Here is a 55,250-nt window from a genome sequence, read left to right as displayed (position 1 = left end):
TCCGGGACACTGTGGTGCACGAGGACACCCCGACGATTCGCGGGATGGTGAAAAAGATCGACCATTTGGTGCGGGTGGAGGAAGTGGCCGAGTAATCAACAGCACGCAGAGGGGGTGGAACGAGTGAAGCTGCACGAACTCAAGCCGGCGCCTGGTTCGAAAAAAGCTTCTAAACGGGTGGGCAGGGGAATCGGATCGGGCCTCGGAAAGACGGCCGGCCGCGGCACCAAGGGGCAGAAAGCGCGCTCCGGCGGCGGCGTTCGCCCGGGGTTCGAAGGCGGCCAGACGCCTTTGTACCGCCGGTTGCCGAAGCGAGGGTTCAGCAATGCCCCGTTCAAGAGAAACTGGGCTGAGGTGAACGTCGGCAAGTTGAATCGTTTTGCACCGGGCACCGTGGTGACCCTGGAGACGCTCCGGGAGGCGGGCCTGGTCAAAGGGGCAAAAGACGGGGTGAAGATTCTCGGGCAGGGGGATCTGGAAGTCAGTATCACGGTTAAGGCTAACGGATTCTCCAAGTCGGCCATTGAAAAAATCCAGGCGGCCGGCGGCGCCGCTGAGGTGATTTAACATGTTCCAAACTATCGCGGGCATCTGGAAGGCCCGGGATCTCAGGAATCGGGTGCTGTTTACCCTCGGCATTCTCGCTGTATTTCGAATCGGGTCGTTCATCCCTGTGCCGAGTGTAAACGCCACGGTTCTCAAACAACTCGGGGAGAACCCCGTGTTTGGATTGTTAAACACCTTTTCCGGCGGTGCTCTGCAGAATTTCTCGCTCTTTGCGATGAGTATCACGCCGTATATCACCGCTTCCATCATCGTACAACTGTTGTCGATGGACGTGATTCCGCGATTCGCGGAATGGGCCAAGGAAGGGGAGCACGGAAGGCGCCGCCTGGCCCAAGTGACGCGTTACTTGACAGTGGTGTTAGGATTGATACAGGCGGTGGGCCTGTCGATTTCGTTCAACCGGACATTGCCAGGTCTGATTGTGAACCCCGGGTTCGAAACTTACGCGTTAATCGCGATCACATTAACGGCTGGAACCGCATTTTTGATGTGGCTCGGTGAGCAGATCACGGAAAAAGGGATCGGGAACGGCATTTCCATCATTATTTTCGCCGGGATTGTCGCCCGATTGGAAGGGGCCGTCCGGACCGTTTACCAGAGCTGGTTCTACCAACATCCGGACCAACTGTTCCTGAATATCGTGAAGGTCGTCCTCATGTTGGCGGGAATCGTGATTGTGGTGACGGCTGTAATTTTTGTCCAGCAGGGCGTGCGCCGGATACCCGTTCAGTATTCCAAGCGGGTGGTGGGACGGCGCATGTACGGTGGGCAAACCACCCACATTCCCCTGCGGGTGAACGCGGCCGGCGTGATTCCGGTCATTTTCGCCACCTCCTTGCTCTTGTTCCCGGCGACCATCGCCCAGTTCTTTCGAGGGCATTGGTTTGCCGACTGGGTGATGACGGTATTCAGTTATCGTTCGACCACTTATCTGGTCCTGGAGGTTCTCTTGATCATCGGATTTACGTTCTTCTATACGTATGTCCAGATCAACCCTCAGCAGTTGGCTGACCAGATGAGAAAGTACTCCGGCTTCATCCCGGGTATCCGACCGGGTAAAGCCACGGAAGCGTTCATCATCCGAGTGATGAACCGGATCACCTTGGCCGGTGCCCTGTTTTTGGCGGCGGTGACCGTTTTGCCCATCTTGTTTGGAAATCTCACCGGGCTGAACCTGTACTTTGGGGGAACAGGGCTGTTGATCGTCACCGGGGTGGCTCTTGAAACGATGAAGCAAATCGAGAGCCAGTTGTTGCAGCGGCATTACCGGGGCTTTATTCGGTCATGAAAGGCAGGGATGAAGATGCGGATCGTGTTCATCGGGTTGCCCGGGGCCGGGAAAGGAACCCAGGCCGCCCGGATTGTGGAGGGTTATGGGATCGCTCATCTGTCCACCGGGGACATGTTCCGGGCGGCTGTGGCCGAGGGAACCGAATTGGGGTTGAAAGCTAAACAATATATGGATCAAGGGCAATTGGTGCCTGATGATGTGACCATCGGCATCGTGCGAGAAACTTTGTCGAAGCCCGACTACCAGAAAGGTTTTCTACTGGATGGCTTCCCCAGAACCGTTCCCCAGGCCCGGGCGTTGGATGACATTCTTGACTCCCTGGCGACAACGTTAGACCACGTCATCTACATCGAGGTCTCCCGGGAGGCTCTGGTGGAGCGCCTCACCGGTCGGCGGGTGTGTCGGCAGTGTGGCGCCAGCTACCACATCGCTTTCCGCCCCCCAAAACGGGAGGGGATCTGCGATGTATGCGGAGGGGAACTTTATCAACGCAGCGACGATACCCCGGAAACGGTGGGGAAACGCCTGGATGTGAACCTTCGCCAAGTGGATGCGCTCCTCGATTATTATGAGACCAAGGGCCTTGTCCGACGTGTGGAAGGCGAGAGGCCTATCGACGAAGTCTACCAGCAAATCCAAGAGATTCTGCGAGGTCGACCGTCATGATTGTGAGCAAGTCGAAGGCGGAACTGGAATGGATGAGGGAAGCGGGGCGGATTGTCGCCCTGGCCCTGAAAGAGACGGCGCAAGCGGTGGAACCTGGGATCACCACCCGGGAACTGGACCGCATCGCCGAGCACGTGATTCGCAGAAACGGGGCGATCCCGTCCTTTAAAGGCTATCACGGCTACCCGGCTTCGATCTGCGCCTCTGTAAATGAAGAATTGGTTCACGGTATTCCTGGCGACCGGAAACTGGTGGAAGGCGATATCGTCAGTATCGACATCGGTGCCCAGTATCACGGTTACCATGGTGACGCGGCAATCACTGTGCCTGTCGGTTCAATCAGCGAAGAGGCAAGGCGCCTACTCGACGTCACCGAAGCGTCCCTGTACAAAGGGATCGAAAAGGCGGTGGTCGGCAACCGCCTTTCGGACATTTCCCATGCCGTTCAAGTTTATGTCGAACAACACGGATTCTCCGTGGTGCGCGATTACGTGGGACACGGGGTGGGTCAAGAGATGCACGAAGATCCGCAAATCCCGAATTTCGGGCCGCCCGGCCACGGCCCCAGACTCAAACCCGGTATGGTCCTCGCCATCGAACCGATGGTCAACGCCGGTTCCTACCACGTAAAAACCCTGCCCGATAACTGGACGGTGGTGACGGTGGACGGTTCGCTGGCGGCTCATTTTGAACATACCGTCGCGATTACCGAAGGGGAACCGGAAATTCTGACCCGGCTGTGAGCGAGGTGGTGCCGGAGATGGCGAGAGTGCACCCCACGCCTGAGATCGGCGAAATCGTTGAAGTGCGGCAAGGACGAGAGGCCGGTCGATATATGGTTGTGATCGATCGGTCTGAAGACCGGTGGGTCTGGCTGGCAGACGGGGAAGGTCGAACGGTGGAGCGACCGAAAAAGAAAAATGTCCTCCATGTCCGGCCTACGGGCAAACGCGCTGGGAAGGTCCTGGAACGGCTTCATACAATGGGAAAGGTGACCGACGCCGACCTGAGATACAGCCTTCGTACCTTTCACCAAGAACAGTCAAAGGATGCCAGAGAAGACGGCGGAGACGCAGAAAGGGGAGTGGATTGATGGCCAAAGAGGACGTCATTGAGGTCGAGGGCACTGTGATCGAGCCCTTGCCCAACGCGATGTTCCGGGTCGAGCTGCAAAACGGGCACAAGATCTTGGCCCATGTGTCGGGGAAGATCCGGATGCATTACATCCGTATTCTCCCCGGGGATCGCGTGACGGTGGAGTTGTCGCCTTACGACTTGACTCGCGGTCGCATCACGTATCGCTATAAGTGACAGGTCTCAACGACTGTCCGGACGAATGCGCTCACAGGGCGCCCGGGGAATCCGGCGCCCGGAGGATGCATGGGCGCCCGGCGGCGGAAGGAGGGAGCACCGTGAAAGTTCGTCCGTCTGTAAAACCGATCTGTGAAAAATGCAAGGTGATTCGGCGCAAAGGCGTCGTGATGGTCATCTGTGAGAATCCCAAGCATAAGCAGCGCCAGGGTTGATCGGGGGCTCGGCCTCCGGGCCGTGGGTGTACGAGCCCGGGATGTGGGCATCTCTCACTAATTCCAATGAACTCGAGGAGGTGTAACCTATGGCACGAATCGCTGGTGTGGATCTTCCGCGGGAAAAACGGGTGGAGATCGGCCTGACGTATATATACGGCATTGGCCGTCCAATGTCGAATCGAATTCTGCGGGAAACAGGGGTGAACCCCGATACCCGAGTCCGGGATCTCACCGATGAAGAGGTGGCGCGGCTTCGGGAATACATCGACAGGAACCTGAAAGTCGAAGGAGACCTTCGCCGGGACGTGGCGATGAACATCAAGCGCCTGACCGAAATCGGCTGCTACCGCGGGCTGCGGCACCGCCGGGGGTTGCCGGTGCGCGGACAAAGGACGAAAACGAACGCCCGCACACGCAAGGGGCCGCGCCGCACGGTGGCCGGGAAGAAAAAATAAAGTGCAGGATCTAGATGAAAGGAGGACGGGACTCTATGGCAAAACCGAAACGCCGGGCGGCCACCGCCACTCGCATGAAACGCCGGGACCGAAAGAACATCGAAGCGGGCATCGCCCATATTCGGTCCACGTTTAACAATACCATCGTCACCATTACCGATGGTGCAGGAAATGCCATTTCCTGGGCCAGCGCCGGGAACGTCGGATTCAAGGGCTCTCGGAAAAGCACGCCCTTTGCTGCCCAGATGGCCGCTGATTCTGCTGCCCGGAAGGCTATGGAGCACGGGATGCGAACGGTGGAGGTCTATGTCAAGGGACCGGGAGCGGGACGGGAAGCGGCGATTCGGTCGCTGCAAGCGGCGGGCTTGGAAGTGAGCCTGATCAAGGACGTGACTCCCATTCCGCACAACGGCTGCCGTCCGCCAAAGCGCCGGCGCGTCTGATTGGGGTACGGAACAATTCCTTGAGTATACAAATGATCAGGAGGTGTCTATACTAGAATGGCAAGATATACCGGTCCGGTTTGTCGACTGTGCCGGCGGGAGGGCGTCAAGCTCTATCTAAAGGGCGAGCGCTGCTATTCCGACAAATGCGCCATTGACCGGCGCGGGTACGCGCCTGGTCAGCATGGCCAGGGCCGCCGGAAACAGTCCGAATACGGCATTCAACTGCGGGAAAAACAAAAAGCTCGCCGGACTTACGGTGTGCTGGAGAAACAGTTCCGACATTACTATGAAGAGGCGAACCGGCAACACGGGGTCACCGGTGAGGTGCTCCTCCAGTTGCTCGAGCGGCGCCTCGATAATGTCGTGTACCGGTTGGGGTACGCTGCCTCCCGGGCTGAGGCAAGGCAGTTGGTGCGTCACGGTCATTTTACGGTGAACGGGCGCCGGGTGGACATTCCTTCGTACCAACTGAAAGAAGGGGACGTTGTGGCCGTGAGGGAAAAGAGCCTGGAATCCCCGCGGCTCAAAGAGCTGGTAGAGACCGCCGACAGCAGGGCGGTACCTGCGTGGCTCGATCGGGATTCAGCCACGGCTTCCGGAAAGGTCCTCCGTATCCCCACCCGAGACGAGATTGACACGCCGGTACAGGAGCAGATGATCGTCGAGTTGTACTCGCGGTAATGCCGGGTAAAGTTCCACCCGGCTCTCGGCCGATCGCCGCGAACCGGACTGTCGAGATGGTCGAGAAGGAGGGTCACGTGGATGATCGAAATGGAAAAGCCGCGATTGGAAACGGTCGAGATCAACGAGTCCGGGACCTACGGCAAGTTTGTGATCGAGCCGCTTGAGCGTGGCTACGGTACCACCTTGGGCAACGCTTTGCGGCGCATCCTGTTGTCGTCGTTACCCGGGGCTGCCTGTACGTCGGTCAAGATCGACGGGGTACTCCACGAATTTTCGACCATTCCCGGGGTTGTGGAGGACACGACGGAGATCATTCTGAACTTGAAACACCTGGCCTTGAGGATCCATTCGGATGAGGAGAAAACCCTCATCATCGACGCCGAAGGCGAGGGGGAAATCAAGGCCGGGGACATTCAAGCCGATTCGGATGTGGACATCCTCAACCCCGATTTGCATATCGCCACTTTGGCGGAAGGGGCGCGGCTGTACGCCGAGATTAAAGCCGCCCGGGGGCGGGGTTATGTACCGGCGGACCGGAACAAAAACGAGGAGCAGCCGATCGGCGTCATTCCCATGGATTCGATTTTTACTCCGATCAGTCGGGTGAATTACAGTATCGAAAACACCCGGGTCGGCCAGGTGACCGATTATGATAAATTGACCTTTGAAGTGTGGACGGACGGAAGTATTCGACCTGACGAGGCGGTCAGTTACGGGGCCCGGATCCTCACCGAGCACCTCACCTTGTTTCTCGGCCTCACCGATCAGCCCCGGGCCGGCGATGTGTTGGTGGAACGGGACGAGCAGCGCCGGGAAAAGGTGCTCGACATGACTATCGAGGAGCTGGACCTCTCAGTCCGTTCCTACAACTGTCTCAAACGGGCGGGAATTAACACCGTGGCCGAATTGTGCTCGAAAACCGAAGAGGAAATGATGAAAGTCCGCAATCTCGGCCGAAAGTCCCTGGAAGAGGTTCAAGAGAAACTGGCCGAGTTGGGCTTGGCCTTACGCAAAGAAGAATAAGGTCGGCAGAAAGAAGGGAGGGAGTACCGGTGTCGTATCGAAAGCTGGGAAGATACTCGTCAGCACGCAAAGCGCTTTTCCGCAGCCTGGTCACAGATTTGTTCATGTATGAGCGCATTCGCACCACTGAAGCAAAGGCGAAAGAAGTGCGCAAAGTGGCGGAGAAAATGATCACCTTGGCAAAACGGGGGGATCTTCACGCCCGGCGCCAGGTGGCGGCTTTCGTCTATAAAGAGACGGCAGACGAAGACACGAATCAGGATGTGGTGCAAAAGTTGTTCAGCGAGATTGCACCCCGGTACCAGGAACGTAACGGCGGCTACACCCGCATCCTGAAGCTGGGTCCGCGCCGGGGGGACGCTGCGCCCATGGTTTACCTTGAACTGGTGGAATAATTGTGTCTGACAACAACCGCGCGGGCGAGGTTTGTCCTCCGGGGGCAAGCCTCGTTTTCCGTATGCTTTGGGAGAGATACCCGGACGCTCCAGGCCCATCGGCTAGGAAAGGGGCGCGGCGGTGTACGTTAAGGCGAAGGTGGCTTACGATGGGACCGATTATCACGGATTCCAGCGTCAACCCGGCCTGAGAACAGTTCAGGGGGTGCTGGAAGGGGCCTTAAGGGAGTTGGCCGGCCGGGAGATTTCGATTGCCGGGGCGGGGCGGACAGATGCCGGAGTGCACGCCCGGGGACAGGTGGTCGCCTTCGAGTGGCCGGGACCGATTCCCTGGCAGCGATTAGAGCGGGTTTTGCTTCGGCGGCTACCGGAAGATCTGGTGGTATCCAATCTTGAACCGGCGCCGGAGTCTTTTCACCCGCGTTTTTCCGCAGTGGGCAAATGCTATCGTTACACCCTGGATCAAGGGGTGTATCCCTCAGTGTTTCTTCGTCGCTATACGTGGCACGTACCGACTCAGATGGATCTGGGGTCGATGCGCCGGGCGGCCCTCGCGGTTGCAGGGACTCACGATTATACCAGCTTTTGCGCCGCCAGCACTCCGGTACAGAACAAGGTGCGGACGGTATACGCCATCCGCCTGGCCGAGGAGCCGCCTTTTGTCCACCTTTACGTGTTTGGCAACGGCTTTCTGTACCAGATGGTCCGCATCCTGGTCGGAACCCTGGTGGAGGTGGGGCTCGGGAAGCGATCGGTAGAGTCTATCTCCGGGATTTTGGCCGCCCGGGATCGTCGGGCGGCGGGAGTGACGGCCCCTGCGAAAGGGCTGACCTTGTGGGACGTGTACTATGAGACGGGCGATTTCACCCGAGCTTGGAGCGGTTTTCTTGACTTGACTGCGGCAGCTCAGTACAATGAGCATGGAGTTTTCGGCCCATGGAACCACGAGGGTTGAAATGATAGGGCGGAGGGAAACAGTTCATGCAAACGACATTCATGCAGAAAAAGGAGGACGTGAAACGCCGGTGGTACGTGATTGACGCGACCGGGCAGACGGTAGGCCGTTTGGCCTCGGAGATTGCCGTCATTCTGCGCGGAAAGCACAAGCCCGAGTATACGCCTCACGTGGACACGGGAGATCACGTTGTTGTCATCAACGCGGATAAAGTCGTGTTTACGGGTAAAAAGTGGACGGATAAACTGTATCGGCGGCATTCCGGCTATCCCGGCGGGTTGAAAGAGATGCGGGCCAAGGACGTCCTTGCCCGATATCCCGAACGCATTCTGTATTACGCCGTAAAAGGCATGTTGCCACACAATCCGTTGGGCCGAAGTCAGTTGAAGAAATTGAAAGTGTACGCCGGTCCGGAGCATCCCCACGAAGCCCAGCAGCCCGTTCCGTGGCAGCCCGGAACGGTGAGAGGAGGGAAGTGACGCTTATGGCACAGGTGCAATATTGGGGAACCGGGAGACGGAAGGAGTCTGTCGCCCGGGTGCGGCTTTACCCTGGGGATGGGCAGATTCTGATCAACCGCCGGCCATTGGAAGAGTATTTTGGTCTTGAAACGTTGAAATTAATGGTAAAACAACCGCTAATTCTCACGGACAGCCTGAACCGCTACGACGTTCACGTGAATGTAAAAGGCGGCGGGATCTCCGGTCAGGCCGGGGCCATCCGTCACGGCATTGCCCGAGCCCTTCTGAAAGTCGATCCCGACCTTCGCACGCCGCTGAAAAGGGCGGGATTGTTGACCCGGGATCCCCGCATGAAGGAGCGCAAGAAGTACGGGTTGAAAAAAGCCCGCCGCGCTCCCCAGTTCTCCAAACGTTAACCACAAGCCCGTCGGCGCCGAAGCGTCACGGGCTCTTTTTTGCGGCGAAAGGCAGAGCATTCTTGTTGTCGTTGTCTTTTCCTGAAGCAGTGGGGTACAATGCCCTAAAGGAGGGCGAGAGCCATGGCTGCACTGACAGAGAAGACGGTGCTTGATGCGCTGCGGCCCATCCAAGATCCGGAAGCGCATCGCAGCATTGTCGACCTCGGGATGGTTCGAAAAGTGGAGATTGACGGCGGATTCGTCACTGTTGAAGTGGCGTTAACGATTAAAGGGTGTCCTTTGCATACGGTGATTCAAGATGAAGTGGAAAAGGCGGTTCGCAACCTGCCGGGGGTGACCGATTGTCGAGTGATTCTGGCGACGATGACCGGCGAGGAGCGGGCCCGGTTCCGGGATGTGCTCCAAGGGGGCACCGGGGCTGAACAGTCCCAGGGGGTTGAAGGTGTACCGCCCTTATTGCGGCCCAATGTACAGACCCGTTTTGTGGCGGTTACCAGTGGCAAAGGTGGAGTTGGAAAATCCACGGTGACGGCGAACCTCGCCCTCGCCTTGGCCCGGGACGGTTACCGGGTGGGCGTAATCGACGCAGATATCTACGGGTTCAGCATTCCGGGCCTGTTTGGAGCGGCAGATCGAAAACCGACCGTGATCGATGAGTTGATCATGCCGGTCCAGGCTGAGGGTGTCAAGATTATGTCGATGAACTTTTTTGTCCCAGACAATACCCCCGTGATCTGGCGCGGACCGATGCTGGGCAAGATGCTGCGAAATTTCTTTGCCGAAGTCCACTGGGGGGACCTGGACGTTATGCTGCTTGATCTTCCTCCCGGCACTGGCGATGTCGCCTTGGATGTCCATCAATTGTTGCCCAAAGCCGGGGAGTTGATCGTGACCACTCCGCAACGCAACGCCGCAGACGTGGCCGTGCGGGCCGGCATGATGGCGAAAAAGACCGGCCACGAAATTCTGGGCGTTGTGGAGAACATGGCCTATCGGGTGTGCCCCCATTGCGGTGGCCGGGATGAACTTTTTGGCCGGGGCGGAGGCCAGCGGGTAGCGGACGAGCTTAAGGTCAAGGTGCTGGCCCAGATCCCGCTACAGCCAGAAACCCTTGGGGAGACCGGCCTTTACGAGCCCGATACCCCCGCGGGCCAGGCTTTCGACGATTTGGCGAAGATTGTGGGGGGGCTGGTGTCCGCCGGGTTAGCCGGTTGAAGCGAGCCGTCTTGGACAAGGCGCGGAGGGGGGCATCCCATCAGGCAGACAGGAAGGGCCGCCACGCGGGGGGCTGGGCCGTGCCTGCTTCCTGGGGCCGCCCGGTTTACCCTCCGCCCATATCTTGACTTTGCTGATCCTGATCCCCGCCGCCCCCGGAGGATTGTCCGCCTCCTTGTTGCTGGCCGCCCTGTCCCCCTTGTTTGCCTTGCCCGGCCTGAGGACCTACTTCCCGTACGGCCTGTTTCAGGCTATCCGTAAAAAGCAGTCGAAAACTCGGATTCTGAAGGGCCTCCTGCATCACCTTCATGGTTTGCTGGCGGTAAGGCGGGGAAGACATGAGGCTCAGGATTTGCTTTTGAAAGTCCGGGCTTTTCATCAAATCGAGCATCATCTGCTGGTATTCGGGGTCTTTCATGAGATCTTTCAACAACTGGCGATTTTGCTCCTTCAAGGCGTCAGCCAAAGCTTTTGCGAACTGGGGTTGCTGAAGTTGTTGTTGCAGCAAGTTTTTGTTCTCGCCCTGGGTAAGGGCGGTGGTGAGGGCTTTTTGCATATCGGAATCGGACAGGATCAGAGAGCGTTTGAATTCTTGGCTCTGAACCGTTTGGCGCAGGGTATCCATTCCTTCCTTAGAGTGGAGAATATCCAGCACCATACTCTTGGTTTCTTGATAAGGGGGCTGTCCCTGCTGGGGCTGAGGACCGGACGATCGTGCACATCCTCCGGCCAGGGTTGCGGCACACAGGCCCAGAAGGAACATCCATCGCCACCTGCGTCTCATCGACCGTTCACCTCCCTCCGGTCATCAGTTGTAATATGGGCGGGCAAACGGTCGTTATTCGAGACTTTGCTGGGAAGAAAGAGGATGCGGCTGTGAATCTTCAAAGATTGTTTTTTCTCATCGGCACCACAGTGATTCTGGGCGTGTTCGCGGGGGCAATTGCTGCTCTTGTAACCAACATCGACCCGCTGCATGGGGCGATTGTCGGGGGGTTTATCAGCGCGACCAGCCTCATGGGGCTGTGGGCTTATTTAACGTTGAATTACCTGATTCAAGGCTTTCTTCCCCGGGCTTTTTGGAATGCCGTCCAGCTCTTCCTTGTGGCGGTTGTCGCGGTGGATCTGGTCTATGCCCGCTACCTGGCAGCCGGGGGAGCGGGAGGATGGACACCTTATGTCACTTACGCCCTTTTTCCTTTGATTTGGGCTTTGGTGGCGGCCGGAGTTCGGGCCTTTATATCGGGAATCCGGGCGTTTATCCCCGGCTTCTTTTATCTGTTCGTATTTACCGTTGTGGAGTGGTTTCCGGCGTTGAAAGCGGGGACGGGAATGCCGACTCTCCAGATCGGCATCATTCTTCTGGTGTGCAATACGTACTTGCTATTCGTCCTGCGCCGCCTCACTGCACATCCCGCCGCCCCTTCCAAGAACGGGCGACGGGATATCCAGCCGGATCCTCGGTAACGTTTCGGACGCCGGGCCCCTGCGGCCCGGTTTGTTCCTGGCTTGGGGCTTACTCAAGTTTGCTTTTGGGCGAAGCCTCCTGAAGCAGCTCCGAAACGGTGACAAACTCGAATCCTTTTTGTCGTAGGCCGTCGATGATGGCCGGAAGTGCCTGGTCGGTCTGTTTGCAAGTGTCACTGGCGTGCAACAAGATGATGTCGCCGGGTACCGCCCGTGTTAAGACCCGTTGGGTGATCGCGCCGACTCCTGGGTTCTTCCAGTCCAACGAGTCGGTGTGCCATTGGATCACCGTATAACCCATGTCGTGAAGGGTGCGCAAAACCCGTTTATCAAAATCACCGTTCGGGGTGCGGATCAAGCGAGTTTTGACCCCTGTAACGTCATAGATCGCCTGCTCCGCCTTAGTGACTTGACTGCGGATCCAGTCATTGCTGTGTTCGGTAAAATTGTCATGTTTGTAGCCATGGCTGCCGATTTCATAACCCATGTCCCGAATCTGCTTGGCGATCTCTGATTTTTGTAGGGTCCAAGGCCCGGAGAGGAAAAATGTTGCTTTTGTCACACCTTTGTTTTTCAACACATGTAATACTTTGGGAGCCATTTGATCTCCCCAACTGATGTCGAAGGTCAGGGCTACGATTCTTCGGTTGGTATCCACTTTGTAGATGGCGGACGGCGACTGTTGGCCAACCAATGTCGCGATGGCTCCGTTCTGCCAGTAAAATATGGCCATGAAGAGTACGACCGTGGCGGCGGCGATGAGGATCTGTGTCAACGTCCGCGCGCGCCAGATGACGAACATCGCTTGTCCCTCCTTTGCACCGTCTACAGTTTGTACATATGGGTATGCTTTGTGCACAAGGTATAGCATGGATAAGAGATTAAGCCCTCATGCGCCGGACCTCATTGGGGATTCCGGCAGGGCAGCGGCCGCCTGACCTCGAAAGGACGCAGCACGGGACGGGAGATTGCAACGGGGGTGAACCCATGGGGCGGTGGATTTGGATCAATCGAAGATACCTGTGGACGGCGGCGGTGATTTTTGCAGTCGGGATGGCGACGGGATACCTGGCATCTGATTCCTTGCGACAAGTTCTCATGTCGCAACTGACCCAGATCCGGGACCTGGCAGTGCAGGTGCGGGCGGTCAACAACCCGGCCTACACGGTCATGGTGATTTTTCTCAATAACGCCAAAGTGGCCATATTTTTTCTGCTGACGGGGATTGTCGCCGGAATCCCTGCCATCGTTGGCGTTTTTGGCAATGGGGCTTTGATCGGGTTCGTCTTGGCGATGCTCCATCATCAGGGGGTGCCTGTCGGGTCCGTCTTGCTGTACGGGATCCTGCCCCACGGGATTTTTGAGATCCCTGCGTTTTTGATCGCTGCGGCCTTCGGATTAAAATTGGGCTGGGGATGGTGGCGCCCGACTAATGGGTACACTCGAAGAGAGGCGTTTTTTCAGGGATGGAGAGATGCGTTTCGGGCCGCTGGGGTGGCGGTGGCGATGTTGGCAGTCGCCGCCGTGGTGGAAGGCACCGTGACGCCGTATCTGTTGAGCCGCTACGTGTTGCAGGGCTAGAGCGGGGGGATGACGGTGGCCAGAATCGAGGTCCTCGGCGTTCCGTTGGATCTAGGGCAGGGACGCCGAGGGGTGGACATGGGGCCCAGTGCCATTCGGTATGCAGGTCTTCAGGACCGGGTGAGGGCCCTCGGGTTTGAGGTACAGGATCTCGGCAACGTGCCGGTGCCGGAACCCGAGGCCAAGGAAATCCAAGATCCGAAGTTGAAATATCTTCCGGAAATTGAACGTGTCAGCGAGGAGATTGCAGCCAGGGTTTCGGAAGTCCTAAAACGCGGGTCGATGCCCGTGATCCTCGGCGGAGATCACAGCTTGGCCATCGGTTCTCTGGCCGGCGTGGCATTGGCCAAAGCGCGGGTCGGGGTGATCTGGTTCGACGCCCATGGGGATATGAATACCCAGGAAACCACTCCCTCCGGCAATATCCACGGAATGCCCCTGGCGGCGTCTCTGGGGATCGGGCACCCCGGATTGACCCGGGTGGCGGGGTTTGCCCCGAAGGTTCGACCGGAAAATGTGGTTCTTGTTGGCGCCCGGTCTATCGATGAAGGTGAGGCGCGTTTGATTCGGGAGTCGGGGCTGCGCGTGTTCACCATGCATGAGATCGATCGGCAGGGCATTGGAGCGGTGATGGAAGAGGCGATCCGGATCGCGTCCCAGGGCGTGGACGGGGTTCATCTGAGTTTGGATTTGGATGCCCTGGATCCCATGACCGCCCCGGGGGTGGGCACGCCCGTGCGGGGAGGGATCACCTACCGAGAAGGACACCTGGCCATGGAACTTCTCGCCGAAGCGGGAGTCTTGTGTTCCGTCGACGTGGTGGAGGTCAACCCGATCTTGGATGTCGCCAACCGGACGGCCGAGATGGCGGTGGACCTGTTGTGCTCGGCTCTGGGGAAGAAGATCCTGCCGGATTCTTAAGCGAAAAGGGAGAGAGAGGTCACCGGTGAGACTGCCGGTGTATTTTTTTTGCTTTTGCCAGCGGAAATCCTATTGACTTGATTTAAATAGTAGGGTTATTATATCCCCATATTCCAATTAAACATATTTGTTATTTGGATAATGGAATTGAGCAAAGGGCAGGCACAATCCTGGGCCCGTGCCCGTATCGTGGTAAAGCCGGTCAGAATCGCAGATCATTCGAAATGGAGGTGCGATCGTGGAGCATGTGACCCGTGTTCCCGTTATGAGCCCGGAGGAAGTGGAGGCTTGGGCGGAAGGTCTGGAGGGCTGCCCGCCCGAAGAGATTCTGGAGTGGGCCCTGGAGCGGTTCTCTCCCCGCATTGCGTTGGCTTGCAGCTTTGGAGTCGAAGACGTGGTACTGGTGGATATGGCGACAAGAATTCTCCCCCATGTCCAAATTTTTTATTTGGATACGGGGCTGTTGTTCCCGGAAACTTATGAGGTCCGAGATCGCGTCGTGGACCGGTACCGGCCGAACCTCCGGCGGGTAACTCCTCAACTTGATCTGCACCAACAAGCGGCCAAATACGGCGAGGCGCTTTGGACCCGGGACCCCAATACGTGCTGCCGACTGCGCAAAGTTGAGCCCCTCCGCGACGTCTTGGCGGAACAAGATGCCTGGGTGACGGGGATTCGTCGGGAACAATCCCCGACCCGGGCCGGAGCCAAAGTCGTCGAAGTGGACCGTAAGTTCGGGCTGATCAAAGTGAATCCCCTGGCCGGATGGGACAGCCGGCAGGTGTGGAATTACGTGCATACACACGAGGTCCCGTACAATTCTTTGCACGATCGCGGATATCCGAGCATTGGCTGCGCCCCGTGCACACGTCCGGTGCGGCCGGGGGAAGATCCCCGGGCCGGTCGATGGGCCGGCTTCGACAAGACAGAATGTGGACTTCACGGATAGCTCGAATCGGAAGGGAGGGCTGGCAGTGGGTCTGGAGATTTCCCTCGGCGGGCTTGCGGTGGGTTTACTCATCGGCTTTACGGGCATGGGGGGAGGGTTCCTCATGACCCCGATGTTGATCCTCCTTTTCGGTGTTCACCCTTCGGTGGCGGTGGGGACAGACCTCGTCTATGCATCGATCACCAAATTTGTGGGGGCGTGGCAACATTGGCGCCAGGGCACAGTGGATCTTCGGGTGGTTAAGGTTTTGGCGGCGGGGAGCGTGCCGGGGGCAGTGGCCGGGGCAGTGGGTGTCCAAATCTTTCACGGATGGTTTGGCCCCGGTTTTGAGGGAATAATGAGTCGGGTTCTCGGGGTTGCGTTTTTGGTTGTGAGTGCCGTGCTCCTTCTTCGGGCAGCCATCCCGGGTCCTGGTGGGGGCAGTGGAGAGATGTCCCGACCGGCGGCCTGGAAGCTGGTCACGCTCGGTGTGGTGGGCGGGGGGATTGTCGGCCTGACTTCGGTGGGGAGCGGGTCATTGTTTATTGCGCTTTTGACCTTCCTTTATCCGGTATCCGCATCCAGGCTGGTCGGCACCGATATCGCCCACGCATTTCTTGTGAGTGCAGTGGCGGGTTTGGTGCATTTTGCCGCCGGGACGGTGGATCTGCCCTTGGTGGGTTGGTTGCTCCTCGGCTCTTTACCGGGCATCGTACTCGGCAGTCGATTGTCCAAGCGAGTTCCCGACCGGATCGTGCGCCTCGGGCTGACCGTCATGCTGGCGGTCTCGGGGTTGAAATTGTTGTAAAGGAGCGATGACCGTGACGACATTGGTGGCGCCTCACGGTGGGCAACTGGTCGATCGAACAGTGGATTCTTCACCAGAGTGGGAGCGAGAGCTGCTGTCGGGCAAAACTGTGACTCTTCCTGAGGAATCTCTGGCCGACCTGGAATTGATCGCGGTGGGTGCCTATTCTCCTTTGACCGGTTTTATGGTTCGAGCGGATTATGAGCGGGTGGTGGCCGAGATGCGCCTGCAGGACGGCACGGTCTGGAGTTTGCCCGTGACTCTGGCGGTCGACGAAGATTTCGCCAGGCGGATTCACGCGGGGGAACGCGTGGCTTTAACAGGTCGAGATGGTCTTCTGTACGGGTGGATGGTGGTCCAGGACCTGTATCCCGTGGATTCCCGGGTGGAGGCGGAACACGTGTATGGCACGTCCGAGGCCGCTCACCCAGGGGTGGCCAGGTTGTATCAGCGGCCCGGATGGCGGATCGGAGGGCCGGTTTGGATGTGCCGACAGCGGGATCGGACCGTGTTTTCCCGTTACTGGCTCCGGCCGCAGGAGTCCCGGGAAACCTTTCGCCGTCGCGGTTGGAGGACGGTGGTGGGTTTTCAAACCCGAAATCCGATACATCGAGCCCACGAATACATTCAAAAATGCGCTCTTGAAATGGTGGATGGGCTGTTTCTTCATCCCCTTGTCGGGGAGACCAAAGCGGACGACGTGCCTGCAGAGGTACGGCTTCGGAGCTATGAAGTACTGCTGGACCGCTATTACCCGGCCGGGCGGGTGATACTCGGCGTTTTTCCGGCCGCCATGCGCTACGCTGGGCCCCGGGAGGCGATTTTTCACGCCTTGGTCAGAAAGAATTTCGGCTGCTCGCATTTTATCGTCGGGCGGGACCACGCCGGCGTCGGGAACTACTACGGGCCCTATGACGCTCAACGGATTTTTACACAGTTTAAACCCGAAGAACTGGGAATCATCCCGCTGTTTTTCGAGCACGCATTCTTTTGCCGCCGGTGTGAAGGGATGGCCTCAACCAAGACCTGCCCCCATGCCCCGGAAGACCGCGTCGTCTTATCTGGCACCCGGGTCCGGGAGCTACTGCGGGAAGGCCTCTTGCCGCCCCCCGAGTTCACCCGGCCCGAGGTGGCCCGAATCCTGCAGGAAGGTTTGCGGGAAAAAGTCGGGTCGACCGACCGGTAAACGACTTCGGCCGATGTCTTCTTTAAAATCACTCCATGAGGCCGCCTTCCTTGGCAGAAGAAGGACGGCCTGTATTTTTGTTGGCTGGGGAGAGGAAACGGACCTGGAAAAGCGAATACTAGAAATATGGACGAATTGACGATGGGTGTGCTGCATGGACCGGTTATGGAACCTACTGAGCCATTTTAATATCCTGACGGATTTATTGGACATCCTGCTGGTCACCTATGTCCTGTATCGGATGATTCTCCTCATCCGGGGAACCCGGGCCGTGCAGCTGCTCAAGGGCATTGTGGTCATTCTCATCGCCACGGGGCTGAGCAACTATCTTCACCTGCGGGCTATGAGCTGGCTGTTGGACAAGGCCTTGACGATCGGGCTGTTCGCAATTCCCGTTGTGTTTCAACCGGAATTGCGCCGGGCACTGGAACAGTTGGGACGCGGCCGTTTGTTCTCCTGGTCACTGCAGATGGCAAGCAGCGATCGGGACGTGGACAAGATTGTGACCGAATTGACCCGGGCGGCGCAGGTGCTGGCGAAAAACCGCATAGGGGCGCTCATTGCTCTGGAACGGGAGACGGGTCTGAGCGACTACGTGGAAACAGGGATCGCGATTGATGCGGAAGTCAGCGCGGAACTTCTGGTGAACATTTTTATCCCAAACACCCCCCTTCACGACGGGGCCGTGGTGGTCCGCCAAGGTCGGATCGCGGCCGCGGGGTGTGTCCTTCCCCTTTCGGACAGTCGGACCATCGATAAACAACTCGGAACCCGCCACCGCGCAGCCGTGGGCTTGTCCGAGCATTCGGATGCGGTGGCGGTGGTGGTATCTGAAGAGACGGGCCAGATCTCCCTGGCTGCCGAAGGTCAATTGAACCGCGATTTAGATGAGCAAGCGCTTCGGGAGATGCTTGGCACGATGCTGGCGCCCCAACGGGGGAGTTTTTCGTTTTTTCATAGGAGGTCATCGGCATGAGAAAGGGCGGGCCGATGGGAAGACTGGCCCGAATGTGGAACCGGGAAAATGCGGTTCCAAAATTGATCGCCTTTGTGCTCGCCGTGTTGCTGTGGTTTGTGGCGGGGGCCGGCACCACCGACACTCCCAGCTCTGTTCTCGCCCCCTCGGCGAAGGTGATTCATGGGGTCGCGGTGCAGGTGCTGTACGATGAGGGTGTCGTGGTGGCCGTGGGGGGGCAGCCTCAGGTGGACCTGACCCTCCGGGGAACCCGCTTGGACCTGATGTCCCCCCTGCTCGGCGGGATTCGGGCTTTTGTCGATGCCCGGGGTTTGGGGGCAGGGGTGTACGAACTGCCGGTCCAGTTGGAAAATGTCCCTTCGGGGATTATCTATGACCCGGTATATGCCACCGTTCGCCTGGAGCGGGCGGCTTCCCGGCAGATTCAGGTCACCGTGCGTACCACCGGAACGCCAAAATCCGGCTTCGCGGTGGGAACAATGTCATCGTCCCCCGCCCAGGTCACCGTTTCCGGTCCGGCGGAGGAAGTCAACCGGGTGGCTGCGGTGGTGGCGCAAGTGTCGGTAGACGGTGCAGATCAACCCGTTAAGGGCCGCGTCCCGGTGGCGGCGGTAGATTCGCAGGGGCATTCGATCACAGGTTTACGGATTGAACCCGATAGTGTGGATCTGGCGGTGGCGGTGGACGCCCAAAGTAAGGTCGTGCCCGTAACCGTGGAATTACGTAATGCCCCCGCCGGAGACTTGGCCGTAGAGTCGTGGTCAGTGCAGCCGAGTAAGGTGACAGTAACGGGTCCTCCCGATGTTTTGTCGAGGATCGACCAGGTGACGGGCATGGTCGACTTGTCGGGCACGACCGGAGACCGCACCTTTATCGTTCATTTACGCGTTCCGGACGGAGTTCGGGCGATCCAACCCGAGACGATTCAAGTGGCTGTACATGTGGTACCGGGGAAGACCACGAAGGCGGCCCGGGTTCCTGTTCGAGTGGTGGGGCTTGAAGCCGGCGCCCAGGCGACGGTGAATCCCCCGGAGGTGAGTGTGACGATCAGCGGCTCCACCTCCCACATCGCGGCCATGCATGCTTCTGATTTAACCGCGACAGTGGATGTGACGGGACAGGGGCCGGGAACTTATAGACTCCCGGTGGCGGTGAAGGCGCCCCCCTGGGCGACTTTGGCTGACGTTCCGTCCGTTCAAGTGACGATCACCGCTCCCCCACCCGCACAATCCGCGGGGGGCGGAAGTGGTTGAGGGGTGTCATCAATCTGTACTTTCATGATGCAAAAAGGGGCTTGACCCCTTTTTTTTGCTGCTTTTATACTGTGCATATGCACAAAGCAAAATCACAAGACAGTTTAAGGAAGGGATTGATCCATGTCCGCGACTGAAACGGCAGCATTATCGAAGGTGACCGGCCGTCCTCGGGGTATACGGTATTTTCCTGTTTCGCTATTTGCCAGCATCATGGGTTTTTCGGGGACTACGATTGCCGCCATGCAGATTGAGCCCCTGCTGTCGTTCCCACCGTACCTGTCTAGGACTCTGTTGGCGTTGACCACTATTTTTCTTGTCGGTCAGGTTTTTCTGTTATTGTACCGTTTAGGGGTCTATCCGGATGAAGTACGCCGAGATTTCGATCATCCGGTTCGCATGAATTTTTTTGGGGCGGTTTCCATCAGCTTCATGTTGTTGGCAGTCGCATACGGGGGCCCGTCGCCTCAAGTGGCAGAGATTTTATGGTGGATCGGGGCCCCTTTACACATGCTGATCACCTTGGCAGTGATCAGAAAAGTGATTGTCCAGACTCACTTCGAGATCAATCATTATAATCCGGCTTGGTTTATTCCCGTCGTCGGGAATCTCGTTGCTCCAATCGCCGGCGTTAACTGTGCCCCTATCGAGGTCAACTGGTTTTATTTTGGCACGGGGATGGTGATGAGCGTCGTCTACACCACGATCTTTTTCTACCGAATATTTTTCCACCGTCCTTTACCTGTGAAGCTTTTGCCGACATTTTTCATCCTCATGGCGCCTCCGGCCGTGGGGGTTGTCAGTTACTTCAAATTGACTGGTCAACTTGATCCTTTTGGCCGCACGCTGTACGGTTTTGCATTTTTCATCGGTCTCACACTCATTGTGCTGCTGCCCCTGTTCTATCGCTTACCTTTTTTCCTCTCTTGGTGGGCGTATCTTTTCCCGTCTGCCGCCATCACCATCGCCACCGTGGTCATGTATCACGGTACGGGATGGGCGGTGTACCAATACTTGGCTTACTCCCAAATGGCCGTACTGTTGGTTCTTTTGGTTGATTTCACCCTTCGGACTCTTAGGACAGTTCTCCGGAGAGAACTGTGTGTGAAAGAAGATTGACAATCGGGAGGCCGCCCGAATCCGGGGCGGCCTCCCGGTTCCATATCGGGTCGCCGGGTGTACCCTTGTACCCACGTGCTCGGAGCGGGTATTGGCCGTCAGTAGTTCTTGTGATAGACTCAGGCAAGAGGTGCTGGAATTCCAGGCACCCTCAGCCCACGAAGGTCCACTGTGACCGGGCTGAACATTCGTCGAACCTGTTCCTGTGAGGAAAAAGGGCTGAAATGGGGAGTGGACTTTGGCACGTTTGTTTGGGACGGACGGAGTGCGAGGGGTGGCCAATGCCGATCTGACCCCGGAATTGGCTTTTCGCCTCGGCCGTGCGGCGGCCTACGTGCTGGCTCTCGGGTCGGAGGACAACGGTGCCGATGAGGACAAGCGTATCGCCGTGGGCAGGGATACCCGGGCGTCCGGTGATCTTCTGGAATCGGCTCTTATTGCGGGTATCCTCTCAGCGGGGGTTTCGGTCCTGCGCCTAGGCGTCGTGCCAACCCCTGGCGTGGCACGCCTGACCCGTACCTTGTCCTGTTCGGCGGGGGCGATGATTTCGGCCTCCCACAATCCGGTGGAGGATAATGGCATCAAGTTTTTTGGTTCAGACGGCTTTAAACTTCAGGATGAAGTCGAAGATGCGATCGAGGCAGCGATGGTAGGTGACGGTTGGGGCCGGATTCCTCGCCCGGCTGGGACCGGAGTGGGCAGGATTGTAGACGGCCGAGATCAGGTAGCCAAGTACGTCGAATTCCTCACCGAGACGGTCCGGTCTCGCTTCGATGGGCTGAAAGTGGTCATGGATTGTGCTTACGGGGCTGCCTACCGGATTGCCCCCGAAGTGTTTCGGCGGCTGGGCGCCGAGGTGGTGGTTATCAATGATCGCCCCACCGGCGACAACATCAACGTGGGCTGCGGTTCCACCCATCCAGAAGTGATTCAGGAGGCGGTTCTCCGCCACGGTGGGGAGGTCGGTCTTTCTTTTGACGGCGATGCGGACCGGTTGATCGCCGTGGATGAAAAAGGGGAGCGGATTGACGGAGATCATATTCTCGCCATCTGCGCCAGGCGGTTGAAACAGTACGGGGAATTGGACGGAGATACCGTGGTGGCGACGGTGATGAGTAACGTCGGCCTGGAGAAATCCCTGAAGCAGGCTGGCATTTCCTTGGTACGCACGGCGGTGGGGGACCGTTATGTCATGGAGGAAATGGTCCGGGGCGGCTATGTCCTCGGAGGTGAACAGTCGGGTCACATCATTTTTCTTCGCCACAACACCACCGGAGACGGGATTCTCACAGCCCTCCAACTGGTGGACACCATGGTGGCTTCCGCCCGACCGCTCAGCGAGTTGAGAGAGGTCATGACCACCTACCCGCAAAAACTGGTGAATGTGCGGGTGGCGGACAAGCATGAGTTGGAGGGCAATGTCTCCATTCGGGAGGAAATCCGCCGGGTACAAGAGCAGCTTGGCCGAGATGGGCGGGTATTGGTGCGTCCCTCGGGAACCGAGCCCTTGGTGCGGATTATGGTGGAAGGGCTGGATGCGGGTGCGGTGGACGCCGCCGCGAATCGGTTGGCCCAGGTGATTCAGCGGGAGTTGGGGAGCGGAGACGGCCCGGTCACACCGTGATATCGGGTTTTCGTTTGAATATAAGCCCGGTGGCACGCCCAACGGGCGCGGGGCATAAGGTGGTAGAGGGAGACCCGGCTTTTCCGCGCGCTGATTGAGATTCCGAGGGCTCCTGAAAGGCCTCGCCTGCAACGGCAGGTGGGGGGCCGCCCAAGGGGGTGGGAGATGGGGAGAGAGGAGTCGCTGGCCGGATCAATTCTGGCCAGATACAGTGTCAACCACAGGATTCGACTTGACGTGAAAGCGCCTGGACTGTCCGGGGAACGGGTTGAAAGCGGACAGTTGACGAGGGGGAGGTTCATCGAACCATTCGGCGGATGCCTCCCGGCGTATCCTGTCGCCGTGACGAAAGGGGAAAAACCTTTGGCGACAAAGGCAATAAAGACCTTTCGAACAGGAAGTGTGGGTGCGGGTCAGGTATGATCTCGCGCCGCGAATGACGGGTGCCCCCGGGAATTCTCTGGCGGGGGCGGCCCCGCGCCAGGGAGATCCGGGGGCTAAAGGAGGACGGGCTCCCGGTGTGTGGGATTGTTGGATATATCGGGGAACGGCAGGCACAGCAGGTGTTGTTGCATGGATTGGAAAAATTGGAATATCGAGGCTATGATTCGGCGGGCATCGCCGTATTTGACGGCCAAACCATCCGGGTGAAAAAGAAGCTGGGTCGGTTGGCCAATTTGGAGAACATGTTAAACGGTCACGGGTTGCCCGGTGTTCTGGGCATCGGTCATACGCGGTGGGCGACCCACGGACGGCCATCGGACGCCAATGCCCATCCCCACGGCGACTGCACCGGCCGGTTCGTCGTGGTGCACAACGGGATTATTGAAAATTACTTGCGCCTTCGGCAGGAGCTGCAACAGGCCGGTCACAAGTTTCGCTCAGAGACGGATACGGAAGTGGTGGCGCACCTCGTTGAATCCTTGTATGATGGGGATTTGTTGCGGACGGTGTTCAAAGCTGCCGCGAAGCTGCGGGGGGCCTACGCCCTAGTCGTGATGAGCGCCGAAGAGCCGGGCCGACTGGTGGCGGTCCGCAAACACAGTCCCTTGGTCGTGGGCCTCGGGGATGGAGAGAATTTTGTCGCATCGGATATTCCCGCCCTTCTCAATTACACCCGGGATGTCTATGTGCTCGAAGAAGGAGAAGTGGCGGACATCACCGCAAAGGCGGTGCGCTGTTATCGATTGGACGGCACCCCGGTCAGCAAAGAAGTTCTGAAAGTGACCTGGGACGTCGATGCGGCAGAAAAAGGCGGATACGAGCATTTTATGCTCAAAGAGATTTATGAGCAGCCAAAAGCGGTGGCAGACACCCTGACGGGGCGTCTGTCCGACGACAACCGGGCAGTTTTGCCGGAACTCGACTGGGCCCTGGGGATGGCACGCGGGATAGATCGCATTCATGTCGTGGCCTGCGGAACCGCCTATCACGCGGGGATGGTGGGAAGGCAGATCCTGGAGCGCTTGACCCGCATTCCCGTGGAAGTCGAGGTGGCTTCTGAATATCGGTACCGGGATCCCATCTATACGGATCACACTTTGGTGCTGGTCATCAGCCAGTCCGGGGAAACGGCAGATACTTTGGCGGCCCTGCGGGAGGCCAAGGCCCGGGGTGCCCGGGTGGTGGCCGTGACAAACGTGGTGGGGAGTTCCGTGGCCCGGGAAGCGGATGATGTCATCATCACCTGGGCCGGGCCAGAGATTGCCGTGGCGTCGACCAAAGCTTACACCACCCAGTTGGTGGCACTGTATCTGTTTGCGTGTTATCTGGCCCAGCTTCGGGGCGCGGCCGACCCTGCCACGATCGAGGAAGTGTTGGCGGGTCTTCGGGATCTCCCGGATGCTGTGTCCAAGGTGCTGGACACGGCCCCGGCGATGAAAGCCTTCGCCCAGCAGTTCGCCCGGAAGGAGAGCGCGTTTTTCATCGGCCGCGGTCTCGACTACGTGGCCGCCCTGGAAGGGGCTCTCAAGCTCAAAGAGATCTCGTATATTCACGCCGAAGCCTACGCGGCGGGTGAATTGAAGCACGGCACCCTGGCGCTGATCGCCGAAGGGGTGCCGGTGATCGCCTTGGCCACCCAGGATCACCTGTACGAGAAAACGGTGAGCAATATCAAGGAGGTCAAGGCCAGGGATGCCCACGTGCTGGCCCTGACCTGGACGGGGGACGAGGAAATGGCCTCGGTGGCGGACGAGGTGCTCTACCTGCCCCGGGTCAGTCCGTGGCTGGCTCCGGCGGTGGTGGCGGTACCGCTGCAGTTGCTCGCTTATTACGCGGCTGTTGAGCGGGGAAATGATGTCGATAAACCCCGCAACCTCGCCAAGAGTGTGACGGTGGAATAAGAAGGGCTGGAAGGATCGGTCCCTTTATCTGTACAAACGAAAATCCCGTCCTGGGACAATATCACTTTCCGAGAAGCCGAGCGTGGCCGAGGTTTTACCTGGGTCCATGCTTGGCTTTACCGGTTTATCGCCGTGGTCGCGGTGCGTCGACAACTCGACGCCGGTCTGCGGCAGCCTGCACACCGGCGCCCGCGGTGGCGCCTATCACTGCCCCGATGGCGATGCCCAGAGTGGACGATTGATACAGACTGGCTGCCGTGGAGACCAATGCCCCCATTCCAGCAGACGCGAGGTGGGCGCCGGATGGCCGGCTGAGAAACAGCAGTGCGAGAAAGAGGGCGGGTAGGGCGAACCTCAAAGCCTCGGAGACGTGAGCCGGAATCATCCCGCCGATCAACGCGCCGGCGGCTGTCCCTGCCACCCAGGACAAGTAGCAGGTGAACACCAGCGCGAGGTGTGGGCCGGGCTCGGGGGGGCTCTCCCGCACCCGGGACCCGGCGAGGGCAAAGACCTCGTCGGTGAGCCCGAAGGCCGAAAGCCATCTCGCCTTTGCGGACCAGTGGCGGAAGGCCGGCCCCAAAGCGGTCCCGTACAGAACGTGTCGGGCATTCACCAGAAGGATGGCCAGGACCGTGGCAAGGACCGGGCTTCCCGATAGTGCCAGACTCAACAGCATAAACTGAGCGCCCCCGGCGTATACCCAGGCCGAGATGAGTAAGGCGATCCAGCCCGGTATCCCTTGGTTGACGGCGAGGACGCCGAAAGTCATGGCGATGGGAAAGTACGCCGTGACCACGGGCATGGCGTCGCACAGAGCCCTTTGAATCGGCGAACGGGTCATTTTTCTTCTCCTCTCATAACCAATAAATCGCTGCGGTATAGCACAGAACGCCAAGGACAACCGTGGGGAACAGACGCCGGGACCACCAGGCGAACAAGGCGGTGGGGACGGCGGCGATTAAAGCCGGATTCGCCAGGTCTAGCGCCACTTTGCCATCGCCAGAAAGAAAGAGGACGGGCCCGAGAAGCGCTCCCAGGACTCCGGGGGTGACAAAAGACAACCATCGCCGGACGCCGTCGGGCCAAGGGGCCCGTCCGCCCAATGCCAGGGACAGGGCCCGGAGAAGATAGGTTCCCAGACCGATGAGCAGAGTTTCAACCACCAGAGAGGACAATCCTTTACGCCCCCTTTCCAAATGGCTACTGAGTAGTATATCATATCGGTAAGCGTTATAACATACAGAACCCTGCAAAATCGGCCGGGAAGTGCATCAGAAGGGGGCATGGATGTTGGAGCCGGATGATCTCTCCCGGCGGATCGGGCAGATCCTTCGATCCCTGCGCAGGGACCGGGGGTGGACCCTGGACAAGATGGCGGCGGTCACCGGAGTCAGTAAACCCATGCTCGGGCAAATTGAGCGGGGAGAGTCGAATCCCACCGTGGTGACCCTGTGGAAGATCGCCGCCGGGCTGGGGGTCCCCTTTTCGACTTTTCTTCAGGATCCGGATGACCCCCGGGTGGCCATCGTCCCGCGGTCCCGGCAGCCGGGAGTGGAGGATGACGACGGCGGGTACGTAGTCCGCAGTCTCGTCACCGCCGCTGATCCCCAGCCCGCCGAGCTATTTCATGTTTTCTTAGCGCCAGGCTGCACTCACCGGGCTTCTGCCCATGGAGCCGGAGTTACAGAACTCATCTGGGTACAAAAGGGCCGGATGGATCTGGAAGTCGGGGAGAAGGTCTACTCCTTGGATGAAGGGGACGCGGCCCGGTTCGTCGCCCATCTCGATCATCGATATAAAAACCCCGGGACGGAGGACTGCCTTTGTCTCATCTTTTTGCTCTACCCGCGTCTGCCCGGTGTTTCGTGGCCATAAAAAATGTCCAGACCCGCAGGAGTGCAGGTTTGGACATACCGCGCCGGTTAAGTTCCCCCGGATCGCCCGGGAGTGGGTCCAGGGTTTTGAATGATTATTCGATATCGAGCTTTTTCCCGCGCTCCCCTTCTTTATGCGTCTTCGGGAACGTGAGGCGCAGGATGCCATCCCGATAGGTGGCCTTGCCTTCGTCGATGTCCACCTCGACGGGGAAAGCGATAAACCGCTCTGTCTTCCCGTAGGAGCGCTCTCGGCGGTAATACTTTTCGTGCTTTTCCTCAGTTTCCTCTTCGACTTTCACGGCGATGACCACCCCGGATTCCGTGACCTCCACCTCGATCTGGTCCCGTTTCAATCCCGGGAGTTCCGCCTCCACCTCCAAATGGTCCCCTTTATCCTTCACATCCACCGCAAAGGAACGGTCGAAAAACGACGGAAACGAAGCGGGCAGGGTAAACAGGCTGTTCAAGTCGCGATCCTTGCGAAACCAATCGGGCAAGTAGCGCATGGTCAGGTTCCCCTTTCCCAGGTGGAGTGTTTTTCCTTTTTTATTATGGCTCAATCTGAGCCTGTCCAACAGGCGCAAAGGAACTACTCATCCGGGGGATGACCGAACTAGTTCAAAAGTCCCGTCTTCATAAATCTTCCCTGAGAAAATCATACTATCCGAGGAAAAGGTTACCCGGGAGGTGGAGTGTATGGGGGTGAAGCTCCACGTCTTCAACGAGGCCATCCGGCAATTTGCCCGGGAAAACGATGACGTGGTACAGAGGGTCATCCCCATCGTGCCCGATCAGTCTTTTCATCTACTTTTCTTGCAAATGACCGTGGACATTGAACGCATCGAACGGTTCATCATCCAACCGGTGGAGGGTGCGGTGCGGCACTGGGGGGAGGACCTGGTTACATCCCTGGAGTGGGAGGAAGAGATCCGGCGGTGGGTGGTCCCGTTCACGGTGAAAACGGTTCCAATCAAGCAGTTGACGCCCGGAGATCTCCTGGAGGGGAGTGTCCTTCTCGCTACCGAGGGCCACCCCCGGGCCTTGGTGATCTCTGCTCCTGCCAAGATCAGCCGCAACATCGACCAACCGATCAACGAGGTGGCCATCCGGGGGCCGAAGGATGCATTTACGGAAAATACCGATCAGAACTTGACTCTCGTCCGCCGGCGATTGGCGGATCCGGCCCTGCGGGTCAAGCGTTTCGTCGTCGGCCGGCGCACCCGAACCGCCGTGTACCTGCTCTATCTCGCCGATGTGGCCGATTCGGATCTCGTCAAGACGATCACCGACCGGATCAACCGTATAGACATCGACGGCGTCCTCGACAGCGCGTATATCGAAAAACAAATGACAGATAACTGGTTCTCCCCTTTTCCCCGGGTGCGCAACACCGAGCGCCCCGACGTTGTCGTGGCGGGGCTTTTAGAAGGGAGGGTGGCGATTCTCGTCGACAACTCTACGGAGGCTCTCGTCCTCCCCTGCGACTTCAACTCTATTTTTCACGCGCCGGATGACGTCTACGATCACTGGACCAACAGTATCCTGTTGCGGGGCGTGCGCTTTGTGGCGTCGGTGATCGCCGTGTCCGTACCCCCGGCTTATGTGACCTTTCTGGCCTATTCTCCCGGAGCGATGCCGCTCAAATTGACGTTGCTCATGCAGCAGGCCCGTTATGGCGTCGCGTTTCCCGTGGTCCTTGAGGCCCTCTTTGTACAGCTGCTTCTAGAAATCTTGAAAGAGGCCGGGTTGCACATGCCTACCACCGTGGCCCAGATCTTCGGCATCATCGGCGGCATCATTCTCAGCGAATCCGGGGTCCGGGCCGGATTTTTCAGCGAGTCCATGCTGGTGGCCATCGGCGTAACGGGTATCGCGTCATTGTCTGTCCCTTTGTTTCGCCTGGGAACGACCTTACGGCTGCTGGGACTGCCCCTTTTGTTATCCGCGGGGTTTCTCGGCCTGTACGGTTTTGTCATGGCGGGGATGTTTGTCCTCGCGCATCTGGCCGGGCTCCGAAGCTGTGACGTGCCCTATCTCAGCCCGTATTTTCTCGGGCGTTGGTCCGATTTTAAAGACACGATCATCCGGATGCCCGCTCCTTTTATCACCCGGCCGGCCATGTTGAATCCCCGGGATCTCATCCGGGCGAAAAAGCGAAAATGACGCCGAAAATCCCCGTTCCCACTTGCGCGCTGAACCACCGGGGATTGATCTGGTGGGTAATGGTAACGTCTGTGGATGCCCCGGTACTGTTACTCCCATCCTTGGTGATCGAACGAAGCGACAGCGGCATGGCAGTGGCGACCGGCCTGGGGATCGTGATAGTCTGGGCGCTGTCGGCACTCCTGTTGGCGATGGTGAGACGGTGCCCCGGGCAGAGCTTTGTCGACGCGGCACGCTGGGCGTTTGGCCGGTGGGCCGGCGGAGCCGTGGCCTTGACACTGGCGGCGGCGGGAGTTCTGTACATGGGGTATACCTCGGCCATCGTGTTTCATCTCGTGGAGGCGATGCTCCTCCCGAAAACGCCCCGTTTGGTACTTGGCGCCTATTGGATTGGGTTCTCCAGCTATTTGGCGTTCCTGGGGCCGGATGCGGGCGGCCGGCTGGCCAGTCTGGTGGCGGTGCCCACCGTGGTCCTGTCTTTTTTTCTCGGGGCAGGGGCATTGACCCTCCCTCACGAATGGAATCATCTCCTGCCGTTGTTTGGAAACAGCATGAGTTCTTTGCTCCAAGGTGCCCTGGTGGCGGCCCCCTTTTTGTTGAAGGCGTTTTTGCCCATCTGTGCAGGCCTACCCTACCTGCAACCCACTACGAAATGGCAAGTGATGGTGATATGGGGATTTGCCGGAAGCCTGGCCTTGCAGATGGTTCAGGCTGTGCTCGCCCTCGCCGTTTTGGGGCCGGTGGGCACTGCCGTGGCCACCTGGCCGGCCCTGGATATCATCCAGCTGTACAGTTCGGGGTTTTACTTGGTGCGTTTCGATTACCTGCTCGTCATCATCTCCCTGGCGCTCTCGTCGACCAGTGTCGGCCTGTCCCATCTTTTTCTGGCGGAAATCGTCGCCCGGGTCTTTCAAGTCAGCCGCACCTGGCCGGTGATTCTCATCGCGGGGGTTGCCATGGGCATGTGTCTTTGGGGGCAGCGGCTGGTTCTCCGAGAGTTGGAGACGCCTCCATTCTCCATCGAAATGGCCGCCCTTGGTTTTGGTGTTTTCATCCTGGGCGTGGCCGCCCTGGGAGCTTTCAGGGCGAGGAGGCGGTCGGCATGAGAAGACAGAGGCTGTCGGCATGGCTTAGGGTCATGGTGGTGGCCGGTCTTCTCGCGGGGTGCTGGGACTATCAGGACATCGAAAATCGGGTCTTGGGGCTTGGAATGGGTTTTTTTGAGGGCCCGGAGGGGCGTATGGATGTGCTCATGGAGATCCCCAGTTTGCAACAAAAGGGGAAAATGGCCTCGGTGATCCTGCAGAAGCGCGTCAAGAGTTTGAAGGATATGGCCATGGAGTTTGACCGGGGCTTTGATGTCTATCGCCCGGATTTCTCCCATTTTCAGGTGTTGGTATTCGATGAGGATTTGGCCAGGAACCGCGGCATTACCGACATTATTGAATTTATGCTCCGGGCCGGACACATTCCCACCGGAACCCGGCTTGTGATTTCAGCGGCTCCGGAGCAGGTTTATTTTCGGGCGTTCTCCGAGCAGCGAAAACCGCTTCGGTCGGTGGAGATCGCCAGTGTGATCGACAAAGCCGACACGACGTTTCCTTTGGTTCGCAGGTACCGGGTGGGGGAATACGTCGGGCCCAGTCAGCACCACGAACCGGTGCTTCTGCCGGTGGTGGATTATGTACAGGGACGGTTTGCGCCCGTGGCGGCCGCCCTGATGCGGGACGGTCGGGAAATCGCCCGGCTCAACGGGGATCAGTGGATGGGGGTGAACTGGCTGAGGAACCCGGGGTTTAAGCCCTTCGTTGAAGGGAAGATACGTTCGGACCAAGGGGAATACCTCGTCAATGTTTTGTCCCATTCCGCCAAGATAACGGTGACGGGCCCCGCGCAACATCCCATCGTGAACGTGAATGTCCGCTTGAAGGCGGCTCTCATGCAAAGCAAGATGGACACGGGTCAGGTGACGGGGCTTTTGCCGATGCATGAGGTCGAGGCGGATGTGGCGGGCCAAGTGCGCCGCCAAATCGAAACTAGCCTTGAGTTCCTGCGCCAGCACAACGCGGACATTCTCCACTTCAAGAACCTGGTCAGGCGCCGCAGACTCTTTTTTGCCGACCCTGCGGCTGAGGTTTTTGACTTGAGCCGGGCGATTTTTCGGGTGGACGTGCACGCGGTGGTTCAGGAGAAGGATATGATCCGGAAAGGGCTTTAGCTGGCTCAGGATACCCCCCGGCTTGCGCGAGGGGGGCCGATGCGTGTACCCTAGCTACGAGGCACACTCGATCGTGCCTCGAAGAATGAGAAGATAGACTCGGACAAGCCTCGGTGGTTGAAAGGGTTGGGCAGAAAAGAGATCGTCGGGTAAGGCCGGCCGGGGACCACCGACGGAGAGAGACGGAGATGGCGGAGGGGAACATGAAGAAAAGCAGAATGTTTTGGCTGTCCCTGGCGGTGGTTCTCGCCCTCGGCGGCACTTTTGGGCTGGGGTATTGGCAAGGGGCGCGCAGTGCCCGGGGGGATCTCCAGGCGCAAAGCCCCGGAGGAGGATCGACCCCCGTGGAGGCGGCCGCGGCGCCCATGCATGTACTGCTCATCGGATACGACGCCCGGCCGGGGCAGAATTACGGGAACACGGATACGTTGATTGTGGCCAGTTTTGACCCCCAGTCCAAGCGCCTGGCGATGCTTTCGGTACCCCGGGACACTCGGGTGGCGATCCCCGGGCACGGGTATGACAAAATCAACGCCGCCATGAATCTGGGTGGTGTGAAATTGACGGAGCAGATGGTGAGTTCTCTGGTCGGCGTTTCACTCGACCACTATGTGCGGGTGAATTTTGAACAGTTCAAAGGCGTGATCGATGCCCTGGGCGGGGTAACCGTGAATGTCGACAAGAATATGTATTATGTCACCGGTGACGCCCAGGACGGGGTGATCAACCTGCACAAAGGGGTCCAACATTTAAACGGGGATCAAGCCCTGCAGTTCGTTCGCTATCGCCAGGATCCCTTGGGGGACATCACCCGGACCCAGAGGCAGCAAGAACTCCTCAAAGCCCTGGCCGATCAAGCTCTGCAGCCGTCCACCATCGTCAAGCTTCCGGTGTTGATCCCCCGGGTGATGCAGGCGGTGGACACCGATTTCTCGCTGTTGGATGTGCTCAGGCTGACCCGGATGGCCGCTGGCATGAGCGGGCAGCAGGTGATCAGTGAAACGCTTCCGGGTCAGTTTTTGAACCTGAATGGCGTGAGTTATTGGCAGGTCGACCCTGGGCAGGCCAAGCAGGTGATGGCTGAACTCGATGAAGGAAAGCGGGTGAGCCAGGTCGTGGAAAGCCCCGGAGCAGGAAGCGGCTCTTCCACAACCGGCGGTTCATCGGCTCCAGGCGGTGGAACCAGCGGTTCGCCAGGAACGGATGGCTCTTCGGGAGCTTCGGGTTCCACCTCCGCCAGTGGGTCCAGTTCCGGGGGAAGCCAGACACCCACTGCGACGGTGCTGGGGCAAAATGTTCACGTCCGCAGCGGGCCGGGCACAAACTACCGAATCATCGGGTCGGTAGCCGGCGGGGAGACGGTGACCTTGATCCAGCAAAATGGCGACTGGTGGCTGGTGATGACGCCGGATGGTATGAGGGGGTACATGTCGGCGGCATGGTTGCGGGTCGACTAGCCTGGAATCTGTGATACCCGTCACAGGTCGCGGGCGGAGAGGGTGGTACGCTCGGAGCGAGAAGTGCGTTCCGCCCGGAGCCCGGGGATGGTCGCCGGGCGGACGCCAGGTCCGTCGCGGGGGGCGAAGATGGATGAAATGGGTCATTCCTCGGGAACACGGGGCGTGGATGATGTGGATCGGACCCCTGGTGATCGGGATCGCCGCGACGCCGTGGAACCCGCTCCAGATCCTGCTCGCCGGAGCCAGTTTGTTCGCGTTTATGACGGCGGAGCCATTCCTCCAGGGGTTACGCCAGCCTGGGCGCCGGGGCTACTGGTGGCGATGGGCTGCGGGGTATGGAGTGGTGGCCGCCGCCTTCGGCGTCCCGCTTTTGGTGGCGGAACCGCGCCTGGGGTTCGTGGTCCTTGGGGCCGGGGTGTCCCTGGCGGCGAACAGTGCCTTTGCCCTGGTTCGGCAAGATCGGCACTTGTTGAACGATTTTCTCGCCATGGCCGGGCTGGCGCTGACGGGAATCGCCGCTTACCTGGTGGGGCGGGGGAGTGTGGATGTCCGGGCGTGGACCTTTTGGGCCTTGTGCGTGGTGTATTTTTTCGGGACGGCTCTGTATGTGAAATCTTTGATTCGGGAGCGGCGCAATCGGAGGCTCAAGTGGGCGGCCAATGCGTATAGCACGCTGTTGGTTTTTGCGGCGCTGGCCTTGGGGTGGACGGCGGCGGTGGCCTGTCTCCCGGCGGCGGTTCGCGGTTGGGCCATTGCCCAGGATCGACCGCCCAAGGTGAAGACGATCGGTATTTTGGAAATTGGCTTATCGGTGTGGTTCGTGATGTGGATGAGCGTGTGGCTGCGGAATTTTGGAGGTGTGTGATGCCTTCGCCCCCCAAAACGTCGTCCGGCGGTTGAATTTTTTCCAAAAACAATGTATGGTAAATGAGACGAATGAGGTCAAGGAAGCGAAGCTGGAAGAATATCAACCGTCCGGTCGGTAGGGAAAGGGGTGGCGGGGAGTGAATGCGGCCATTCGTCCGATTTCGTTGACCACACCGTTCCCGGTGGGAGCGGTGAATGCGTTTTTGTTGCGGGAGGACCCAGTCACGTTGGTGGATGTGGGGCCGAAGCTCCCCGATGCGTGGGAAGGTCTGGCAGATGGCCTTCGCAGGGCGGGGTGTGAGTGGCGGGACATCGAGTACGTGGTCGTCACGCATCCCCACGTGGATCATCACGGTTTGTTACCCCGGGTACTCGAAGCGTCCGGGGCAACGGCCTTGGTTCACCCAGATGCCGAGAGGCGCGTGCTAACCCCGCGCTTGGCTGCGGAAAGTGACGCGATGTATTTTGAGCCGTTTCTCACAGCCAGCGGGGTGCCCGAGGAGATTCGGGCGCTCATTGCCGAACATCAGCGATTGTTGCAGGAGTACGTGGATGGGGTGGATGAAGTCAAGACGGTAGAGATCGGGGCTCGGCTGGAGCTAGGCGGCCGGGAATGGAGGGTGTTGGATACTCCGGGCCATTCGTCCGGACATTTGTCGTTGTTCGATGAAGAGGAAGGGGACCTGATCGCCGGGGACCACTTGTTGCCGCACATTTCGTCCAACGCCTTGCTGGAGGCCCCGCGTCATCCCGGAGGAGAGCGGGCCAGAAGCTTGATCGTATACATGGAAGCGCTGAAAATGGTGGCCGCCCTGCCGGTGAAAACGGTCTACCCCGGCCATGGTGAGGTGTTCACCGGGGCGGCGGAACTGGTGGAGCGGCGGCTTCGTGGATATGAACGGCGGTGCAGCCAGTTGCTCGGCTGGTTGGGGGAGCGGCCGCACACGGTGTTTGAGCTGGTCAGGCGCATGTTCCCCCGGTTGAGTCGGGGAAACTGGTTTTTGGCCGTGTCGGAGATCGTGGGTCATTTGGATGTCCTGCAAGCTCAGGGGCAGGTGGGGATCGAGGAACGGCGCGGACTCTGGTATTATCGGGTGGGACCGGGGCGGGAGGTGCGATCTGCAGCTCAAAGCGGCTGAAACGAGCCGCAGCGACTTGCGGGGAAGGCGGGAATCCATGGCAGGGACGGTTCTGGGCGCCGACAAGGCGGCCGGGGTCGTCCCTTTGCGTTTTTATCCAGAACCGACTACGATGAGGGCGGATCCCGGTTGTTCCGCTCCGGGGAGGGCCGAGATCAAAGGTGCGGGATAAAAATATGCAAAATGCGGTGGCGGGGGGTGGCGCGGGTTGATCGTGGCTGTGGGTGTGGATGTGGTGGAGATGGGCCGCATCCGGGAGAGTCTGAGGAGGCGGGGGAACCGCCTGGCCGAACGAATCCTGGGGGTGGCGGAGAAAAAGGAGTATGCGGGACGGCGGGACCCGGTCGCGTTCTTGGCGGGGCGCTTTGCCGCGAAGGAGGCGGTGGCAAAGGCGCTCGGAACGGGGATCGGGAAGGTGGGCTTTCAAGAGATTGAGATTGCGGGGGGGCGGGGGGCCCCCGAAGTGCGACTGTCCGGGAAGGCGGCGGAGGTGGCGGGGGAGCGTGGGATTGTCAAATGGCACCTGTCCCTTTCTCACGGCAGGGAAACGGCGGTGGCATTTGTTGTGGCAGAAGGTGTGGGACATCGGGAAGTCGACTGATGGAAGCGGCGGGGATGGCAGCAGAGGAGATAGATGGCCGCGGTTGTCCCGTATGGAGGAGAGGGGCCCCGGCATCCTTGTACATAAGTGCGGACCGGGACGAATATACCTGTGATGCGGAGGGAAACGCCGTGTATCTGGTCTCGAATGCGGAGATGCGCAGGTTGGACCGCTATACCATCGAGGAGGTGGGGATTCCCGCCATCGTGCTGATGGAGAATGCCGCGGCGGGTGTCGCGGAGTGGGCTGCGGAATTGACGCCTGAGGGCGGGCGCATTGTGGTGGCGGCGGGCAAAGGAAACAACGGCGGTGACGGACTGGCGGCCGCCCGGCGATTGTCTTCCCGGGGATTTTCTGTCGACGTGTGGCTGGGCACAGCGCCGGATCGCTTGACGGGGGAGGCGGCAACCCAGTGGGGGGCTCTGCAACACTGGCCGGTTCGCATCCATGTGGACGATGGGAGTTCCGATTGGCGCGAACTGTGGGAGGGGGCCGATCTGATCGTGGACGCCCTGCTCGGCACGGGCCTGTCGCGTCCGGTGGATGCCCGTTTGGGCAGGGTGATCGACGCGATCAATGCTTCAAACCGCCCGGTGCTTGCCGTGGACCTGCCCAGTGGTCTGGACGGGGATACGGGTCGAATCATGGGGACGGCCATCCGGGCCAGGTGGACGCTCTGTCTCGGTTGGGCAAAACGGGGGTTGGTGATGGGAGATGGCCCCCGGTGTGCCGGGACCTGGAGAGTATGGGATATTGGCCTCGCCCCGAAGGGTCCGGAGCGGGTGGGGGCGAGCCGGGTCCGGATGATTCGAAAGGAAGAGGTTCGGGCCTGGGTGCCAGAGCGTCCGTATGACGCGAATAAAGGTCACTATGGTCATCTTTTGGTGATGGCCGGACATGCGCGCATGTGGGGGGCCGCCCTGATGAGCGCCGTATCCGCTTATCGGGCGGGAGCGGGCCTGGTCACCGTCGCAGTTCGCGGGGATGCAGTCCCGCCGTGGCTCGGGATTCATCCGGAATTGATGACCGCTTTTTGGAATCTCCCCGAAGAGGCGCCGGCCTTAGTGGAAGGCAAGCAAGCTTTGGTGGTCGGGCCGGGTTTGGTGAGATTTGACGGGGATGTGAGCTGGCTGAAAGCGCTTCTGGGCAAGGTCCGGTACGCCGTGGTGGACGCCGGGGCGTTGGAAATATGGAAGGAAGCGATCGAAAGTGGTTGGCGTCCTTCCGCCCAGGTGGTGGTGACCCCACATCCCAAGGAGATGGCGAGGCTCACGGGATTGGATACCGCGGAAGTGCAGGCGGACCGGATCGAAGTCGCCCGCCGGGTGGCGCGAAGCTGCGGGTGTACGGTGGTGCTCAAGGGCGCTTATACGGTAGTCGCAGGGGAAGACGAAGGGGTGTGGGTGAACCCCACGGGGAATCCCGGCATGGCTACGGGCGGGACCGGGGATGTGTTGGCCGGGGTGATCGGGTCACTTCTCGCTCAAGGCTTGCCGCCGGGCCAGGCCGCGGCGGCCGGGGTATATCTTCACGGGTTGGCCGGCGACCTCGCGGCCCAGGCCGAAGGGCTGGCGTCCATGGTGGCTACCGACGTGATCGCCCAGTTGGGGCCGGCGATTCGACAGGTTGTCGAAAGAGGGTGAAGCATCTGGCGGACACACCCCCCTCTTCGACATATTTCCCGGGAAATCGACCATGGGTGTGAAGGAGGGGGGTGGTGGCCATGCGCAGGATTCGAGCAGCCCTTTGGACGGCGATGTGCGTCTTGTTATTGACAGCGGTGGCAGGGTGCGGGCGGACGGAAGGCAGTGTGCTGAACGATCTCAGGAATTTGCGCGACAGTCTTAAACATTACCGAAGTGTGGCCGTGATGAACGTCAAGACCCAGGGTCTGGAGCAAGTCTATCATATTGAAACTTGGTATCAAGAGCCGAATTATTATCGGATTCAGCTAGCCGATTCTCGGGGGCAGGTCCAGCAGGTGGTGATCCGGAATGATCAAGGGATTTACATTGTGAGTCCGCCCCTGAAAAAAAGTTTTCGGTTTAACGGCGATTGGGCGGATAACCAAGGTCACCTGTACCTATTCGGGTCGGTGATCGACCGTATCCTGCAGTCACCGAACCGCACGTACACCCGGGAAAAAGGGACGGTGACCTTCGATCTCACGATGAAACCGGATAATCCTCTGATCGGGAAACAGCGGGTGATTTTGGATGATCGGACGCTCTATCCGAAACAGATTGCGTTTTTCGACCGGCAGAACCATGAATTGGTCACGGTGCAATTCCAACAGTTCGATCCCGGGGCTACCTTCAAAGCGTCCGATTTTGATCCCCAACAGGCATTGGCACTCGGCCCGAAAGATGAACCCACATGGGCTTCCGAACCTTTTGGCGTGATTGAGCCGACCTGGCTCCCTCAGGGGTGGAGCAGAACGGACGTCCAGGACAGCGGCGGCACCGTTATCCTTCGCTATCGGGGAGGGGCCGAGGGGTTGACCCTTACGGAGGCACACCCCGTCCGAACAGAAACGGCCCTGCCCGGGCGGGCAGAATTGTGGGACCTGTTTGGCGTCCCCGCCGTGGTGACCGAGGGGAATGTCCGCACCATGTACTGGACCCGGGACGGGGTACAATTCGCTATGACGGGCGCCCTATCTCCGGAATATATGGCAAGAATCGCCATATCCACCTTCGGTGCGTCGGGTAAATGACCCGACTCCTTTAATGGAACCGGCCTACGGGATCGTGATTGGTCGAATCGGAGTGTGGCGAGTCCGGTCTGTCTCCGACTTTCCCCGGGGGGCGGGAAGCGGCGGCGTTGGTAGAACTGGCGGTGTCCGTTCGCTCCTCCGGCTGCTGTTCGGGATGGTTCGGATGAGGGCCCGAAGGGGGTTGCGGGTCCTCGTAATAGGGGTTGAGGTGCACGAGAACTTCCCGAACCTCGGGATGGCTGTTCATGATGGACGCTTTGACCTGCCGGATGATGTCGTGGCCCTCTTGGATAGTTTTATCTGCGGACACCGCCGCCCGAACGTCCACCAAAACGTAGGGGCCGTGGTTTCGCGCCCGCAGGCGGTCCACCCGGCGAATTCCCGGCACAGAGGCCACGAGGGAGCGAAACTCCGCCAGCAGGTCGGGCTCCACGTTGCGCTCCATCAACGAATGAAGGGATTCAAGGCCCATGCGATACGCCATGTGGACGATCATCAAGCCGACCGCCAACCCGGCGATGGGGTCGGCGTAGATCAAAATGGGGGCGTTCAAACGGTGTCCGGTGACGGCGGCGGCGATTCCGATGATGGCGGCCCAGGAACCCCAGATGTCCGAACGGTGATCCGCCGCCAAGGCCACGAGAGCCGGGCTGAGCAGCCGCCGCCCGAGGGCCGCCGTATAGCGATACAGGATTTCTTTGAGGATCAGCGAGCCCGCCGCTACCCACAGGGCGGCCATTTCCGGGGCTACGGCCGGGGCCAACAGGGCCTGCCCGGAGGAATACAAAATGTTCAAGGCGGCCAGAAAAAGCACGATGGCGACGACGGCGGAGGCGACGACCTCCGCCTTCCCGTGACCGTAAGGATGGTCGGCATCGGCCGGGCGATTCGACACGGCCAAGGCACCCAAAGCTGCGACGGAAGCGACGGTATCCGCGGCGGAGTGAATGCCGTCGGCAAACAGGGCCTCACTGCCGGCCAGAATACCTACGATGGCTTTTGCGATCGTTAAAAGGATGTTGGCCAAGGTGCTGACCCAACCGGCGATTCGGCCGATACGGTCACGATATTCTGGGGTCAACGGAGTCTGCGGCCGGGTCATGGTGTTTCACCCACGGCAAAGAGTTGTGGACGGTGGCGAAAGATTTTCCTGAAGGAAATCACAAGAAAAAGACCTTCGGCGAACCGAAGGTCCTGGCTGTGCCCGGGGGGTGACCATCGAGCAGCGATCGCGATGGGTTGAAACGATCCCATTGTTCGGCGACTGATCATCGGCAAGGTCTCCTTCTCGGTGAGGTGGCGCGCGCAAGGCATTCAGACTCGTTCAAATCCGGCGAGATGATCGACGTATCGGTTTTATGGTAAGGGGGATCGGCCTTGGCGTCAACCTGCAGCGCTGGGACTGCCGGTGAAAGGGGCGGCCCATCTTCGACCATCGTTGACTTTCGACGAGACGTGGGGAGGATTTTGCCGCTCTGCGTCGAATTGAGTAGACAGATCGACAACGCTCGCGCTAGGTCTTTCTTCAGTTTCCACGGGCTGGTATACCCTTTTGTGCATTTTGACATACTTGGGGTAGACCGCTATAATACTCCTCGTGACGGATGGCGAGTGTCCCGGAGGTGCTTGGGTTGTCCGAGACAAAGCGGATTATGATTAGTGTTCCGAGTCACCTGCTCCAGGAAGTCGACGGAATTGCAGAAAAAGAGAATTCCAATCGAAGCGAGGTCATTCGCCAAGCGATGAGACTGTATTTGGAAGAGCGTAAAAAGGAACGCATTCGCGAGTTGATGCAGCGGGGTTATGTGGAGATGGCGAAGATTAACCTTTATATTGCGTCGGAGGCGTTTTACGCCGAAGAGGAGGCGGGTTCGACCCTAGATCGACTAGTAAGCGGGGTGTGACCCGTGAACATCAAGCGAGGGGATATTTTTTTTGCGAATCTATCCCCGGTGGTCGGTTCTGAACAAGGGGGCTTCCGGCCGGTATTGGTGATCCAAAACGATATCGGAAACCGGTTTAGCCCGACAGTCATCGTCGCGGCAATCACCGCCCAGATTCAGAAGGCCAAGCTGCCCACCCACGTGGAGATTGATGCGAAAACCTACGGACTGGATCGGGATTCGGTCATCCTCCTGGAGCAGATTCGCACCATTGATAAGCAGCGGTTGACGGATAAGATTACGCACCTGGACGATGAGATGATGAGCAAGGTCAACGAGTCGCTCATGATCAGCCTGGGGTTGATCGATTTTTAGGGGAAAAAAACGGGCAGGGCGTTTCGGCGCCCTGAATTTTTTTGCAGGGAGGGGCGCAAATGGGGAGCAAAGAGGAGTCACAGATTCGCGATCTGGCCTTGGCACCGGAAGGCCGGCGGAAGATCGACTGGGCGGCGGCACATATGCCCCTGTTGAATACCTTGAGGGAGCGGTTTGAGAAAGACCTGCCTTTTCGCGGGTTGAAGATTGGGATCTGCCTGCACCTCGAGGCAAAAACCGCTTATCTGGCCGAGGTGATCCAAGCGGGGGGTGCCGAAGTGACGGTGGCGGCGAGCAACCCCTTGTCCACCCAAGATGACGTGGTGGCTGCCCTGGTGGACAATGGGATCTACGCTTTCGCGAGACACGGTGCGGACGATGCCGAGTACGGTGCCCACCTCCGGGCTTTGCTCGATCGGCATCCCGACGCCCTCATCGATGACGGGGGAGATTTGGTGGGGACGCTCCACCGGGAGCGGCCGGAACAGTCGCGCGAGATCATCGGGGGGTGTGAAGAAACCACCACGGGCATCCTGCGCCTGCGGGCTCTGGAGCGGGAGGGGGCATTGGCGTTCCCCATGATCGCCGTGAACGATGCGTATTGTAAATACTTGTTCGATAATCGCTACGGGACCGGGCAATCGGTGTGGGATGGGATCATGCGTACCACCAATCTGGTCGTTGCCGGGAAGACGGCGGTGGTGGTAGGATACGGCTGGTGCGGCAAAGGGGTTGCCATGCGGGCCAAAGGCCTCGGGGCCCGTGTTGTGGTGTGTGAGGTCAACCCCATTAAGGCCATTGAAGCTATCATGGACGGGTTTGAGGTGATGCCCCTGGTGGAGGCGAGTCGAGAGGCGGACTTCGTGATCACGGTCACCGGCAACCGGGGAGTGGTGGGAAAAGAGGCGGTGGCGGCGATGAAGGACGGGGCCGTCTTGTGCAACGCCGGGCATTTTGACGTTGAGATCGACAAAGAGGCGTTGGGGGAAGCGGGGCCGCCCCGGGAAGTGCGGCGAAATGTCCAGGAATACCGGCAGAAGGATGGCAGGCGTCTGTATCTCCTCGCTGAAGGGCGGCTGGTGAATCTGGCCGCAGGAGACGGACATCCGGTGGAGGTCATGGACATGACCTTTGCCCTTCAAGCTTTGTCCTTGCGGCGCATCGTGGAGCAGGGCCGCCAGTGGGAACCGCGGGTGTACCCGGTGCCTGAGGACATCGATCGGGAGGTGGCCAAGTTGCGCCTGGCCACTTTGGGGGTGCGGATTGATCGCCTCACGGAACAACAGGAGCGGTATTTGCGCAGTTGGAACCTGGAGTAACGGTCAGGCCGGACCTCGGGCCCGGCGATCCGCAAAAGGAACGGACTATTCATAAAATAACCGCCTTCTCGCCAAAGCAATGGTGGGGATAATTGTCGCAGGGACTCATAGAATGGCAGCGAGATGCGGGGTTCGGAGGATCTGGGAGGTGAGCGGATGAAGCCGTGGATCGGTGTGACGGCTTCCATGCAGACCGGGAACGGGGATCTCCCCGGCACATGGGTGGCAACGGAGTATACGGACGCCATACTGGCGGCGGGAGGGGTGCCGGCGATCGTCCCTTTGGGGGAGGCGGCAAGCCAAAACCCGGGGCAGTGGCTCGAGCGCTTGGATGGACTGATGTTGACCGGGGGCGTCGACGTGGATCCGGCGTATTTTGGCGAGGACCCGGCACGGGGGCTGGGGGAAGTTTGTCCCGAGCGGGACGCATTGGAGTTGGCGCTCGTGGAAGCGGCGCTCCTTCGGGACCTCCCGGTTTTGGCGATTTGTCGGGGGATGCAGGTGCTGAACGTGGCCGCGGGTGGGACATTGTACCAGGATCTCTCGACCCAGGGTAAGAACGCCCTCCAGCACCGCCAGCGGGCGCCCCGCTGGCACGGTTCGCACCGGGTGGAAATTGTGCCCGGGACTCGTTTGGCGGAAATCCTGGGGCGATCTGAGGCCCGGGTGAACAGCTTTCATCACCAGGCGGTGCGGGATGTGGCCCCGGGAATGCGGGTGGCGGCGAAAAGCAGCGACGGGCTCGTGGAAGCGATGGAGAGTCGCCGGCACCGGTTCGCGGTCGCCGTCCAGTGGCACCCCGAACACATGTGGCGCAAAGATCCGGCCCAGATGCGATTATTTGAAGCGTTCGTGCAAGCGGCCGCCGACGGGCGGGAGTCGGAGGCCGGGGAGTGACGCCTGCAAAATCAGTCATGATGGCCGTCAAACTGATCTCCCCGGCCCTGGCTAAAAGATCGCCGATTTCTTGATCCGCCAGCAGTTGCGATTCCCGGCAGAACGTACTCACAGGCCGGATCTGGCAGACCTCCTTCCTACGGCCGGCGCTCCAGAATGAGACACGTTCTCATTGAGACGTGTTCTCATACAGAAAATAAGCCTTCTGTCTCTCTGCACCCCACCGCTTTGTCGGCACATTCAGGGTGAGGGGCGCGCGACCCTCGATTTTTCAGGAAAGGAGAGGTGGCCATGGTACAGCCAAACCCGAATAGCGTCTCTCTGGTCCTGGTTTATCAGGTGGGGACGACCCCGACGGGGGACCCGGTCCTTCGCCGGCAGACCTATCGGGGAATCAAACCGGGGGTGTCGCCGGACAACCTGTACGCCGCCGCAGAACTGATCGCCGGCCTGCAAATCCATCCGGTGTACGAGGTGGACCGCTCGGAAGTGGACGAACTGTTGAAGCAATGACCCGGTGACCGAGCCAGGAACAGGAGGTGAATCCCTTGACGAAGACCACTTTGGAACTGCGCTTTCAGAACACTTCAGGGGGCACGGTCCGCCTGGCGGTCCCCGACCCCAAGCAGCCCATCGACGAGGCCGCCGTGCGGGCCGCCATGAACCAGTTGGTCAGCCTCGGCGTGTTCACCTCAATGGGTGGGGATTTGGTTCGGCCTGTGGAAGCCAGACTGGTGACCACGACCCAGGATGTGTGGGATATGACCGGGGGCGGAGTCTGACGCCTATACCTGCCCGGGGCCGGGGCCTGGGAAGTTTCCCGGCCCTGGCTCGCTTTATTCCCATGCCCTTGCCCCTGTCTCATCCGTGGGCTGTCAATCGAACAGGTCCTCGAAAATGTCAAACACACGCCTCTTCTTTTTTCTTTTTTCGTACTCCCCGTAGTGGTGGGAACGCATGTCCGGATGCTTTTCGAAATGCTGGCCATGCTCCCGTTCGTGTTCATCCAGCCAGCGGTTAAACGGATCCCGGACTTCTCGAATTTCGCCCAGGATCTTGTCCAACTCGCCTCGGTCGAGCCACACGCCTTTGCAGTTCGGGCACACGTCGATCAACACGCCGTACTTTTCGACCTCTCGCATTCGCACATTGTCACAGACCGGACAGTTCATCCCCATTAACCCCTTTCCGTGGTGTGCGGCGGGCAAAAAAGCCGTCGCCCGCGGATGGTTGCCGGCGTCCGCTGGGGGGCGGACGATCCGGCGAAGACGGTGGACGCTTTTATCTATTATCTTATCGTTTTTTATAGACCTGCCGCCAGAGCAGGGCCAAGGCCGCCCCTGCGACGAAAATCCAAATGATGTGTGACTGAACTGCTCTGAGAACTTCTTCCCACCGCTGCCCGAGTTGGAACCCGAGCAGAATCCACGTGCCCGCCCAGGCCGCGAACCCCAGAGTACTCCACCACAGGTAGGAACCGGTCGGGATCCCACTCATGCCGGCGATATAACTGCCCAGGGCCCGAAATCCCGGGAGAAAGCGCCCGAATACCAACATGAGCGGCCCGTAGCGATGGACCACCCGGTGAGCCCAGGGCCACGCATCGTCTGGAACCACCCGGAAGAACGTGAGCCATTTTTGCGCGGAAGGTCCGAGTTTTCGCCCGGCGGCAAAGGCCATCAAACTGCCTCCCAGACACCCCAGGGTGCCGGCCAGGGAAAGGTGCCAGAGTACCATGTGGCCCCGAGAGGCGAGAAAACCGTAGAATGCCAAGACGGCGTCCCCCGGGAAGGGAATACCGAGGCCCTCGATGATCATCGCGGCGAAAAGCCCAAAGGGGCCATATTGGATCAATTGTTCCACAGCCCCGTTCCACCAGTCACCCACGTCCCTCGCCCCCCGCCTTTATCTATACGCGGACGGGTCTCCACGCTAGGACAGCCGCCCGGGGATTTCTCCCGGGAGGAGCGCGGCGGGGCGCCTTCGTTCAGCGCCGGGGGCCGCGGCGGGGCGCCTTCGTTCAGCGCCCCTCCCGAAGAGGGAAAACGAGAAATTTCGGGCGGTTGATGAGGGGGACTTACCCGGTCAAAGGGGACGAAGGGTGCATTCTATAAAATCGGAGGCCGAAAGGAGGTGTCGACACATGTACGACGGCGGCGTATTCGGTCCGGCCACCCGTTGGGCCGTGGTGTTCCTGATCATCTTTGTGTTGTTCTTCCTGCTGGTTCCGTGGGGGACCTGGTGAGGAACATGGGGAAGGCGAAGGCCGGCGGGGGGCCCGCCGGCCTTCGCCCGAGGCGGACAAGCCCGTTGAGGGAGAACTCCATCGGCCGGTCACGGTCTGGCGAGCGTCAGCCCTTGCACCGACGATCTGCGGGGTGGTACGCTGTACATAATGAGTGGAGAACGGAGGGCCACAATGGCGTCCTGGCGGGCGGATTTGTTATTGTTTATGGTGGTGGCAGTTTGGGGGAGCACATTCGTTGTGGTTCGGGACGCCGTCGCTGAAATGGGAACCATGGGAGTTCTGGCGTCGCGGTTCACCATCGCGGCTCTGGCCCTTGGAGTCTTCGGATTCAAATCCGTCCGCACGGCCCGCATATCGGAGATCCGGGCGGGTGTCGCCGTGGGTCTGGCGTATTTTCTGGGGTTCGCGCTTCAAACGGCCGGCCTCGCATCGACCACGGCTTCCAAGGCGGGATTTATTACAGGGCTATCCGTGGTGGGGGTTCCCTTCATCGCTTATCTGGTGTGGAAGGTAAAACCAAGCGTCGACGCCGTGGCTGGCGTGATTTTCGCCACTGCGGGCCTGGCTTTTTTAAGCCTAGCCGATGTTCGGGGCGTGGGAATCGGCGACTTATTGGTACTGGGGTGTGCCGTGGCCTTTTCGGTCCAGTACCTGCTCGTTTCCCACTTCAGTGTGCAATGTCGCATTGTCCCATGGACGTTCTACCAACTGGTCACGGTGGCGCTATTGAGCCTGATGGGGAGCGCACTGTCCGGCACCTCCCCGCTGCCCGCCAGCACCGGGGCGTGGTCGGCGGCATTATTTCTCGGCCTTGTGGCCACCGCTTTGGTGACGGTGTTGCAGAACATCGGCCAGCGCTACACAACGGCCACCCGGGCGGCGCTCATATTTTCCCTCGAGCCGGTCTTTGCGGCGATATTTGGCCATTTTATTCAAGGCGATCAATTGACCGGCCGGATGGGGATTGGCGCCGCGCTGATCCTGCTCGGAATGATCACCGCTGAACTGCAGTGGATCACCCATTGGCGCCTCCGGCGGGAAGAACAGCGGATGCTCCCCAGGTAGAGTGAACGGGCTGCTCTGCTGTTCTGGGTATCGGGGGCTTCTGCGGCAAGGATAGCGAGGGCCGGGGGTTGCGGGGGCAGATGCCGGTGGCGGTGAAAAACGGGAAAGGGCGGAATTGAGATGGCCAAGTTTCGGGAAAGCGATTTGATCCGACAATGGCAGACCCGGGTCCCGATCCCTCGCCCCGACACGGTGGTCGGAATCGGCGATGACGCGGCGGTGCTGGAACCCCAGTCCGGCGGACGGCTGTTGGTATCGACGGACATGATGGTGGAAAATGTCCATTTTTCGCTGGGATGGATGACCATTCGGGAAGTGGGGTTTAAGGCGGTGTCGGCGGCGGTCAGCGATATCGCCGCCATGGGCGGTGAGCCCCGGCATATTCTCGCCAGTGTCGGGATCCCGGCCAGCGCCCGGTTGGAGGACGCAAATGCCTTGTACGATGGGATTGGAGAGGCCTGTCGATTGTACGGCCTGGACATGGTCGGCGGGGATACAGTGGCGTCGCCGGCGGGATGGGTGATCGATATGGTGGTCCTGGGTTCGGCGACAGATCGAGTCCTCACCCGGGGCGGGGGTCGTCCTGGGGATGTGGTCGCGGTAACTGGGTATTTGGGAGGGGCCGCGGCGGGACTCGACTGGCTTCGGGGCGGGGGACAAGCGGTGGTGACGACCCCGGACGAGCGCTGGGTGTTGTTGGACATGCACAGGAGGCCTCTCGCCCAGGTGGAGGCGGGCCGGATCCTGGCGCAGTCGGGGGCCACGGCCTGTGATGATGTCACCGACGGCTTGGCGGCGGAGCTTCGGGCGCTCTGCCAGGCCAGCGGATATGGATGTTTTATCGAAAGCCAGCGCATTCCCACTCACCCGGCGGTGCGCAACTACGCCCTGAGGAGAGGGAAAAGTCCTGTGGACTGGGCGTTGTTTGGAGGGGACGACTATCAATTGGTTTGCTGCATTCCTCCCACTCGGTTTGCCGCCGCTCAGGCGGGGTGCATGGCAGCGGGAGTCATGCTCACGGTGATCGGCCGAGTGACGGAGGATCCCGCGCTGTTGTGGCGCTCTCCCTCCGGCGTGGTCGAAGAGCTGCCCGAAGGCGGGTTTGACCATTTTGCGGAAGAGGGGGAGGAACATGGGCACGGGGTGGGGTGAGCCGCCGCTGACAGAGCAGGGGGCGGCGCAGCTACAAGCCTGGCGCACGACGACTCGGTCTCCGGGAGAAACCCGGGCCCTGGGGCGATTGTTGGGCAAGGTGGCGAAGCCGCAGACCTCGGTATGCCTCATTGGCGATCTGGGAGCGGGCAAAACCACTTTTGTCCAAGGATTGGCCGAGGGTCTGGGGATTTCCGGGCCGGTAACCAGTCCGACCTTCACGATTGTGTCCGAGTACCAGGGGCGGTTGCCGCTGTACCACGCAGATGTCTACCGGCTAGGGGAGGCGGCGGCAGAAGAACCCCTGGGGTTGGAAGAATATTTTGAAGGAAATGGGGTGGCGGTGGTGGAATGGGCGGAATGGGTGGAACCCCTTCTGCCCGACGACCGTCTGACCATTCGGATCGAGCGCGCCGGGGAGGCGAACGCCCGGGTGGTTGAGATGGCGGCCTCGGGTCCCCGGCATCGCGCCTTGCTCCGGGAGGTGATTCGGCGATGGTCCGACTGGCAATCGACACCGCGACAGCAGCCTTGAGCATGGCGGTGGAGGAGTCGGGAAGCATCCTGGCGGAAGCGGTGCTACAGCTGGGAAGAGATCACTCGGTACACGTTTTACCCTGGCTGGAGAGGGTGTTGGCCGGGGCCGGGAAAGGACCGGCCGATCTGAACCGGGTCGTTGTCGGAGTGGGGCCGGGTTCGTACACCGGGGTCCGGGTGGGGGTGACTGTGGCGAAAACCCTGGGGTGGGCGCTGGGGATTCCGGTGGTACCGGTGTCCACTTTGTCGGGCTTGGCCGGGCGCGGGCGATTCTTTGACGGTGTGGTCGTGCCGATGGTGGACGCCCGACGGGACCGGGTATATGCGGCTTGGTTTTCCGGGGGAAGGGAAGGCGGTGTGGTGAGGGAGTCTCCGGATCAAGTGTGGCCGGTGGCGGAGTTGGCGGAGCGGCTGGCTGAAGACGGGCGGAGGGTGCTCGCCTTGGGGGATGGCGGGATGAGGTATGCGTCGATATGGAGAGAGCGGCTGGGAGGCCGGTTGCGGCTGGCGTCACCGGACCAGTTCGGGGTCCGGGCTGCCGACTTGTTGGCCGCCGACGAAGCGGCCGGTGACCAAGGCTCTCTTCTTGGCCACGCGGTTCACGGGCTTGTGCCCCAATATCTTCAATTGGCAGAGGCGGAAGCGCGATGGCGGGATCGTCAGCACTGATCATTCGTCCGATGCGCACCAGCGATCTCGACCGCATCCAGGAGATCGAACGGGCCTCTTTTACAGTGCCTTGGTCCCGGAACGCCTTCTACGGGGAATTGGCGGACAACCATTTTGCCCGGTACATTGTGGCCCAGCGCGGGGATTTGGTGGTGGGTTATGCGGGGATGTGGCTCATCCTCGACGAGGCGCACATTACGAACATCGCGGTTCACCCCGAGGCGAGAAGGCAGCACGTGGGGGAAACGCTGTTGCGCTATGCGATGGCTTATGCCCGAAGCCAGGGTGCCATGCGGATGACTTTGGAGGTGCGTGTATCCAACGCCCCCGCTCAGCATCTATATCGCAAACTGGGATTTACCGCCAAGGGTGTGCGCCGGGGCTATTATACAGATAATCATGAAGACGCCATCATTATGTGGGCGGAATTGGGGCAGTTCGACGGCCGGATCAACCCGGATGAAGAGGCGGGAGCTGCGGCTCCGGGAGACGCCGTCCCCGGGGCCGGAGGGGAGAGGAGTGCCGAGGATCGACGGGGGGGTCGGCGTCCCGGGGATGCCGGCGAAGTTTGAACGGGGCACGAGGGCTTTGGCAATGCCGGGCGTAAGATAGGGGGAAAAACGGGGCATGGAGGGGACGATGGACGGGGCTGCGGTGGCGGGAAAAGACTCCGCTTTGCTCGGGAAGACCGGGGCTGAGCCGAGGGCGGGGGATCAAGAGGAAGGGCTCATTCTGGCTGTGGAGACCAGCTGCGACGAAACGGCGGCGGCGGTGGTGGAGGGGGGCACCCGCATCCGCTCGAATATCGTGAGCTCCCAAATCGCGATTCACCGTCGGTTCGGAGGGGTCGTCCCGGAGGTGGCCTCCCGGGGGCATGTGGAACAGATTACGGCGGTTATGGCGGCAGCACTAGAGGACGCCGGGGTGCACCCCCGGGATTTGGCCGCCGTGGCGGTCACCTACGGTCCCGGGTTGGTGGGGGCCCTGCTGGTCGGGCTCATGGCGGCCAAGACTTTTGCGTGGGTTCACGGTCTGCCCTTAATCGGCGTTCACCACATCGTCGGTCACCTGTTTGCCCATCGTCTGGCCGGCGGTCCGGAACCGCCATGGCTCGCCCTGGTCGTTTCCGGGGGACATACCGAGTTGATTTATATACCGAATGACCACACCTTCGAGGTGCTGGGGCGGACCCGGGACGACGCCGCCGGGGAAGCTTTCGATAAGACGGCCAGAGCCTTGGGGTTGCCGTACCCGGGGGGGCCCCAGATCGACGCTTTGGCAAGCTCCGGGGACCCGGAGCGATACGCCTTGCCGCGTAGCTGGCTGGAGGAGGAGTCGTTAGATTTTAGTTTTAGCGGTCTGAAAACAGCCGTGTTGAATCTGTTAAATGACGCCCGCCAGCGCGGTGATGGGGTGCGCCCGGAGGATGTGGCGGCGTCATTCCAGGCAGCGGTGGTGGAGGTGTTGGTGGAGAAAACGGTCCGGGCGGTTCGGAGATACCCAGGAGTGCCGGTGGTGGTGGCCGGAGGGGTGGCGGCCAACTCCGCCCTGCGCCGCGAAATGGACCGCCGGGCGGAAGAAGAAGGATTTCTCTGGTCGGCACCTCCCTTGGCGCTGTGTACAGACAATGCGGCGATGATCGCGGCGGCGGCTTGGCCTCGACTGAGTCGAGGGTGGTTTCACGGTATGGATCTGAATGCTCGGGCGAACTTGGGGCTCGAGGCCTGGGCGGCGGGAGACGGGGTGGCGGCGTTCCCACCCGATGATCCGCCGGATGGGAGGCGTCGCAACTGAATCACTGGGGTCGAGGTCCGGACACGGGGGGATCCGTATGGGACAAAGGAGTGTGGAGGCGCCGGCTGCTTCAATGGCGGGATGACCTGGGGGCCGCGGACCGCGAGAAGAGGGAAGCCGCTTTGGCCGCCTGGGCGACTCGGTGGCTGGGGGGGATGCCCCCGGGGATCCTCATGGCCTACGTGGCCATTCGCTCTGAAGTGAACCTGAAACCGGTGGTGGAGTGGGCATGGAACCGCGGGTGGACCGTGGCCTTTCCTCGGGTGGAAGATTCCCACCGCATGAGCGCTGTGGCGGCGGACAGCTGGGAAGCGCTTTCCCCCGGGGCTTTCGGGATTCCAGAACCGACAGGACCGGCCCTGAGTCCCGGAGATCTCGACGTGATCGTCGTGCCAGGGGCAGCTTTCGATCGGCTCGGGCGACGGCTGGGGTATGGACAAGGATTTTATGACCGATTCCTGCCCCAGGTGCCCCAGGCTAAAGTCGTGGGCGCAGCTTTTGCCGAACAATGGGTGGATGCGTTGCCGGCAGATCCTCACGATGTACCCGTGCAGTATGTGTTGACCGAATACGGGGTGTGGTCGGTCCAAGACCGGGGATTTGTGGATCTTGGCGGCGGTACAACAGGAGAGCGGGGATAGGGGTGAGACCGGCGCCCCTGACCCGCAAGGCGCGAGTGCTTGAAATAGCTGTATGTGTTTCAAGCAACGGTAGGCTGGGAGGAAAGGGGCGACCCGGGTGGAGGCACCTCAAGACCAACCGAAAACTTTCGTCGAACACCTGGCGGAGTTGCGAAAACTCGTCATTCAAACCCTAATCGTGTTTGTGATAGCCCTGGGGGTCGCGTTTTTTTACGTGGACCGCGTGCTGGTATGGTTGGAAATCCCCGCCGTGCGGGCCGGGCTCGGCCGCCCCATGGTCCTGGGAGCCGGGGAGGTGGTGCGGGTCTATTTTATGTTGGCGGGTGTCACCGCACTGGGGGTCACGCTTCCGTTCCTGTTATTCCAAATCTGGAGGTTTGTCGCCCCGGGTTTGACCCCCCGGGAGCGGCGGGTTGCCCTGGCCTACATTCCGATGACCCTGTTCATCTTCCTCGCCGGCGTGGCTTTCGGATATTTTTTGGTCTTTCCCATGGTGTTTCGATTTCTCATCCGTCTTGGGGCGGAGCAATTTAACGTCCAGATCACCGCGGGAAACTACTTCGGCTTCATGATCAACATCATCGTGCCCCTGGGGCTGATTTTTGAACTGCCCTTGGCGACCATGTTTCTCACTCGGCTTGGTATCGTGACTCCGGCTTTTTTGGGCAAAATGCGAAGATATGCGTACCTGGTGTTGGTGATCATCGGGGCGATGATCACTCCTCCGGACTTCGTCTCTCACCTCAGTGTCACCATCCCTATGATCCTTCTCTACGAACTCAGCGTAAGCGTCTCGAAATGGGTTTGGGCCAGGCGGCAAAAAAATCCCGATGACCCGGTTGCAAACTGAAAGGGGATCCATTAATATAGAGGGTGGCGTTAGCACTCGGGTAAAGCGAGTGCTAACAACATCGCAACGGAAACTTTACGTGAGGAGGGTCTTGCATGATCAAGCCGCTGGCAGATCGCGTCGTGATCCGTCCGGTTGAAAAGGAAGAAAAGACCGCGAGCGGGATCGTCCTGCCCGATACCGCCAAGGAGAAGCCCCAGGAGGGGGAAGTGGTGGCGGTGGGCCCCGGCCGCATGGAAGAAGGGCGCCGGGTCGAGATGGAAGTGAAGGTGGGCGACCGGGTGATCTATTCGAAGTACGCCGGAACTGAAGTCAAATACGACGGTGTCGAGTACCTGATCCTCCGGGAAAGCGATATCTTGGCCGTGCTGGAAAAGTAAGTGGGCCATGGCCTACGAGATACTTAACAACGGGGAGGTAACCTGACGTGGCGAAAGAGATTATTTTCCGCGAGGATGCACGCCGGGCGATGCTTCGCGGCGTCGACGCCCTGGCCGATGCGGTGAGGGTGACCCTGGGGCCGAAGGGCCGGAACGTAGTCTTGGAGAAGAAGTTCGGTTCTCCGCTGATCACCAACGACGGCGTGACCATCGCGAAGGAGATTGAGTTGGAAAACCCCTTTGAGAATATGGGGGCCCAACTGGTCAAAGAAGTGGCCACCAAAACGAACGATGTGGCCGGTGACGGAACCACCACGGCCACGGTGTTGGCCCAGGCGATCATCCAGGAAGGCCTGAAAAACGTCACCGCCGGGGCGAACCCCATGGCTCTGAAGCGGGGTATTGAGAAGGCCGTGAAAGCGGCGGTGGACGAGATCGCCCGGGTTGCGAAACCGATCGAAGGGCGGGAGAGCATCGCCCAGGTGGCGGCGATTTCCGCCGGGGATGAGGAGATCGGTGCTCTGATCGCCGACGCCATGGAGAAGGTCGGCAAGGACGGCGTGATTACGGTGGAGGAGTCCAAGGGCTTCGGCACCGAACTCGAGATTGTGGAAGGGATGCAGTTCGACCGCGGCTACATCTCGCCCTACATGATCACCGACACCGACAAGATGGAAGCGGTTCTGGAGGAGCCGTACATTCTGATCACCGACAAGAAGGTCAGCAACATCCAGGAGATCCTGCCAGTGCTGGAGCGGGTGGTGCAATCCGGACGGCCTCTGCTGTTGATTGCCGAGGATGTCGAAGGTGAAGCTTTGGCGACCCTGGTGGTCAACAAGCTGCGGGGCACCTTTACTGCGGTGGCGGTGAAGGCTCCTGGCTTTGGCGACCGCCGCAAAGCGATGCTCCAGGATATTGCGATCCTGACCGGCGGCCAGGTGATCAGCGAAGAGCTCGGCCTGGAACTGAAGAACACCTCCCTGCAGCAGCTCGGTCGGGCGCGCCAGGTGCGGGTGACGAAGGAAAATACCATTATTGTGGACGGTGCCGGCGATAAGAAGGAGATCGACGGGCGCATCAACCAGATCAAAGTGCAACTGGAGGAGACGACCTCCGATTTTGACCGCGAGAAACTGCAAGAGCGCTTGGCGAAGTTGGCCGGCGGTGTTGCGGTGATCAAGGTGGGTGCGGCCACCGAGACGGAGATGAAGGAAAAGAAGCTCCGCATTGAGGACGCTCTCAACTCCACCCGGGCGGCGGTGGAGGAAGGGATTGTCCCGGGCGGCGGCACGGCCCTCGTGAACGTCATTCCGGCCCTTGATGCCCTTACCGTGGAAGGCGACGAGCTGACGGGAGTGAACATCGTGCGCCGTGCGCTGGAGGCGCCGGTCCGGCAGATCGCGGACAACGCTGGGCTGGAGGGCTCCGTCGTGGTGGAGCGGCTCAAGAAAGAGTCGGCTGGAATCGGCTTCAACGCCGCCACCGGCGAGTGGGTGGACATGATCAAAGCCGGTATCGTCGATCCGGCGAAGGTCACCCGCTCGGCGCTTCAGAACGCCGCCAGCGTCGCGGCCATGGTTCTGACCACCGAGGCTTTGGTGGCCGACAAGCCGGAGAAGGAGAAACCCGCGCCGAACATGGGCGGAGCCGGCATGGATATGATGTGATCCGGCGCCCGGGCGCCGCAAATCCGAAGAGGCGGAACCCCTTGGGATGCAAGGGATTTCCGCCTCTTTTCTTTTTCACCAGGAGGCGTGTGTGGCGCGAATCGTGGAGCGGATAACAGGAACACCGGTCCTATTATGGGCAAAAAACGCCCGACGTGAACCGGTCGCAAATCAGAAAGAAAAGGCAACCCCTTGAAAGGGATCGCCTTTTCTCGCGGCGGGTCAATGGAGAGACTGCGTTCTCGGAGGTGAAGGAGGTGCTAGCACTACGACTCGTTGGGCTGCAAACAGAAGCCACTGCGACTCAGTATCAGTATCCGCCGCCGGAGTAAGCGCTGGCCGAAGCAGACCCGCCGCCATACCCGAATCCGAAAGGCGTAAGCAGGAAGAACAGCACGAAAATAATCAGGAACACGATTGCCCAGCGAGTGAAGGGACCAAACACCATCACCAACCTCCTTTCGTCTTGGTCTGCTCTATCCTATGGAATCCTCCCCTCGGGGGACAAGGCGGACAGCCTGATGACATCGCCAAATTTTCCGGGGGATCCGTACCCCATGTTTAGAAAACACGGGCGCGCTTAATACTAAGGGGTGGTGTTCCATATTGGAATTTCTTCTTTTGAGTCCAGGAGGAGATGAATTTATAGCCATGAACGGACAAGTCCCTCATGCTAAAGGTCTCGATAACAGTCTCGAACTGATGCAGGATGGGTATCTGTTTATCAAAAAAAGGGTTGACCAGTATCAATGCGATTTATTTGAAGCACGCTTACTGGGACAGAAGGTGATTTGCATGAGTGGGGAAGAAGCGGCAAAAGTGTTTTACGATCCAGAACGGTTCCAACGAAATGGTGCTTTACCCAAACGGGTGCAAAAAACATTGTTCGGTGTGAATGCAATCCAAACTATGGACGGTGAAGCGCATATTCACCGCAAGCTTCTTTTTATGTCATTGATGACTCCGCCCAATCAAAAACGGCTGGCCGAGTTTGCCATGGAACAGTGGCAAGCTTCTATTCCCGAATGGGAAGGTGCCGGGAAGGTTGTGCTTTTTGAGGAAGCAAATGATGTTTTATGCCGGATAGCATGCCATTGGGCTGGAATTCCACTCAAAGAATCAGAAGTAAAAAAGCGGGCGGACGACTTCAGTGCAATGGTTGATGCTTTTGGAGCGATTGGACCACGGCATTGGAAAGGAAGGAGAGCAAGAGCCAAAGCTGAAAAGTGGATGAGAGAGGTCATAGAAGAAGTCCGATCTGGGAAGTTGAAGGTTAAGGAAGATTCAGCACTTCATGCGATGGCTTTTCACAGAGATCTCAATGGTAACCAACTGGACACCCAAATGGCTGCGGTAGAACTCATCAACGTGATACGGCCGATTGTCGCGATTGCAACGTTCATCACCTTCTCGGCTTTGGCGTTGCATGAGCATCCAGAATGTAAAGAAAAGATACGCTCAGGTGACGAGAATTATCTTGAAATGTTCGTAGAGGAAGTTCGGCGTTACTACCCATTCGCCCCTTTTCTGGGTGCCAGGGTGCGAAAGGATTTTATTTGGAATCACTGTGAATTCAAAACAGGAATGCTCGTACTGCTCGATATATACGGTACGAATCATGATTCCCGGATCTGGGAGAATCCAAATGAATTTCGGCCAGAGCGATTTAAGGAATGGAAAAGCAGCTTATTTGATTTCATTCCCCAAGGTGGAGGTGATCCTGCTGAGGGGCACCGCTGTCCCGGCGAGGGTATCACCGTTGAAATTATGAAATCGACCTTGGATTTCCTTGTCAATAAGATTCAGTTTCAAGTTCCGGCTCAGGATTTGAGTTATAGTCTAGCCAAAATGCCAACATTGCCCAAAAGCGGATTTATAATGAGTCATATTATGCGAAAATAATGCAGGCTATCGAATGCATGGTTTGCATACTCCGGATTACATTTTGCCAATTTGTATAAATGGACGCGTGTTTTGGAATAATGCTCTAGTGGCGATCTTCAGACAAGGTCCGGTGGTATGAGTGCGGCGAAAACGCGCGAGGCGGGACAAAAAAGGCCGAAAGGAACCAATCGAATGGTCTGCTCCCGAAGTCCCGCAGGGTTACAACGAGTTGTCTAAAAGCATTGACGAGATGTATGGTCGACTGGCCGAAGTGTGGGGGCATTGTGACGACGTCCGGTTTCGCTGGGTTCAGGTCGGGAACCGCAGGGGTTTTGTCGTGTGGATTTACGCCCTGATCGGCAAGGAATTGGCCCAGGAGGGGCTTCTTGAACCACTTGCCACCTGGGATGGGCCCGATATATCCTTGGATGGTCTCGAACGGGTCCTGCAAACGGTGTCCTTGAACACGGTGAAGACCGTAAAAGAAATCAATGCAGCGATTGGGAACGGCCAGGCGGTTCTCTGCGTTGACGG

Annotated in this window: 64 protein-coding genes and 1 pseudogene (1 of these 65 running past the window's edge); 56 read left to right on the top strand and 9 right to left on the bottom strand. The window is 59.5% G+C overall.

Annotation, left to right across the window (positions count from 1 at the left end):
* From rpmD to K6T64_RS04100, 17 genes are all read left to right on the top strand, one after another.
* Window positions 1-95, top strand: the 3' portion of a protein-coding gene (rpmD, locus tag K6T64_RS04180) for a 50S ribosomal protein L30 (protein WP_013074242.1). The gene continues 91 nt to the left of window position 1, outside the view; the window shows 95 of its 186 coding nt (coding positions 92-186); its start codon lies beyond the left edge, outside the window; its stop codon occupies window positions 93-95.
* A gap of 28 nt (window positions 96-123) precedes the next feature.
* Window positions 124-567 (top strand): 50S ribosomal protein L15, encoded by a 444-nt coding sequence (rplO, locus tag K6T64_RS04175; RefSeq protein ID WP_100666561.1) that lies wholly within the window; start codon window positions 124-126, stop codon window positions 565-567.
* A 1-nt stretch (window position 568) separates the two neighbouring features.
* On the top strand, window positions 569-1,855 hold the full coding sequence (gene secY / locus K6T64_RS04170) for a preprotein translocase subunit SecY (RefSeq protein ID WP_100666562.1): 1,287 nt from the start codon (window positions 569-571) through the stop codon (window positions 1,853-1,855).
* 15 nt (window positions 1,856-1,870) lie between these two features.
* Window positions 1,871-2,524 carry an adenylate kinase gene (locus K6T64_RS04165; RefSeq protein WP_288008689.1) on the top strand — a complete coding sequence of 218 codons (654 nt, stop codon included), beginning with the start codon at window positions 1,871-1,873 and terminating at the stop codon, window positions 2,522-2,524.
* On the top strand, window positions 2,521-3,267 hold the full coding sequence (gene map / locus K6T64_RS04160; RefSeq protein ID WP_100666563.1) for a type I methionyl aminopeptidase: 747 nt from the start codon (window positions 2,521-2,523) through the stop codon (window positions 3,265-3,267). Before K6T64_RS04165 ends, map begins: the two co-directional genes overlap by 4 nt.
* Window positions 3,268-3,284: 17 nt before the next feature.
* Window positions 3,285-3,617 (top strand): KOW domain-containing RNA-binding protein, encoded by a 333-nt coding sequence (locus K6T64_RS04155; protein WP_100669079.1) that lies wholly within the window; start codon window positions 3,285-3,287, stop codon window positions 3,615-3,617.
* Window positions 3,617-3,835, top strand: a complete 219-nt coding sequence (gene infA / locus K6T64_RS04150; protein WP_013074248.1) for a translation initiation factor IF-1 — start codon at window positions 3,617-3,619, stop codon at window positions 3,833-3,835. Before K6T64_RS04155 ends, infA begins: the two co-directional genes overlap by 1 nt.
* Before the next feature lie 101 nt (window positions 3,836-3,936).
* Window positions 3,937-4,050: a 50S ribosomal protein L36 gene (gene rpmJ, locus K6T64_RS04145; protein WP_013074249.1), complete on the top strand. Its 114-nt coding sequence runs from the start codon at window positions 3,937-3,939 to the stop codon at window positions 4,048-4,050.
* Between the two features lie 89 nt (window positions 4,051-4,139).
* On the top strand, window positions 4,140-4,508 hold the full coding sequence (gene rpsM / locus K6T64_RS04140; protein WP_013074250.1) for a 30S ribosomal protein S13: 369 nt from the start codon (window positions 4,140-4,142) through the stop codon (window positions 4,506-4,508).
* Window positions 4,509-4,543: 35 nt separating this feature from the next.
* Entirely contained in the window at window positions 4,544-4,951 is a 408-nt protein-coding gene (gene rpsK / locus K6T64_RS04135; RefSeq protein WP_013074251.1) for a 30S ribosomal protein S11, read from the top strand.
* Window positions 4,952-5,008: 57 nt separating this feature from the next.
* A complete protein-coding gene (rpsD, locus tag K6T64_RS04130; RefSeq protein WP_100666564.1) occupies window positions 5,009-5,635 on the top strand; it encodes a 30S ribosomal protein S4 in 627 nt (208 codons plus the stop codon).
* 81 nt (window positions 5,636-5,716) lie between these two features.
* Entirely contained in the window at window positions 5,717-6,661 is a 945-nt protein-coding gene (locus K6T64_RS04125; protein ID WP_100666565.1) for a DNA-directed RNA polymerase subunit alpha, read from the top strand.
* Window positions 6,662-6,690: 29 nt separating this feature from the next.
* A complete protein-coding gene (rplQ, locus tag K6T64_RS04120) occupies window positions 6,691-7,056 on the top strand; it encodes a 50S ribosomal protein L17 (protein WP_013074254.1) in 366 nt (121 codons plus the stop codon).
* 121 nt (window positions 7,057-7,177) lie between these two features.
* Entirely contained in the window at window positions 7,178-8,011 is an 834-nt protein-coding gene (gene truA / locus K6T64_RS04115; protein WP_288008686.1) for a tRNA pseudouridine(38-40) synthase TruA, read from the top strand.
* 26 nt (window positions 8,012-8,037) lie between these two features.
* Window positions 8,038-8,490: a 50S ribosomal protein L13 gene (gene rplM, locus K6T64_RS04110; protein WP_100666567.1), complete on the top strand. Its 453-nt coding sequence runs from the start codon at window positions 8,038-8,040 to the stop codon at window positions 8,488-8,490.
* A 5-nt stretch (window positions 8,491-8,495) separates the two neighbouring features.
* On the top strand, window positions 8,496-8,888 hold the full coding sequence (rpsI, locus tag K6T64_RS04105) for a 30S ribosomal protein S9 (RefSeq protein ID WP_013074257.1): 393 nt from the start codon (window positions 8,496-8,498) through the stop codon (window positions 8,886-8,888).
* A 123-nt stretch (window positions 8,889-9,011) separates the two neighbouring features.
* Window positions 9,012-10,106: an Mrp/NBP35 family ATP-binding protein gene (locus tag K6T64_RS04100; protein WP_288008685.1), complete on the top strand. Its 1,095-nt coding sequence runs from the start codon at window positions 9,012-9,014 to the stop codon at window positions 10,104-10,106.
* A gap of 106 nt (window positions 10,107-10,212) precedes the next feature.
* On the opposite strand, the gene gerD is transcribed toward K6T64_RS04100, so the two are convergent.
* Window positions 10,213-10,890, bottom strand: coding sequence for a spore germination lipoprotein GerD (gerD, locus tag K6T64_RS04095; RefSeq protein ID WP_170084668.1), 678 nt, complete (start codon window positions 10,888-10,890; stop codon window positions 10,213-10,215).
* A 92-nt stretch (window positions 10,891-10,982) separates the two neighbouring features.
* Between gerD and K6T64_RS04090 the strand changes: the two genes are divergently transcribed.
* On the top strand, window positions 10,983-11,573 hold the full coding sequence (locus K6T64_RS04090) for a KinB-signaling pathway activation protein (protein WP_170084669.1): 591 nt from the start codon (window positions 10,983-10,985) through the stop codon (window positions 11,571-11,573).
* Window positions 11,574-11,622: 49 nt separating this feature from the next.
* Here K6T64_RS04090 and pdaB read toward each other — a convergent pair whose 3' ends face one another.
* Entirely contained in the window at window positions 11,623-12,375 is a 753-nt protein-coding gene (pdaB, locus tag K6T64_RS04085) for a polysaccharide deacetylase family sporulation protein PdaB (RefSeq protein ID WP_288008683.1), read from the bottom strand.
* 185 nt (window positions 12,376-12,560) lie between these two features.
* On the opposite strand from pdaB, the gene K6T64_RS04080 reads away from it, so the two are divergent.
* From K6T64_RS04080 to glmS, 10 genes are all read left to right on the top strand, one after another.
* Window positions 12,561-13,154: a stage II sporulation protein M gene (locus K6T64_RS04080; RefSeq protein ID WP_157935326.1), complete on the top strand. Its 594-nt coding sequence runs from the start codon at window positions 12,561-12,563 to the stop codon at window positions 13,152-13,154.
* Between the two features lie 9 nt (window positions 13,155-13,163).
* A complete protein-coding gene (gene rocF, locus K6T64_RS04075; RefSeq protein WP_197945522.1) occupies window positions 13,164-14,075 on the top strand; it encodes an arginase in 912 nt (303 codons plus the stop codon).
* Between the two features lie 265 nt (window positions 14,076-14,340).
* Window positions 14,341-15,024 (top strand): phosphoadenylyl-sulfate reductase, encoded by a 684-nt coding sequence (locus K6T64_RS04070; RefSeq protein ID WP_288008720.1) that lies wholly within the window; start codon window positions 14,341-14,343, stop codon window positions 15,022-15,024.
* Window positions 15,025-15,049: 25 nt separating this feature from the next.
* Window positions 15,050-15,811 carry a sulfite exporter TauE/SafE family protein gene (locus K6T64_RS04065; protein ID WP_100666574.1) on the top strand — a complete coding sequence of 254 codons (762 nt, stop codon included), beginning with the start codon at window positions 15,050-15,052 and terminating at the stop codon, window positions 15,809-15,811.
* Window positions 15,812-15,824: 13 nt separating this feature from the next.
* Window positions 15,825-16,997 (top strand): sulfate adenylyltransferase, encoded by a 1,173-nt coding sequence (gene sat, locus K6T64_RS04060; RefSeq protein ID WP_288008680.1) that lies wholly within the window; start codon window positions 15,825-15,827, stop codon window positions 16,995-16,997.
* A gap of 154 nt (window positions 16,998-17,151) precedes the next feature.
* On the top strand, window positions 17,152-17,973 hold the full coding sequence (cdaA, locus tag K6T64_RS04055) for a diadenylate cyclase CdaA (protein WP_100666576.1): 822 nt from the start codon (window positions 17,152-17,154) through the stop codon (window positions 17,971-17,973).
* On the top strand, window positions 17,970-19,226 hold the full coding sequence (locus K6T64_RS04050; protein WP_288008679.1) for a CdaR family protein: 1,257 nt from the start codon (window positions 17,970-17,972) through the stop codon (window positions 19,224-19,226). The genes cdaA and K6T64_RS04050 overlap by 4 nt, the downstream gene beginning before the upstream one ends.
* 123 nt (window positions 19,227-19,349) lie before the next feature.
* Window positions 19,350-20,345 carry an SLAC1 anion channel family protein gene (locus K6T64_RS04045; protein ID WP_288008678.1) on the top strand — a complete coding sequence of 332 codons (996 nt, stop codon included), beginning with the start codon at window positions 19,350-19,352 and terminating at the stop codon, window positions 20,343-20,345.
* Window positions 20,346-20,583: 238 nt separating this feature from the next.
* Window positions 20,584-21,969 (top strand): phosphoglucosamine mutase, encoded by a 1,386-nt coding sequence (glmM, locus tag K6T64_RS04040; RefSeq protein WP_288008677.1) that lies wholly within the window; start codon window positions 20,584-20,586, stop codon window positions 21,967-21,969.
* Between the two features lie 518 nt (window positions 21,970-22,487).
* Window positions 22,488-24,314, top strand: a complete 1,827-nt coding sequence (gene glmS / locus K6T64_RS04035) for a glutamine--fructose-6-phosphate transaminase (isomerizing) (protein ID WP_288008675.1) — start codon at window positions 22,488-22,490, stop codon at window positions 24,312-24,314.
* A gap of 124 nt (window positions 24,315-24,438) precedes the next feature.
* Here glmS and K6T64_RS04030 read toward each other — a convergent pair whose 3' ends face one another.
* Window positions 24,439-25,155 (bottom strand): AzlC family ABC transporter permease, encoded by a 717-nt coding sequence (locus K6T64_RS04030; RefSeq protein WP_100666582.1) that lies wholly within the window; start codon window positions 25,153-25,155, stop codon window positions 24,439-24,441.
* Window positions 25,156-25,168: 13 nt separating this feature from the next.
* The gene (locus K6T64_RS04025; protein ID WP_288008671.1) at window positions 25,169-25,489 is read right to left on the bottom strand and encodes an AzlD domain-containing protein; all 321 of its coding nucleotides are present in this window, start codon (window positions 25,487-25,489) and stop codon (window positions 25,169-25,171) included.
* Window positions 25,490-25,601: 112 nt separating this feature from the next.
* Between K6T64_RS04025 and K6T64_RS04020 the strand changes: the two genes are divergently transcribed.
* Entirely contained in the window at window positions 25,602-26,189 is a 588-nt protein-coding gene (locus tag K6T64_RS04020) for a helix-turn-helix domain-containing protein (RefSeq protein ID WP_288008670.1), read from the top strand.
* Between the two features lie 94 nt (window positions 26,190-26,283).
* Here the strand turns inward: K6T64_RS04020 and K6T64_RS04015 are convergent, their stop codons facing one another.
* Window positions 26,284-26,697, bottom strand: a complete 414-nt coding sequence (locus K6T64_RS04015) for an Hsp20/alpha crystallin family protein (protein ID WP_288008668.1) — start codon at window positions 26,695-26,697, stop codon at window positions 26,284-26,286.
* Between the two features lie 190 nt (window positions 26,698-26,887).
* Here K6T64_RS04015 and K6T64_RS04010 point away from each other — a divergent pair, with 190 nt between their 5' ends.
* From K6T64_RS04010 to K6T64_RS03970, 9 genes are all read left to right on the top strand, one after another.
* On the top strand, window positions 26,888-28,354 hold the full coding sequence (locus tag K6T64_RS04010; RefSeq protein ID WP_288008666.1) for a spore germination protein: 1,467 nt from the start codon (window positions 26,888-26,890) through the stop codon (window positions 28,352-28,354).
* Window positions 28,351-29,460: a GerAB/ArcD/ProY family transporter gene (locus K6T64_RS04005; protein WP_288008664.1), complete on the top strand. Its 1,110-nt coding sequence runs from the start codon at window positions 28,351-28,353 to the stop codon at window positions 29,458-29,460. Before K6T64_RS04010 ends, K6T64_RS04005 begins: the two co-directional genes overlap by 4 nt.
* A complete protein-coding gene (locus K6T64_RS04000) occupies window positions 29,457-30,572 on the top strand; it encodes a Ger(x)C family spore germination protein (protein WP_100666588.1) in 1,116 nt (371 codons plus the stop codon). The genes K6T64_RS04005 and K6T64_RS04000 overlap by 4 nt, the downstream gene beginning before the upstream one ends.
* A 203-nt stretch (window positions 30,573-30,775) precedes the next feature.
* Window positions 30,776-32,029, top strand: coding sequence for an LCP family protein (locus K6T64_RS03995; protein ID WP_288008660.1), 1,254 nt, complete (start codon window positions 30,776-30,778; stop codon window positions 32,027-32,029).
* A gap of 133 nt (window positions 32,030-32,162) precedes the next feature.
* Window positions 32,163-32,897: a YwiC-like family protein gene (locus tag K6T64_RS03990; RefSeq protein WP_288008659.1), complete on the top strand. Its 735-nt coding sequence runs from the start codon at window positions 32,163-32,165 to the stop codon at window positions 32,895-32,897.
* A 139-nt stretch (window positions 32,898-33,036) separates the two neighbouring features.
* Window positions 33,037-34,038, top strand: coding sequence for an MBL fold metallo-hydrolase (locus tag K6T64_RS03985; protein WP_288008658.1), 1,002 nt, complete (start codon window positions 33,037-33,039; stop codon window positions 34,036-34,038).
* Window positions 34,039-34,246: 208 nt separating this feature from the next.
* Window positions 34,247-34,639: a holo-ACP synthase gene (locus tag K6T64_RS03980; RefSeq protein ID WP_288008656.1), complete on the top strand. Its 393-nt coding sequence runs from the start codon at window positions 34,247-34,249 to the stop codon at window positions 34,637-34,639.
* A gap of 131 nt (window positions 34,640-34,770) precedes the next feature.
* On the top strand, window positions 34,771-36,282 hold the full coding sequence (locus tag K6T64_RS03975; RefSeq protein ID WP_170084684.1) for an NAD(P)H-hydrate dehydratase: 1,512 nt from the start codon (window positions 34,771-34,773) through the stop codon (window positions 36,280-36,282).
* Between the two features lie 80 nt (window positions 36,283-36,362).
* Complete coding sequence (locus tag K6T64_RS03970) at window positions 36,363-37,355, top strand: LolA family protein (RefSeq protein ID WP_170084685.1); 993 nt, start codon at window positions 36,363-36,365, stop codon at window positions 37,353-37,355.
* Window positions 37,356-37,365: 10 nt separating this feature from the next.
* Here the strand turns inward: K6T64_RS03970 and K6T64_RS03965 are convergent, their stop codons facing one another.
* On the bottom strand, window positions 37,366-38,457 hold the full coding sequence (locus K6T64_RS03965) for a cation diffusion facilitator family transporter (protein WP_288008654.1): 1,092 nt from the start codon (window positions 38,455-38,457) through the stop codon (window positions 37,366-37,368).
* Between the two features lie 502 nt (window positions 38,458-38,959).
* Here K6T64_RS03965 and K6T64_RS03960 point away from each other — a divergent pair.
* From K6T64_RS03960 to K6T64_RS03935, 6 genes are all read left to right on the top strand, one after another.
* Window positions 38,960-39,259, top strand: a complete 300-nt coding sequence (locus K6T64_RS03960) for a CopG family ribbon-helix-helix protein (protein WP_288008653.1) — start codon at window positions 38,960-38,962, stop codon at window positions 39,257-39,259.
* Window positions 39,260-39,262: 3 nt separating this feature from the next.
* A complete protein-coding gene (locus K6T64_RS03955; protein WP_013074285.1) occupies window positions 39,263-39,613 on the top strand; it encodes a type II toxin-antitoxin system PemK/MazF family toxin in 351 nt (116 codons plus the stop codon).
* Window positions 39,614-39,672: 59 nt separating this feature from the next.
* On the top strand, window positions 39,673-40,932 hold the full coding sequence (locus K6T64_RS03950; protein ID WP_288008651.1) for an adenosylhomocysteinase: 1,260 nt from the start codon (window positions 39,673-39,675) through the stop codon (window positions 40,930-40,932).
* 156 nt (window positions 40,933-41,088) lie between these two features.
* Window positions 41,089-41,829 (top strand): gamma-glutamyl-gamma-aminobutyrate hydrolase family protein, encoded by a 741-nt coding sequence (locus tag K6T64_RS03945; protein ID WP_288008649.1) that lies wholly within the window; start codon window positions 41,089-41,091, stop codon window positions 41,827-41,829.
* A 291-nt stretch (window positions 41,830-42,120) separates the two neighbouring features.
* On the top strand, window positions 42,121-42,342 hold the full coding sequence (locus tag K6T64_RS03940) for a DUF1659 domain-containing protein (protein ID WP_013074288.1): 222 nt from the start codon (window positions 42,121-42,123) through the stop codon (window positions 42,340-42,342).
* A gap of 35 nt (window positions 42,343-42,377) precedes the next feature.
* Entirely contained in the window at window positions 42,378-42,611 is a 234-nt protein-coding gene (locus tag K6T64_RS03935; RefSeq protein ID WP_288008647.1) for a DUF2922 domain-containing protein, read from the top strand.
* A 93-nt stretch (window positions 42,612-42,704) separates the two neighbouring features.
* Here the strand turns inward: K6T64_RS03935 and K6T64_RS03930 are convergent, their stop codons facing one another.
* Window positions 42,705-43,001 carry a TFIIB-type zinc ribbon-containing protein gene (locus tag K6T64_RS03930; RefSeq protein ID WP_288008645.1) on the bottom strand — a complete coding sequence of 99 codons (297 nt, stop codon included), beginning with the start codon at window positions 42,999-43,001 and terminating at the stop codon, window positions 42,705-42,707.
* A 121-nt stretch (window positions 43,002-43,122) separates the two neighbouring features.
* On the bottom strand, window positions 43,123-43,716 hold the full coding sequence (locus K6T64_RS03925; protein ID WP_100666597.1) for a DedA family protein: 594 nt from the start codon (window positions 43,714-43,716) through the stop codon (window positions 43,123-43,125).
* A gap of 532 nt (window positions 43,717-44,248) precedes the next feature.
* Here K6T64_RS03925 and K6T64_RS03920 point away from each other — a divergent pair.
* The 10 genes from K6T64_RS03920 to groL all read left to right on the top strand — a co-directional run bounded on the left by K6T64_RS03920 (window position 44,249) and on the right by groL (window position 52,832).
* Window positions 44,249-45,142 (top strand): DMT family transporter, encoded by an 894-nt coding sequence (locus K6T64_RS03920; RefSeq protein ID WP_288008644.1) that lies wholly within the window; start codon window positions 44,249-44,251, stop codon window positions 45,140-45,142.
* Between the two features lie 120 nt (window positions 45,143-45,262).
* Window positions 45,263-46,294, top strand: coding sequence for a thiamine-phosphate kinase (gene thiL, locus K6T64_RS03915; RefSeq protein ID WP_170084692.1), 1,032 nt, complete (start codon window positions 45,263-45,265; stop codon window positions 46,292-46,294).
* Window positions 46,275-46,829, top strand: coding sequence for a tRNA (adenosine(37)-N6)-threonylcarbamoyltransferase complex ATPase subunit type 1 TsaE (tsaE, locus tag K6T64_RS03910; protein ID WP_288008643.1), 555 nt, complete (start codon window positions 46,275-46,277; stop codon window positions 46,827-46,829). The genes thiL and tsaE overlap by 20 nt, the downstream gene beginning before the upstream one ends.
* Window positions 46,790-47,500, top strand: a complete 711-nt coding sequence (gene tsaB, locus K6T64_RS03905) for a tRNA (adenosine(37)-N6)-threonylcarbamoyltransferase complex dimerization subunit type 1 TsaB (RefSeq protein WP_288008642.1) — start codon at window positions 46,790-46,792, stop codon at window positions 47,498-47,500. Before tsaE ends, tsaB begins: the two co-directional genes overlap by 40 nt.
* Window positions 47,479-48,072: a ribosomal protein S18-alanine N-acetyltransferase gene (gene rimI / locus K6T64_RS03900; protein ID WP_353737786.1), complete on the top strand. Its 594-nt coding sequence runs from the start codon at window positions 47,479-47,481 to the stop codon at window positions 48,070-48,072. The genes tsaB and rimI overlap by 22 nt, the downstream gene beginning before the upstream one ends.
* 55 nt (window positions 48,073-48,127) lie before the next feature.
* Window positions 48,128-49,294, top strand: a complete 1,167-nt coding sequence (gene tsaD / locus K6T64_RS03895) for a tRNA (adenosine(37)-N6)-threonylcarbamoyltransferase complex transferase subunit TsaD (RefSeq protein ID WP_288008641.1) — start codon at window positions 48,128-48,130, stop codon at window positions 49,292-49,294.
* Window positions 49,295-49,344: 50 nt separating this feature from the next.
* Window positions 49,345-49,935, top strand: a complete 591-nt coding sequence (locus K6T64_RS03890) for a 5-formyltetrahydrofolate cyclo-ligase (protein ID WP_288008640.1) — start codon at window positions 49,345-49,347, stop codon at window positions 49,933-49,935.
* A gap of 97 nt (window positions 49,936-50,032) precedes the next feature.
* Window positions 50,033-50,785 carry a twin-arginine translocase subunit TatC gene (gene tatC / locus K6T64_RS03885; RefSeq protein ID WP_288008639.1) on the top strand — a complete coding sequence of 251 codons (753 nt, stop codon included), beginning with the start codon at window positions 50,033-50,035 and terminating at the stop codon, window positions 50,783-50,785.
* Window positions 50,786-50,880: 95 nt separating this feature from the next.
* Window positions 50,881-51,165, top strand: coding sequence for a co-chaperone GroES (gene groES, locus K6T64_RS03880; protein WP_013074301.1), 285 nt, complete (start codon window positions 50,881-50,883; stop codon window positions 51,163-51,165).
* A 47-nt stretch (window positions 51,166-51,212) separates the two neighbouring features.
* Window positions 51,213-52,832, top strand: coding sequence for a chaperonin GroEL (gene groL, locus K6T64_RS03875; protein ID WP_100666603.1), 1,620 nt, complete (start codon window positions 51,213-51,215; stop codon window positions 52,830-52,832).
* A gap of 310 nt (window positions 52,833-53,142) precedes the next feature.
* On the opposite strand, the gene K6T64_RS03870 is transcribed toward groL, so the two are convergent.
* A complete protein-coding gene (locus tag K6T64_RS03870) occupies window positions 53,143-53,286 on the bottom strand; it encodes a hypothetical protein (protein WP_157935328.1) in 144 nt (47 codons plus the stop codon).
* A 197-nt stretch (window positions 53,287-53,483) separates the two neighbouring features.
* Here K6T64_RS03870 and cypC point away from each other — a divergent pair, with 197 nt between their 5' ends.
* Together cypC and K6T64_RS03860 are read left to right on the top strand one after the other, a co-directional pair.
* Window positions 53,484-54,734: a CYP152 family fatty-acid peroxygenase CypC gene (gene cypC / locus K6T64_RS03865; RefSeq protein WP_288008718.1), complete on the top strand. Its 1,251-nt coding sequence runs from the start codon at window positions 53,484-53,486 to the stop codon at window positions 54,732-54,734.
* Window positions 54,735-54,945: 211 nt separating this feature from the next.
* Window positions 54,946-55,250 (top strand): annotated as a pseudogene (locus K6T64_RS03860) (spore germination protein); the annotation flags it as partial.

The sequence above is a fragment of the Kyrpidia sp. genome (assembly GCF_023512215.1).
GTDB classification, from domain to species: Bacteria; Bacillota; Bacilli; order Kyrpidiales; family Kyrpidiaceae; genus Kyrpidia; species Kyrpidia spormannii.
This window is presented reverse-complemented; position numbering and strand designations above follow the sequence as displayed.

Bases quoted from the DNA above. Each gene is read 5' to 3' on its own strand.
- groES (WP_013074301.1), top strand. From the start codon at position 50,881: ATGATCAAGCCGCTGGCAGATCGCGTCGTGATCCGTCCGGTTGAAAAG.
- pdaB (WP_288008683.1), bottom strand. From the start codon at position 12,375: ATGTTCGTCATCTGGCGCGCGCGGACGTTGACACAGATCCTCATCGCC.
- K6T64_RS03920 (WP_288008644.1), top strand. From the start codon at position 44,249: ATGGCGTCCTGGCGGGCGGATTTGTTATTGTTTATGGTGGTGGCAGTT.
- K6T64_RS04125 (WP_100666565.1), top strand. From the start codon at position 5,717: ATGATCGAAATGGAAAAGCCGCGATTGGAAACGGTCGAGATCAACGAG.
- map (WP_100666563.1), top strand. From the start codon at position 2,521: ATGATTGTGAGCAAGTCGAAGGCGGAACTGGAATGGATGAGGGAAGCG.
- rpsD (WP_100666564.1), top strand. From the start codon at position 5,009: ATGGCAAGATATACCGGTCCGGTTTGTCGACTGTGCCGGCGGGAGGGC.
- tsaE (WP_288008643.1), top strand. From the start codon at position 46,275: ATGGGCACGGGGTGGGGTGAGCCGCCGCTGACAGAGCAGGGGGCGGCG.
- K6T64_RS03965 (WP_288008654.1), bottom strand. From the start codon at position 38,457: ATGACCCGGCCGCAGACTCCGTTGACCCCAGAATATCGTGACCGTATC.
- K6T64_RS04030 (WP_100666582.1), bottom strand. From the start codon at position 25,155: ATGACCCGTTCGCCGATTCAAAGGGCTCTGTGCGACGCCATGCCCGTG.
- K6T64_RS03960 (WP_288008653.1), top strand. From the start codon at position 38,960: ATGGCGAGTGTCCCGGAGGTGCTTGGGTTGTCCGAGACAAAGCGGATT.
- K6T64_RS04070 (WP_288008720.1), top strand. From the start codon at position 14,341: ATGAGCCCGGAGGAAGTGGAGGCTTGGGCGGAAGGTCTGGAGGGCTGC.
- rpsI (WP_013074257.1), top strand. From the start codon at position 8,496: ATGGCACAGGTGCAATATTGGGGAACCGGGAGACGGAAGGAGTCTGTC.
- cdaA (WP_100666576.1), top strand. From the start codon at position 17,152: ATGGACCGGTTATGGAACCTACTGAGCCATTTTAATATCCTGACGGAT.
- tsaB (WP_288008642.1), top strand. From the start codon at position 46,790: ATGGTCCGACTGGCAATCGACACCGCGACAGCAGCCTTGAGCATGGCG.
- infA (WP_013074248.1), top strand. From the start codon at position 3,617: ATGGCCAAAGAGGACGTCATTGAGGTCGAGGGCACTGTGATCGAGCCC.
- K6T64_RS03930 (WP_288008645.1), bottom strand. From the start codon at position 43,001: ATGAACTGTCCGGTCTGTGACAATGTGCGAATGCGAGAGGTCGAAAAG.
- K6T64_RS03945 (WP_288008649.1), top strand. From the start codon at position 41,089: ATGAAGCCGTGGATCGGTGTGACGGCTTCCATGCAGACCGGGAACGGG.
- rimI (WP_353737786.1), top strand. From the start codon at position 47,479: ATGGCGGGATCGTCAGCACTGATCATTCGTCCGATGCGCACCAGCGAT.
- rpsK (WP_013074251.1), top strand. From the start codon at position 4,544: ATGGCAAAACCGAAACGCCGGGCGGCCACCGCCACTCGCATGAAACGC.
- K6T64_RS04100 (WP_288008685.1), top strand. From the start codon at position 9,012: ATGGCTGCACTGACAGAGAAGACGGTGCTTGATGCGCTGCGGCCCATC.
- cypC (WP_288008718.1), top strand. From the start codon at position 53,484: ATGAACGGACAAGTCCCTCATGCTAAAGGTCTCGATAACAGTCTCGAA.
- K6T64_RS04165 (WP_288008689.1), top strand. From the start codon at position 1,871: ATGCGGATCGTGTTCATCGGGTTGCCCGGGGCCGGGAAAGGAACCCAG.
- tsaD (WP_288008641.1), top strand. From the start codon at position 48,128: ATGGAGGGGACGATGGACGGGGCTGCGGTGGCGGGAAAAGACTCCGCT.
- K6T64_RS03940 (WP_013074288.1), top strand. From the start codon at position 42,121: ATGGTACAGCCAAACCCGAATAGCGTCTCTCTGGTCCTGGTTTATCAG.
- K6T64_RS04010 (WP_288008666.1), top strand. From the start codon at position 26,888: ATGGGGGTGAAGCTCCACGTCTTCAACGAGGCCATCCGGCAATTTGCC.
- K6T64_RS04045 (WP_288008678.1), top strand. From the start codon at position 19,350: ATGTCCGCGACTGAAACGGCAGCATTATCGAAGGTGACCGGCCGTCCT.
- K6T64_RS03990 (WP_288008659.1), top strand. From the start codon at position 32,163: ATGAAATGGGTCATTCCTCGGGAACACGGGGCGTGGATGATGTGGATC.
- gerD (WP_170084668.1), bottom strand. From the start codon at position 10,890: ATGAGACGCAGGTGGCGATGGATGTTCCTTCTGGGCCTGTGTGCCGCA.
- K6T64_RS04050 (WP_288008679.1), top strand. From the start codon at position 17,970: ATGAGAAAGGGCGGGCCGATGGGAAGACTGGCCCGAATGTGGAACCGG.
- rplM (WP_100666567.1), top strand. From the start codon at position 8,038: ATGCAAACGACATTCATGCAGAAAAAGGAGGACGTGAAACGCCGGTGG.
- K6T64_RS04080 (WP_157935326.1), top strand. From the start codon at position 12,561: ATGGGGCGGTGGATTTGGATCAATCGAAGATACCTGTGGACGGCGGCG.
- K6T64_RS03970 (WP_170084685.1), top strand. From the start codon at position 36,363: ATGCGCAGGATTCGAGCAGCCCTTTGGACGGCGATGTGCGTCTTGTTA.
- K6T64_RS04000 (WP_100666588.1), top strand. From the start codon at position 29,457: ATGAGAAGACAGAGGCTGTCGGCATGGCTTAGGGTCATGGTGGTGGCC.
- K6T64_RS04005 (WP_288008664.1), top strand. From the start codon at position 28,351: ATGACGCCGAAAATCCCCGTTCCCACTTGCGCGCTGAACCACCGGGGA.
- K6T64_RS04020 (WP_288008670.1), top strand. From the start codon at position 25,602: ATGTTGGAGCCGGATGATCTCTCCCGGCGGATCGGGCAGATCCTTCGA.
- K6T64_RS04155 (WP_100669079.1), top strand. From the start codon at position 3,285: ATGGCGAGAGTGCACCCCACGCCTGAGATCGGCGAAATCGTTGAAGTG.
- K6T64_RS03950 (WP_288008651.1), top strand. From the start codon at position 39,673: ATGGGGAGCAAAGAGGAGTCACAGATTCGCGATCTGGCCTTGGCACCG.
- secY (WP_100666562.1), top strand. From the start codon at position 569: ATGTTCCAAACTATCGCGGGCATCTGGAAGGCCCGGGATCTCAGGAAT.
- K6T64_RS03995 (WP_288008660.1), top strand. From the start codon at position 30,776: ATGAAGAAAAGCAGAATGTTTTGGCTGTCCCTGGCGGTGGTTCTCGCC.
- rocF (WP_197945522.1), top strand. From the start codon at position 13,164: ATGACGGTGGCCAGAATCGAGGTCCTCGGCGTTCCGTTGGATCTAGGG.
- rpsM (WP_013074250.1), top strand. From the start codon at position 4,140: ATGGCACGAATCGCTGGTGTGGATCTTCCGCGGGAAAAACGGGTGGAG.
- K6T64_RS04015 (WP_288008668.1), bottom strand. From the start codon at position 26,697: ATGCGCTACTTGCCCGATTGGTTTCGCAAGGATCGCGACTTGAACAGC.
- thiL (WP_170084692.1), top strand. From the start codon at position 45,263: ATGGCCAAGTTTCGGGAAAGCGATTTGATCCGACAATGGCAGACCCGG.